Raw genomic sequence first — 57671 nt, forward strand, 5'->3', positions numbered from 1 at the left:
GCACGAGGCAACCCAGCAGTATTACCTGCACATCTTCTCGCAACACCAGCCCGACCTGAACTGGGCCAGTACGCGGGTCCGCAACAAGATCTACGAAATGATGAACTGGTGGATGGACCGGGGCATTGACGGTTTCCGGATGGACGCCGTGAACTTCATATCGAAGGACCAGCGCTTCCCCGACAGCATGATCCAGTTTGGCGGCGTGTGGGGAGACGGTTCTCCATTCTTCACCTCGGGCCCGCGAGTGCACGAGTTTGTGCAGGAGATGATGCGCGCGGTCTTCGCACACCGCAGCGAGGATTATCTGGTTGTCGGGGAAACCACCGGAGCAACGGTCGAGGAAGCCCGGCTCTTCACGGACCCCTACCGGAATGAGCTGGACATGCTGTTCCAGTTCGAGCACGTGAACCTGGACCACGGTCCGGGCGGCAAGTGGGATCCGCGTCCGGTCAATCTCCGGGACCTGAAGACCAGTTGGAACCGCTGGCAGCGCGGTTTGGCCGAACGGGGCTGGAACAGCCTGTACCTGAGCAACCACGATCAGCCCCGCCACGTTTCCCGGTACGGAAATGACGGTGCATTCCGGTATGAGTCAGCCACTTTGTGGGCGACCCTGCTGCATATGCAGCGGGGAACGCCGTTTATCTACCAAGGGGAAGAGATCGGCATGACGAACGCCGGTTTCACCAGCATTGACCAGTACCGGGACGTCGAATCACTGAACTACTACGCGGATTCGACCGCCCGCGGGATGAACCCTGAGACTGTCCTGGAGATCCTGGGACATGCCAGCCGCGACAACGCCAGGACACCCATGCAGTGGACTCCTGGGCCGGGGGCAGGGTTTACGGAGGGTGTGCCCTGGATCGGGCTGGGCCCGAGGTATTCAGAAATCAACGTTGAACAGGATCTGGCCGCACCGAAATCCATCTTCCGCTACTACCAGCAGCTGATCCGTCTGCGCCATGAGCTGCCGGTGATCGCGACCGGCGACTTCCAGCTGCTCCATGCCAATCATCCGGCCCTCTTCGCCTTCCGCCGAAGCCTGGGCGAGATGAATCTGGCGGTGATGGGCAACCTCTCTAACCGGGACCTGGCCGTGCCGGAGGACCTGCAGAAGGGTGAGCTGATCCTCAGCAATTACGGCACCGGCCGGCAGAAGACAACACTGGGGCCCTGGGAAGCCCGGGTGATGGACATCAGCGGGCTTCCCTAGGCGCCGTGTTCTCCAGCCGCTACTCTCCGGTCAGAGTGGTGCCGTAAAGCCCCAGCAGCCGGGCCGTTCCTCCCTCAGCCATGGCACGCCGCTGCCGCTCGGCTCCGGTGCCGGATTCCCGGACGTCCTGCAGCCCGGCGTGAACCCATTCGGTGTCATTCTCGGCGTCAAGCGCCTCGGCAACGAAGTCCAGCAGGGCCTGGACGCGGTCCTGCGCCGGTACCAGTTTGGCGCTGACGGGATCCACCAGGTGGCCGGTCAACCCCTCGCGGGCAGCCTGCCACATGGCGGCGTCAAGCAGTTCGGCTTCGGGTACCGGGCGGTCGATTCCCCGGCATGCTTCCTCGACCGCTGTGCTCACCAGTCCGCGGACCAGGGCCGCGATCAGCACCGAGTCCCGCGCGCGCAGCTGGGCATCGCCTGCCCGGACCTCCAGGGTGGGATATGAATCCGACAACCGCGCCATCCAGGTCAGTACGCCGCGGTCAATAATCGCCCCGGTGGACACCAGCTGCGCCACGCGCCGTTCGTAGTCTGCCGCGTCCTTGAAGGTGGGAGGGCAGCCCTGCACCGGCCAGCGGCGGTAGTGGACCACGCGCCAGCTGCCAAAACCGCTGTCCCGCCCCAGCCAATAGGGAGAGTTGCAGCTCAGTGCCACGATGGCAGGCAGCCACTCGCGGATCCGGTTCAGCGCCTGCACGCCGGCCTCGCGATCCGGAATCGAAACATGGACGTGGAGTCCGTTGACGAACTGGTCTCCCACGATCCCGGGTGCGCTGTCCCGCAGCTCCCGGTAGCGTTCCTTGTCCGTCAGCTCCGGGTAATGGTCTTCTATGAACGGCGCAGAGGCCGTTCCTGACGCTACGACGGCGGTCTTTCGTGCAGCGGCTTCAAGCTGGCTTCGGAAGTTCAGCAGGTACTCTTCCGCCTCAGTCAGCGTGGCAGAGACCGGGGTAGCGGTCTCGATCTGGCAGCTGAGCAGTTCACGCTGGATTTCGCCGTCGGTCACCCGCGGCGAACGGTGCAGATAGCCTGCAACCTCCTCCGCCTTGTGCACCGGGAGCCCGGAAACCGGGTCCAGCAGCAGGTACTCTTCCTCGATGCCCAGTGTCGCCATGCATCCCTCCACATATTCCACGGCCGCAGGCATCCACCCGCAGCACTTCCTCAAAAAGACTAGGGCCGAAGGGTGCTCCGAAGCCAAATGAGAAGCTTGCTGAGGTTTTGTTGCGTGCCTAGGAGCCTGCGGTCAGCGCCGACTCATACAACCCGGTCAGGCCGTTCCAGCCCCCGGCAGCGTAGGCGGCACGCTGGCGTACGGCGCCTGTCCCTTCGGTAAGCATTCGCTGCACACCTGCCAGCACGTAGGCAAGATCGCCGTTCTCGTCCAGAACCGGACGGATGTGATCAACGAGCGCATCGACCTGCTCGGCGGCCGCGGAGGAGTCACCAAGTACTCCCATCAGCCGTCCGCCAAGTCCGTACCGGGCGGCCTGCCACAGTCCGGCATCGAGCAGCTCCGGGTCCGGATGCGAATCGGGCGCAGCGGAGTTGCTTAGGACCAGTCCGCGGACCACGGCTGCGAGGAGGACGGAGTCGGCTGCCTCCAGCTGCGCATCTCCCACTCGCACCTCAACTGTGGGGTAGTGCTCGGACAGTCGCGCAGCCCAGCCAATATGGCCGGAATCCAGGACCGCGTCAGAGCCAAGGAGCCGGGCAAGCCTGCGGTCGTAATCTGACGCATCGGCAAACTCGGGCGGGCAGCCCTGCACAGACCAGCGGCGGTAATGGATCAGGCGCCAGCTGGAGAAGTCAGTGTCAAGTCCCCGCCAGAAGGGAGAGTTGCCGGCTAGGGCTGCCAGTGTGGAGAGCCACGGACGGAGCTTGTTCAGGGCATTGATCCCGCTGTCGCGGTCAGGAACCGCAACGTGGATGTGGGTCCCGTTGACGTAATGCTCCCCGGCCACGGCACCGGTGAGCTTACCCATGGCGCGGTAGCGTTCGGTGCCCGTGACTTCGGCGGGAGTATCCGCAATTCGGGGAGCAGCACCGGAAGGCACGACGCCGATGCCGGTTGAAGCGGCCGCGGCGGCTATGGCGGTGCGGGCGCCGAGCAGCGACACTGCAGCGTCGTCCAGGGTGTCGCAGATAATGGTGGAGGTTTCGAGCTGGCAGGCGAGGAATTCCGACTGCCCAACGGGAACAGGAGGATCCGTGGCGGGAAAGGCCGGCTGCGCTGCCAGCGCCCTCGACATTTCCTCGGCCCGCGGCGTGGGAAGGCCCGTAGCCGGGTCCACCAGCAGGAACTCTTCCTCAATGCCAAATGTAGCCATGCATTCCCCTGGTTGCCGATCCGGGAGCTGCCCGCCCTTCGTTCAGTCTAGGACAGGGCCGGGTACCGCCGGGAGGGGGCCGTGCCAAGTAGCCTGGCTGATCTTCCTAGGCCCGCACAGCACGCCAGGTGAAGGTGAGGTAGGGCAGCTGCAGTTCTTCTCCCGGCGCGTGTCCAAGATGCTCGTAGAGGTACCAGGAGAGGTTGGCCAGGACCTTGGCGCGGGTGGATTCAGACGCGGACAGGTAGTAGGCGCGGGACTTGGCCAGCTCAGCGAGGTCTTCGGGAGTCATGGCAACGGACCACGAGGTGGTGTGGAATTCCTGCAGCTGCAGCTGCGGTCCCAGCTCCGGACGGAATCCCGGGCGCAGGACGTCCCCGGCATGGATGATCCGGGAAAACCGGTGGACCCAGGGCACGTTCACGTCCAGCTGGTTCCAGACCAGGCCGGCGAAGCCGTCCGGGGTGAGGATCCGGGCGAACTCCGCGGAGGCGGCAGCCGGATCGCACCAGTGCCAGGCCTGGGCTACGGTCACGGCGTCAAACGAAGTATCCGGAAGCCCTGTGTGCTCGGCCGTTCCCTCCGTGACAGGGACATCCGGCAGAGTCCGGGAGAGCTGGGCGAGCATGTCCGCGGAAGGTTCCACGGCATGGACCCGGAAACCTGCGGAAAGAAGAGCCGCAGTGTATTTTCCCGTTCCCGCGCCGACGTCCGCCACCGATATGGACGCGGCAGGGCGTTCGGCAAGGGACGGAACGCCAAAGAGCCAGTCCACCGCTTCCGCCGGGTAGCCGGGACGGATCCGGTCATAGTGTTCGGCGCCGGTGCGGTAGCTGCCGCCCAGCTGCCGGCGGCGCAGACCGTCAAGCTTGGGTCCGCTGGAAGCCACTTGGAGTCCTAGAAGAGGTCGTCGAGATCGGGGTTGAGACGCTGCAGCACTTCGTTGTGAAGCGTGCCGTTGGTAGCCAGGGCATTGCCGCCGAACGGTCCGTCCTCGCCTTCCAGGGAGGTGAAGCGCCCGCCGGCTTCGGTGACGATCGGAACCAGTGCAGCCATGTCGTAAAGGTTCAGCTCAGGTTCGCAGGCAATGTCCACGGCTCCTTCGGCAACCATGCAGTAGGACCAGAAGTCCCCGTAGGCGCGAGTGCGCCAGACGGACTCTGTCAGGCCCAGGAACTCGTCGAGGTTCCCGCGCTGCTTCCACCCGGTGAGGCTGGAATAGGACATGGAGGCATCATCCAGGCTGGAGACATTGGAGACCTTCAGGCGCGTAGCCGAGGCCAGTGAACGTCCCATGTAGGCTCCTGTGCCGGTGGCTGCCCACCACCGCTTGCCCAGCGCCGGCGCACTGACGAGACCGACTACCGGAACGCCGTCGTCCACCAGGGCGATGAGCGTGGCCCAGACCGGAACGCCGCGTACGAAGTTCTTGGTGCCGTCGATCGGATCGATGATCCAGCGGCGCGGCCCGGAACCGGTGGAACCGAATTCCTCGCCCAGCACGGCGTCACGCGGCCGTGCCCGGGAAAGCTGGCCGCGGATGGCGTCTTCGGCAGCCTTGTCTGCGTCCGTGACCGGAGTCAGGTCCGGCTTGGTCTCGATGCGGAGGTCCTGGGCCTTGAACCTGGACATGGTCTGGTCGTCCACGGAGTCGGCCATTACATGGGCGAGACGCAGATCATCGTTGTAGTTCTGAACGAACGGCATACTTCAACTTATCGCTAATGCCGGGACACTGCCCACGTTTACGCAGGTACACGGCGTGTGCCGGCTGTGGAGGCTGCGGATTCTCCGCTTACTGGGTTCCGAGTTCCTTGGCCTGGGCACGGTTCTCGGTGCGCAGTCCGCCAGAGCCCAGCAGGCGCCGCAAAGAGGCCAGGCGTGCCGGTCCGGCCGCGCCGGCGCGGCCGGACTCAACCCAGGGATCCAGCCCGCAGTTCACGGCGTCGTCGTCATGGCGGCAGCCGCGTTCGCAGGCTTCGGTTCCCGGCTCCAGGTCCGGGAAGGCACTGAGGATACGGTCCGGGTCCACATGGGCCAGTCCGAAGGACCGGATGCCCGGTGTATCAATGATCCAGCTGCCTGCCGGGGCATCCTGCACCTTGAGCGCCAGGGCCGAAGAAGAAGTGTGCCGGCCGCGGCCGGTAACAGCGTTGACGCCGCCGGTTGCCCGCCGGGAACCGGTCAGGGCGTTGACGAGTGTGGACTTTCCGACGCCGGAGTGGCCCACCAGCACGCTCACCTTGCCGAGCAGGTGTTCGTGCAGGGCTGCGACTGCGCCGCCAGCCAGCCGGGCCGAGAGGCCGTCGTCGGATTCAGAGTCGATGCCCGCGTCCTCTGCGTCCGCGGTCCGGCTGATGAGCACTTCCAGGTCCAGGTGCTCATAGTTGGCCAGCAGCTCGGACGGGTCCTTCAGGTCTGCCTTGGTGATGCACAGCAGGGGAGAGATGCCGGCGTCGTAGGCAGCCACGAGGGCGCGGTCGATGAAGCCTGTGCGCGGCTCGGGGTTGGCAGCAGCCACCACAATCACCAGCTGGTCCGCGTTGGCCACCACTACCCGTTCCACCGGGTCGGTATCGTCTGCGGAGCGGCGCAGCAGGGTGGCGCGCTCGTTCACCTTAACCAGCCGGGCGAGGCTGTCCGGTGACCCGCTGACATCTCCGACGAGGCCGACGAGGTCTCCGGCGACCACGGGGGTCCGGCGCAGTTCCCGCGCCCGGGCAGCCGTGACGATCCGTTCCCGGGGAGTGTCCTCGTCCACGATCGCGGTATAGCGTCCGCGGTCCACGGTGATGATCCGCCCGGTAACGGCATCTTCATGGGCAGGCCGGTCCTTGGTCCGGGGACGGGAGCCCTTTTTGTTGGGACGGATGCGGACGTCGGATTCATCCCAGCCTGCCGTACCCCGTGCCACAGCTAGCCTTCCTCCGCGCCGGGAGCGGCGCCGGTCACCAAGGCGGTCCAGAGGTCAGCGAACTCCGGCATGGTCTTGGAGGTAGCCGCGATGTCCTCAACGATGACGCCGGGAACCACCAGGCCGAGAATGGCCCCGGCGGTGGCCATGCGGTGGTCGGCATAAGTGCCGAACATGCCGCCGTGCAGCGGTGCAGGCTCGATCCGCAGTCCGTCAGCGGTTTCCGACACCGCTCCGCCCAGAGAGTTGATCTCGGTCTTCAGGGCCGCGAGGCGGTCTGTTTCATGGCCGCGGAGGTGGGCTATGCCCGTAAGGACCGACGGCGAATCGGCCAGCGCGCACAGCGCAGCGACCGTCGGGGCGAGTTCGCTGGTGTCCGCAAAGACGCCCCCGCGGATTCTCCCGGTGCCCGTAACGGTCAGTACGCCGTCGGACAGCTCAGCCGTGGCGCCCATCTGCGGCAGGATCTGCCTCCACTTGTCGCCCACCTGGGTGGTCTTCGCAGGCCACCCGGGAATGCTGACGCTTCCTCCGGTTGCGACTGCTGCAGCGAGGAAGGGCCCGGCGTTGGACAGATCGGGTTCGATTTCGACGTCGAAGGCCCTAATGGCGCCGGGCGCAACACGCCATTCGCTGGCGGTTGAATCATCCACGGCAACTCCGCACTGGCGCAGCACCTGCACGGTCATGGCGATGTGGTCCAGGCTCGGGACGTTCTCGCCGGTGTGGACCAGGTGCAGGCCTTCGGTGAAGCGTGCTCCTGCCAGGAGCAGGGCCGAGACGAATTGTGAGGAGGCACCGGCGTCGATCTCCAGCCGTACGCCGGGTACTTCCCCGCGGCCGGTGACAGTGAAAGGCAGCGCACCGCGGCCGTCGTCGTCGACAGTGATACCGAGTCCTCGCAGGGCATCAATGGTGGCGCCCATGGGCCGCAGCCGCGCATGGGGATCACCGTCGAAGCCTGTTGTTCCAGAGCGGAGCGCAGCCAGGGGCGGGACGAAGCGCATCACCGTGCCGGCGAGTCCGCAGTCGACTGCGGCGTCCCCGGAGGCCGCGGCCGGAATCGGCTCCACCAGCAGGTCCGGACCGAACGGGCCTGAGCCCGGAGCCTCGGTAATCGTCGCACCCAGTGACCGGAGTGCAGCCATCATCAGTGCGGAGTCCCGTGAATGCAGCGGAGCGCGGAGCCTCGAAGGCCCGTCCGCCAGGGCGGCGAGCACAAGGTAGCGGTTGGTCAGGGATTTGGAGCCGGGGACCCTGGCCACCCCGGAAACGGGGCGGCCAGGGGTGGGGGCCGGCCAGCCTTCAGTGACAGGCTGGAGCGCGGGAGTTGGTCTCATGGTGCTTAGGAACCTGTGATGTCTGATGCTGCGCTGCGGACAGCGCGGTCTGCCTTGGCGATCTGCTTGCGTGTCTGCTTGGTGACTTTGCGTGAGCGGCGGCCGGCATCCTTGCCCATGGCCCGCACGCTGCGCTGCGTGTCGGAGACGAGGTGTTCTGCACGCCAGGCAAGGCCGGGCCGGCCGTTGGTATCCACTGCGGCTAGCAGCACTCCGCCGATCAGGGAGAGGTTCTTGAGCAGCTGGGTGCGCCGTTCCTTGCGCCCCTCCTGGGTTGAGGCGTCCGCATTGCGGTACTCCACGAACGTGTTGACCCCGGCCGTTGCCGCCAGCACCAGGCCGGCCAGGCGGGAGAACTTGCCCAGGCCCAGCATGGCAGCAGCGCCAAGCTGTGTGGCGCCCAGGACACGGGCTACGGCGACGGGGTTCTCTGCAAGCCCTGCTGCCGAAGGAACAGTGGCGCCCAGGCGGTTGAGGGTGGGGGTGAGCTGCTGGGCGGTCTGGTCGGCGTTGCGCAGCCGTTCCACACCCGCTGCCACGAAACCGGCAGCGAGGAGCGGTCGGGCTAGGGTTCGGACAATCGTCATGCGTGCCTCCTGTTTGACGCCGGTCAGGCGTGCGGTTTGCGGGTGATGCGGCTGCGCCGGCCGCGGAACGTGACCGTGCGCAGCGACACCCCTAGTCTGGCACTTTTGGTGACCTTGTACACCTCGGGGGCTTTAACTGTCTACTGCCCGGCTCCGAGGAATATCCGCAGGCGGGCAGGGGTTATGGCTGGTACCGCCGCGGGGCCGGAAGCCCGGAGCCGCCGGCGGCCAGGGAACTCTCGACGAAAGCGGAGGCAGATGGCGGGCTTGTTGCTGCAGGACCGAAACACGGCTGGGCCCCCGGAGCCCGGGTTGCTGGCGAGCACACGCCCCTTACACTTGGACGTAATGAGAACTGATGTGCCGGAAGGCAGCCCACAGGTGGAAGATCCGGGCCTCGACGTCGCAGCTGAGTCCGAACAGGCCCGCAAACTCAGGTTTGAGCGCGATGCCATGCAGTACGTGGACCAGCTGTATTCAGCAGCCATGCGCATGGCCCGCAACCCTGCCGACGCGGAGGACCTGGTGCAGGAGGCCTACACGAAGGCCTTCTCCGCTTTCCACCAGTACAAGCCAGGGACAAACCTCAAGGCCTGGCTGTACCGCATCCTGACCAACACGTACATCAACCTGTACCGCAAGCGGCAGCGTGAGCCGCTGCAGGCCAACTCCGACGGGGTGGAGGACTGGCAGCTGGCCCGTGCGGCTGAGCACAGCTCGTCCGGGCTGCGGTCGGCCGAGGCCGAAGCGCTGGACCACCTCCCGGATTCGGACGTGAAAAGCGCGCTGCAGGCCATTCCCGAGGAATTCCGCCTGGCGGTCTATTTCTCCGACGTCGAGGGTTTTGCGTACAAGGAAATTTCCGAAATCATGAACACGCCGATCGGCACTGTGATGTCCCGGCTGCACCGCGGCCGCAAGATGCTCCGCGAACTGCTGGCGGAGTACGCCCACGAACGGGGCATCAAGGGCAAGGCACAAAAAGCCGCAGCCGGCGCGGCGGAGACCAAGAATCAGGGGAACACACTATGAGCGATTGCCAGAGCCTGGGTGATTGCGACGACGCGCGCATCGAGCGGCTGTATGAATACCTCGACGGCGCCCTCTCGCATAAGGACCTCGTGGAGATCAAGGAACACCTTGAAGGCTGCCCGGAGTGCGCCGAAGAACACGACCTGGAATGCGTGATCCGCTCTGTCGTGAAGAGGTGCTGTACCGAAGAGGCACCCCAGACGCTGAAGGCAAGCATCCTCGCCCGGATCAGCCAGATCCAGTCTGTGGATCACTAGCTCCCCAGGCCAAGAGAAAACCCCCGCCGCCGTTGGAGGCTGCGGGGGTTTTCTGCGTTAGCGCGGATAATCCGGCTACACGTCCCTGATTTAGGTGTTGGGACGCTTGCCGTGGTTTGCGCCGCCGCGCTTACGGTCACGACGCTTGCGTGCTCGCTTGCTCATGGCTGCCTCCTTCGTTCGCTTTCAAGTTCTGCCCTTCAGTCTCCCACACACTGCACCGATGGCGTAAATGCGCCAAATCCGCTCTCCCGGGCACACTCCACGGGCCTTCGCCTAGGATGGGTCCAACCAAGCGACCAAAGGAGTTCCGCATGCGTGCCGTGTACGCCCAGTCCCAGTCCCAGGAGGATCCGCTCAGCGGCCTAGTGGTGGGGGAACTGCCCGTTAGCGAACCGGAGCCGGGATTCCGCCGCGTCCGTGTCCTGGCCTCTGCCCTGAACCAGCACGATCTCTGGTCCCTGCGTGGAGTGGGCCTGCCTGCAGAACGGCTGCCGATGGTGCTGGGATGCGACGGCGCCGGCGTCGACGACGAAGGCAGGGATGTCATTATCCACTCGGTAGTCTCCAGCCCGGGCTGGGAAGGGGACGAAACACTTGACCCGCGCAGGACGCTGCTCTCGGAACGCTATGCCGGAACCATGGCGGACGAAGTCTGGGTTCCGGAACGCAACCTGATTCCAAAACCCGCGCAGCTGAGCTTCGAAGAAGCGGCATGCCTTTCCACGGCGTGGCTGACGGCCTACCGCATGCTCTTTACCGTCTCGCCCGCGGCGCCGGGCTCCACCGTACTGGTCCAGGGAGCCGGGGGAGGCGTCGCAACAGCGCTGGTCTCCCTCGCATCAGCCGCCGGTTACCGCGTGTGGGTAGCCGGCCGAAACCCCGGCAAACTGGAGCACGCCCGCAGTCTGGGTGCCGAGGCCGTTTTTGAGATCGGTGCCAGGCTCCCGGAGCGGGTGGACACGGTTTTTGATTCAGTGGGTGAGGCTACCTGGTCCCACTCCCTGAAGGCGCTGAAACCCGGAGGCGCCCTGGTGACCTGCGGAGCCACGAGTGGAGGGAACCCGCCCGCAGACCTGAACCGGATCTTCTTCCTGCAGCTCAAGGTCCTGGGGTCCACCATGGGCACCAAGGCCGAACTTCAAAGACTGATCGGGTTTCTGCTCGCCACCGGAGTCCGGCCGGAAATCGACTCGGTACTGCCTTTGGAAGAGGCGGCAAAGGGTTTCCGGCGCCTGAATGACGGTGAGGCAACCGGCAAAATCGTGTTCCGGCACTAGCGGGGTTTGGATCCGCAGACAGGAAAGGCGTCCGCCGGAGCGGACGCCTTTCCTGTCTGGCTGGTAAATCCCTAGTTCATGTCCGGAAGGTCGAGCCAGCGGAACCAGCCGCGGTGCAGGACCAGCCAGGCGATAAGCCCGTAGCCGGCCTGGCCGGGAGTGCCGCCGTTGGAAGCAAGGTCGGTACGCCACTGCTCGTGGTTCAGGAGCGGGGTCAGAGTATCGACGTAGACGTGTTTGCGGCGCGTGGTGACGTCGCCGAAGGCGGCGGACAGGTCGGCCAGTTTCCGGTTGCGCTCGGCATCGAGTCCGGGCGGAGGGCCGACGACCAGCACCTTGATGCTCATCTGGGCGGCGCCGTCCAGGATGTTGGCAAGGTTGAGGCGGCTGCGGGCCGTGGACAGTTCCAGGTCGAGATCACGGTCTGAAAGTCCAATAACCAGCCTGTTCTCGCAGGTCTCATCGAACCTCCGGCCGGCTTCCATCAGCCAGCGGTTGGCGAGGGCCTCTGTCCCCTCGCCGGGGGCGGCAAGGCTGTAGGCCTGGAGGGTTGCGTTTTCCGGCGTGGTGCGGGCCAGCACGCGTCCCAGCCAGCCGAGGGCACGGGGGTCACCGTGACCGGCGAGCAGTTCGTCACCGACCGCAGCGAGCCTGATTCTGCGTTGTTCCACGAATTCCCTTTTCAGTTGCGAATGTCGAAGGGGTTAAAAGCCGGGTGGGGCACCATCCGGTGCCCCACCCAACCTAGCCTATTAGCGGCGTTCGAACGCCTTCTTGACCAGGATGTCCTGCTCCACGGCGTGGCGCTTGGCCGAGCCGGTCGCCGTCGAAGCCGACGCCGGACGGGAGACCAGCCGCAGCGGACGGTCCAGTTCCGGCGGCAGGTTCAGGCCGATGAACGGCCACGGACCCTGGTTTGCGGGCTCATCCTGTGCCCAGATGAGTTCCGCGTTCGGGTACTTCGCGACAGCCTCCTGGATCTCCTTGTAGGGCAGCGGGTAAAGCTGCTCGACGCGGATGATCGCCGTCTTCTCATCACCGGACTTCTGGCGGTTGGCCAGCAGGTCGTAGTAGAGACGGCCGGAGACCAGCAGCACCTTGTCCACGGCGTTGCCGTCCAGCTCGGCATGTTCGCCAATGACCGGCTGGAACGAGCCCTGGGTAAAGTCCTCGACCGACGTAGCTGCTGCCTTGAGGCGCAGCAGCTGCTTCGGGGTGAAGACCACCAGCGGCTTGCGGGGACGGCTGTATGCCTGGCGGCGCAGCAGGTGGAAGTGCGAGGCACCGGTCGTGGGGTTGGCCACGATCATGTTGTCTTCGGCACACAGCTGCAGGAAGCGCTCAATACGGGCGGACGAATGATCCGGTCCCTGGCCTTCGTAACCGTGCGGCAGCATCATGACCAGCGAGGAGCGCTGGCCCCACTTCTGCTCAGCCGAGGAGATGAACTCGTCGATGATCGTCTGTGCGCCGTTGACGAAGTCGCCGAACTGCGCCTCCCACAGCACAAGGGCGTCCGGGCGTTCCACCGAGTAGCCGTATTCGAAGCCGAGGGCAGCGAATTCGGAGAGCAGCGAGTCGTAGATCCACAGCTTGGCCTGGTTCGGATCCAGATCGCCCAGCGGAGTCCACTCTGCGCCGGTGGCGCGGTCGTGGAAGACAGCGTGGCGCTGGGTGAACGTGCCGCGGCGGGAGTCCTGGCCGGCCAGGCGAACGGGAACACCTTCCATCAGCAGCGAGCCGAAGGCGGCGATCTCGGCGAAGCCCCAGTCGATGTTGCCCTCACGGGACATCTGCTCGCGCTTCTCCAGCAGGGACTTCAGCTTCGGATGGACCGTGAACCCTTCGGGAATGGTCACATGGGCCTTGCCGATGCGGCCAAGGGTGTCCGCGGAGATCGCGGTGCTGGCCGGTGCCACGACGGTGGAACCTTCCTGCTGCGCCGCGGGGCGCTCCAGGTCGGAGACAGCCTCGGAGTCCTTGGTGATGACCGGGATAGGAGAAGTCTGGGCGGCATGCGTTTCCGCGAAGACCCGCTCAAGGCGGCTCTGGTAATCGCGAAGTGCCTGCTCGGCTTCTTCCTGGCTGATGTCACCGCGGCCAATCAGCGACTCGGTGTAGAGCTTGCGCACCGAGCGCTTGGCCTCGATCAGGGAGTACATCATCGGCTGCGTCATCGAGGGATCGTCGCCCTCGTTGTGGCCGCGGCGGCGGTAGCAGACCATGTCGATGACGACGTCCTTGTTGAACCGCTGGCGGTAGTCGAAGGCCAGCTGGGCCATCCGCACAACCTGCTCGGGATCGTCGCCGTTTACATGGAAGATCGGTGCCTGGACCATCTTTGCGACGTCGGTGGCGTACACGGAGGACCGCGAGGACGTCGGAGCGGTGGTGAAGCCGACCTGGTTGTTCACGATCACGTGGATCGTGCCGCCGGTGCGGTAGCCGCGCAGCTGGGAGAGGTTCAGCGTTTCCGCCACCACGCCCTGGCCTGCGAAGGCTGCGTCGCCGTGGATGAGGATCGGCAGGACGGGGAACTCATCCCCGCGGTCCAGCCGGTCCTGCTTGGCCCGGACAATGCCCTCGAGCACGGAGTCGCCGGCCTCAAGGTGGGACGGGTTCGCGGCAAGGTAGACCTTGGTCTGGTTGCCGTTGTCCGAAGTGAAGGTGCCCTCGGTGCCGAGGTGGTACTTCACGTCGCCGGAGCCCTGCACGGAGCGCGGGTCCTGGGTGCCTTCAAACTCGCGGAAGACCTGGGCATAGGTCTTCCCGGCGATGTTGGTGAGCACGTTGAGGCGGCCGCGGTGGGCCATGCCAATGCCGACCTCTTCCATGCCTTCGTCAGCGGCACCGGAAATGATGGCATCCAGCAGCGGAATCAGGGACTCGCCGCCTTCCAGCGAGAAGCGCTTCTGGCCGACGAACTTCGTCTGCAGGAACGTTTCGAATGCCTCTGCGGCGTTGAGCTTGCTCAGGATGCGCAGCTGCTCTTCGCGGGAGGGCTTGCTGTACGGAGCCTCGAGGCGGTCCTGGAACCAGGAACGTTCTTCCGGGTCCTGGATGTGCATGTACTCGATGCCTGCGGTACGGCAGTAGGCATCCCGCAGCACGCCGAGGATCTTGCGCAGCTTCAGCATCGGCTTGCCGCCGAATCCACCGGTGGGCCACTCGCGGTCCAGATCCCACAGGGTGAGGCCGTGGTTCAGGACGTCGAGGTCCGCGTGGCGGCGCTGGACGTACTCCAGCGGGTTGGTGTCCGCCATCAGATGGCCGCGCACGCGGTAAGCGTGGATCAGCTGCTGGATCCGGGCAACCTTGTTGATCTGCTCATCCGGGTTGACCTGGATGTCAGGGCTCCAGCGGACCGGCTCATACGGGATGCGCAGGGATTCGAAGATGTCATCGTAGAAGTTCTGCTCGCCCAGCAGGAGCTGGTGGATGATGCGCAGGAACTCGCCGCTGCCTGCACCCTGGATGACCCGGTGGTCATAGGTGGAGGTCAGCGTGATGATCTTGGAGATGGCGTTGCGGGCGAGGATCTTCTCATTCGCGCCCTGGAACTCAGCCGGGTATTCAAGGGCGCCGGCACCGATGATGCAGGCCTGGCCCTTGGACAGACGGGGTACGGAGTGAACCGTACCGATGCCGCCCGGGTTGGTCAGGGAGATCGTGGTGCCCTTGTAGTCATCCGCGGTGAGCTTGCCGGCGCGGGTGCGCTTGACCAGGTCTTCGTAGGCGTGCCAGAACTCCGAGAAGTTCAGCGTCTCAGCCTTCTTGATGTTCGGAACCACCAGCAGGCGGGTGCCGTCCGGCTTGGGCATGTCGATGGCCAGGCCGAAGTTGATGTGTGCGGGCTGGACTGCAACGGGCTTGCCGTCCACCTCGTCGTAGTACACGTTCTGGGACGGGAACTGGGCAGCGGCACGGATGATGGCGTAGCCGAGGAGGTGGGTGAAGGAAACCTTGCCGCCCCGGGCACGCTCCAGGTGGCTGTTGATGACAATCCGGTTGTCGATCAGGAGCTTGGCAGGAACAGCCCGCACGGTGGTGGCCGTGGGAACGCTCAGGCTGAGGTCCATGTTGGTGGCAATAGCCTTTGCCGGACCGCGCAGGACGGTTACGGTGTCCTCTTCAGTCTCGGTGTTGGGCTTGGTCTTGGGCAGCTGTGCCGGGATGGGCGCGGACTTGGTTTCCGGCTTGGCAGCGGCGGCGGCCGATTTGGGCTCATCCTTCGGAGAGGATGCTTCCTTGGCCACGGGGGGCTTTCCTGACTGCTGGGTTGCTGCCGGGGACTCCGCGGAAGCCTTGGGTGCCTGTGCCTCGGTGTTCACGACGGGCAGCTGGCGGGTTGCCGGATTGGCGCCGAGTTCGCTCGGCGGAGTTGAGCCGTTCGCGGAGGCTGAGGTGCCGGACGCCTGCTTGGCGTCCTCCGCCTTGAACGAGTCGAAAATGCTCCACCACTTCTTGTCAACAGAATTCTTGTCCTTGAGGTACTGCTCGTACAATTCGTCGACAAGCCATTCGTTCCCGCCGAATTCCTCCGGCAGGCGGTGGTTGGGTTGGTCTGGCACTAGATATACGCCTCTTCCATGAGTTGCCGTTTGCCCTGATGGCACCATGATCTGAGCGCTTCCGCCTCAAGACTTGCTGGTGCGGCCCGGTGCGCAGTGACCGAGACTTGGTTGCAAGTCTAGTTACAGATGGACGGAAGTGGCCAATCTCCACGCTGTGCGCTTGTGGCATTGGACACACTTTGGATTCGCGGACACGTGGGACAATACGCCCGTGCGGCGGCTCATTTTCTATCTGGCGCAGGCTGGTCAAACCTGTAAACTTGAAATTCTATGGACAGCAACTCTAGGCGCCGGCCTGCATCCTGTGCGGTAACACCTGTACGGACGCACAGAGCCGGCAACGCCCGCACAAGATCCCCGCATTCTCCGGCAGCGTCATCGGAGCCTTCCAGTCCGGCTTCTGCCGACCACCCTCCTTCGGGCGCTAATCCGCCAGCCGGCTCCCCGGGAACCGTAAACCCCAGCATGTGTGCGGGGGTGCTTTCCTGACATGGAGTGGCTATTCCTGCTCGCCGGACTGCTGCTTATCTGCGGTACCGGTTTTTTCGTAGCCGTTGAGTTTTCACTGGTTGCCCTCGACCAGCCCACCGTGCGCCGCGCGGTGGAAGAGGGGGACACCCGCGCGGAACCGCTGCTTCGCTGCCTGACCACGCTCTCAACCCAGCTCTCCAGCTGTCAGCTGGGGATTACCCTCACCACCCTGCTGACCGGCTACGTGATGGAGCCGTCGGTCGGGAGGCTGCTGCAGGGCCCGCTGGCATCGCTTGGCCTGCCTCCGGCAGCTTCGCTGTCCGTTTCCGTTGTCGCGGCGATGGTCCTGGCTACTCTGCTCTCGATGCTGCTGGGCGAACTGATCCCCAAGAACATGTCGATTGCGCTGCCCTTTACAGTAGGGCGGGCGCTGGCACGGCCGCAGCTGGCCTTCACCTTTGTGTTCAAGCCGGCCATCCTGCTCCTGAACGGCTTCTCCAACAAGGTGCTGAACCTTTTCGGCCTCGAAGCCAAGGAAGAAGTCTCCGGCGCACGAACCCCGGCAGAGCTGTCCTCGATGGTGCGCCGCTCGGCTGAGATGGGCACCCTGGACGCGGGGACGGCGAACTTCCTGGCCCGGACGCTCTCCTTTTCCGAGCGTACGGCGGCGGACGTGATGACGCCCCGGATCCGCCTCGAGACAATCGACGCAGACCAGCCGGTCTCCGACGTTATTGAGGCGGCCCGCCGTACCGGCTACTCGCGCTTTCCCATCCTGGGCGACTCTCCGGATGACATCCGCGGTGTTGTGCACGTCAAGAAGGCAGTGGCCGTGCCGCGCCGTAAACGTTCCGAACTGCCAGCTGCCGCCATCATGAGCGAGATCCTCCGTGTGCCGGAGACGGTGCACCTGGACTCCCTGCTCTCGGAACTGCGCAGCGCGAACCTGCAGCTCGCCGTCGTCCTTGATGAATACGGGGGAACGGCGGGGGTTGCCACGCTTGAGGACCTGGTGGAAGAGATCGTCGGCGAGGTTTCCGACGAACACGACAAGCTCAAGCCCGGCGTGCTGCAGAGCGCATCCGGCTACTGGTACTTCCCGGGCATTATGCGGCCCGATGAAGTCTCCGTCCTGATCCCGTCGCTGCATGTGCCGGACGAATCCGGCTACGAGACGGTCGGCGGTTACATCATGGCCGAACTCGGCCGCATCGCCGAGGTAGGGGACACCGTTCCCGTGCCGGACGGAATGCTTGAAGTGGAACGAATGGACGGACGGCGCATTGACCGGATCTGCTTCGTTCCCAGTGAACCTTCCAATGCAGGCAGCGTGCCGGAGACAGCAGCGCCTCAGGCCGGCGTCCGGACAGGCCGGCAGTCTTCGCAGGCTGCGGTCCACGGAGCGCGTGCCGTTAATAGAGCCGGTGCTTCCCCGGCACCCAAGGAGGGGGCACGATGAGTGACCTTGCCGGAATTTTTTGGCTGGTAGTCCTGCTCCTGGGCAACGCCTTCTTCGTCGGCGCGGAGTTCGCGGTGATGTCCGCCCGCCGCAGCCAGATCGAGCCACTGGCCGATGCCGGTTCCAAACGGGCAAAGACCACGCTCTGGGCCATGGAACACGTCTCGCTTATGCTCGCCTGCGCCCAGCTGGGCATCACGGTGTGCTCGCTGCTGATCCTGTACGTAGCTGAACCTGCAATCCATCACCTCCTCGCCGCGCCGCTCGAAGCGGTGGGTGTCCCGGCGGAGGTGGCCAACCTCGCGGGCTTCCTTGCCGCGCTGCTGTTCGTGACCTTCCTGCACGTGACCATTGGCGAGATGGTGCCCAAGAACATTTCCGTGTCCGTGGCGGACCGGGCTGCGCTGGCCCTGGCCCCGCCGCTGGTGATGGTCTCCCGGGTGGTCCGTCCGATCACCGCAAGCCTGAACTGGATTGCCAACCACTCCCTGCGGCTTGTTGGTGTCACTCCCAAGGACGAGGTCACCTCGTCCTTCACCCTCCAGGAAGTGCAGTCGATCGTCCAGGAATCCACCCGGCACGGTTTGGTGGCGGATGATTCCGGTGTCATTTCCGGTGCTCTGGAGTTCTCCGGGCAGACCGCAGGGGAAGTCATGGTCCCGCTTGATGAGCTGGTTACGCTGCGCACCGACTGCACGCCGGCCGAGTTCGAAAAAGCGGTGGGCCGCACCGGGTTCTCACGTTTTGTGCTGATGGACGAGGCCGGGAACTTTACCGGCTACATGCATCTGAAGGACGTTATGGCCATCCCGGAAGAGGCCTATGAACGGCCGATCACCGAGAACAAGGTCCGCACCCTAGCCAACCTGCGCCTCGCCGACGGGATTGAAGATGCCCTGGCGGTCATGCAGCGGACCGGTTCCCATGTGGCCCGTGTCCTCGGCGAGGACTCACAGACCCGGGGCGTGCTGTTCCTTGAAGACATCATTGAACAGCTGGTGGGCGAAATCCGTGATGCCACCCAGGCCCAGGGGCTTCGCCGGTCAGGAGAGAGTTTCACCGGCTGAAATCCATCCGCCGCTTAGATGCGAATGATTCGCGTTTAGGTTATGCTGGTCAAGCCCCGGTGCCGCCGGAGGCTGCACCAATACTTGAATGGGGATACTGACACTATGCGCCGACTGCCCTTCCGCGTGGCTGGAATTCTGACTGCCGCAGCCCTGGCACTCTCTGCCTGCTCGGCATCAGAAGACGGCGGAGACAGCGGCGACGGGACCATCCGCGTGGTGGCGTCCACCAACGTCTACGGGAACATCCTGGAGACCGTGGGCGGAGAGTACGTCAGCGTTGAATCGATCATCAACCGCCCGTCACAGGATCCGCATTCCTATGAGGCGACGGCACGGGACAAGCTCGCGGTCTCCGAAGCTTCCGTGGTGGTCCTCAACGGCGGCGGCTATGACGCCTTCATGGAGACCCTGGTCAAGGAGGAGTCCGTCGCCTCCGAAAACGTGCTTAATGCCGTCCAGATCTCGGGTCTTGAGGAAGAAAGCCACGCGGACGAGGACCACGCTGAAGAGGAAACCGGAGGGGACCACGCCGGGCACTCCCACGGCGCGTTCAACGAACATGTCTGGTACGACCCGGAAGCGATGGGCCTGCTGGCAGAAGCGGCAGCCGAGCGGCTCGCCGAGCTTGATCCGGAAAACGAACAGGTCTTCCGTGACAACGCCGCGGACTTCAGTGCCGGAATCCAGGAGCTGGAGCAGCGGCTGGAGGGCCTGCGTGACCAGGCCTCCGGCCGCGACGTGGCGATGACCGAACCGGTGCCCGCATACCTCCTGGAAGACGCCGGCCTGCACAACGTCACTCCGGACGACTTCACGGAATCCGTTGAAGAGGGACAGGACGTTCCGCCGGCCGTACTGAAGACGATGCAGGACCTGATGGCCTCCGGCAGCATCGCCTTCCTGGCCTACAACGAACAGACTTCCACTGCCCAGACGGAAGCCGTCCGCAGGACTGCCGAGGACGCCGGAGTCCCCGTGGTCGACTTCTCCGAAACCCTGCCGGAAAACGAAGACTACCTGGCCTGGATGAACCGCAACGTGACGGCAGTCCAGGACGTCCTGAAGTGAGCCGCGCCGTCGTGCAGCTGCGGGGGGCCTCTATGGCCTTCGGCAGCCGTACGCTTTGGCAGGGACTTGACCTGGACATCAACGCAGGAGAGTTCCTGGCAGTGCTCGGCCCCAACGGCACAGGCAAGACCACCCTGCTGAAGGTGCTGCTCGGCCTGCAGCCGCTCAGTTCCGGCACGGTGCGGATCAACGGACACAAGACCGAACGCGGCAGCAAGGACATTGGCTACATTCCGCAGCAGAAGACCTTTGCTGCCGGCACGCCGCTGCGGGCCCGGGACCTGGTGGGCATGGGGGTCGACGGCGACAAATGGGGGATCCGTCTGCGGCGCGCCCCTGTGCGTGCCCGGGTGGATGAACTCCTGGCCCAGGTCGGTGCCGAAAGCTACGCTGATGCGCCGGTTGGGAAGCTCTCCGGCGGCGAGCTTCAGCGGCTGCGTGCTGCCCAGGCCCTGGCCACCGATCCCGACCTCCTGCTTTGCGACGAGCCCCTGCTTTCCCTTGACCTGCACCACCAGCAGGCCATTAGCGCCCTGATTGACGCCCGTGCGCACGTCCATGATTCCGCCGTCGTGTTTGTCACCCACGAAATCAATCCGATAATCGACTACGTTGACCGGGTGCTGTACCTGGCCGGCGGGCAGTTCCGGACGGGCACGCCGTCGGAAGTCCTGCGCTCCGATGTCCTCTCCGATATGTACGGCTCACACGTTGAAGTGCTGCGCAGCCACGGCAGGATAGTGGTTCTGGGCGTACCGGATGCAACAACGCACCACCACGGCGAAGGCGAGGCCGACCTTGGAACTTTCTGATTTCCTGTCCTCGGTCTTCGACTTCAGCGACTACAGCCAGCTGCTGCCCCTGGTCACGAATTCACTGTGGGCTGCCGCCATCCTTGGACTGGTTGGCGGGCTGATCGGCGTGTTCGTGATGATGCGGGACCTGGCATTCGCCGTCCACGGCATCGCCGAGCTCTCCTTCGCCGGCGCCGCGCTGGCCCTGCTCCTGGGCGTCAACGTGGTGCTGGGATCACTGGTCGGTTCCGTCGCCGCCGCCCTGATCCTGGCACTGCTGGGTCTGAAGGCACGGGACCGGAATTCAATCACCGGTGTCCTGATGCCCTTCGGCCTTGGCCTGGGCATCCTGTTCCTGGCGCTGTACGAAGGCCGATCGGCCAACAAGTTCGGACTGCTGACAGGGCAGATCGTTGCCGTTGACAGCGTTCAGCTGAACCTGCTGGCGGTCTGCGCCGCGGTGGTGATTGTGGGCCTGGTCGCCGTGTGGCGGCCGCTGACCTTTGCCAGCGCGGATCCGGAGCTTGCCCAGGCCCGCGGCGTCCCCGTGGGCGGACTGTCAATTGTCTTTATGTTCCTGCTCGGGCTCTCCGTTGCACTGTCCATCCAGGTGGTGGGTGCCCTGCTGGTGCTCTCCCTGCTGATCACGCCCGCGGCAGCGGCACTGCTGGTGACCTCATCGCCGAGGCTCGTGGTTGGGCTAAGCGTGCTCTTTGCGCTGGCCTCCGCTGTGGGAGGCATCCTTCTGGCACTGGGCGGCCGTATTCCGATCAGCCCGTACGTCACCACGATTTCCTTCGCGATCTACGTCATTTGCCGGATCATCATGGCAATCCGCGGACGTACCCGCCGCCTGGCCACCGCAGCCTAGGCTGCACACCCGGCCGGAATCAGCGGGAGCAGTCAGGGCACAGCCCAAAGACCTCAACTGTGTGCGCGACTTCCGTAAACCCATGTTCACGGCCCAGGCGCGCCGCCCAGCTCTCGACGGCCGGCGCTTCGATTTCCACGGCCTTGCCGCAGTTCCGGCAGACAAGGTGGTGGTGGTGATGCTCGGCCTGACAGCGCCGGTACAGCACCTCACCGTCGATCCCGCGGAGTACATCAACCTGCTCTTCATCGGCCATGGACTGCAGAATCCGGTAGGTGGTGGCCAGGGAGACTTTCTCACCGCGGTCCTGAAGCAGGCGGTGCAGTTCCTGGGTACTCACAAAGTCATCCAGCGAATCCAGGGTGCGGCCCACGGCCAGCCGCTGCCGGGTCACCCGGGGCTCGGCAGGCCGCCGCGGGGACGATGGCTGCGCAGACATTCAAGCCTCCTGGGCTGACGGGGATCGGACCTCAACCCAGATTATCAGCGTTGGCACGCCGTGGCCTGCCCCGGCCCGGTCCGGGGCCCGGAGTATCGTGACCGTATGAAAATGACCAAGTACACCCATTCCTGTGTCAGGTTCGAAAAAGAGGGCTCAGTGCTGGTGCTGGATCCCGGCAACTTTTCGGAGGTCGAAGAGGCCCTCAGGAACGCCGACGCCATCCTGCTGACCCACGAGCACGCAGACCATATTGACCGTGAGCAGGTGCTGCCCATCCTCGCTGACCGCGCCGGCCTGCAGCTTTACGCCCCCGCAGCCCTGGCGGCCTCGCTGCGGGAGGAAACGGGAGACGACGCCCGGACCCGCATCCACGACGTCGAGCCCAACACTGTCCAGGACGTCGCCGGGTTTTCAGTGCGCTCCTTTGGCGGCCAGCATGCCCTGATCCACCCGCTGATTCCCATGGTGGAGAACCTCGCGTACCTGATCGAGGACCGCATCTACCACCCGGGAGATTCCTTCGTTGTGCCGAATGGGCTGAAGGCCGAGGTCCTGCTCGTCCCGATCCATGCACCCTGGTCCAAGGTCGGAGAAGTGATCGACTTTGTCATCGCGGTTGGAGCACGGACCGCCCATCCCATCCATGACGCACTGCTGAACGGGAAGGGCCGCGGGATCGTCGAGAAACACCTTGAACGCTTCGGTGCGATGTACGGCACCAGCTACCAGCAGCTGGCGCCGGGAGACGTGGTGGAGCTGTGACCGGAGTGCTGATCAGCGCAGCCGGGCTGCAGCAGGCGCTGGCCGGCGGGACGCCGGTGCGGCTGCTCGACGTGCGCTGGGAACTGGGCCGCAGCGACGGGTACCTGCGCTACCGGACCGGTCACCTTCCCGGCGCGGTCTACGTTGACCTGGATACTGAACTTTCGGCACCGGCAGGGGCAGGCGGGCGTCATCCGCTGCCTTCCCCGGCAGTGTTCGCAGCACTGGCCCAGGGCTGGGGAATCAACGACGGCGACCTGGTAGTTGCGTACGATGCCTCGGGCGGCGGCGCCGCTGCCCGGGCCTGGTGGCTGCTCCGCCACGCGGGTTTCGCGGATGTCCGGCTGCTCGACGGCGGCCTGCAGGCATGGCAGGAAGCCGGGGGAGAACTCGAAACTGCCGACGTTACTGCTGTCCCGGGCAACGTGGTCCTTTCCTGGGGGCACATGCCCGTGCTGGACATCGACCGCGCCGCGGACCTGGCGCGGGTGGGAGTCCTTCTCGACGCCCGGGCCCCCGAACGCTACCGCGGAGACAGCGAACCCGTGGACCCGCAGGCTGGCCATATCCCCGGCGCCGTCAGCCTCCCCGCTGCGGGAAACCAGGACGAACGCGGCCGGTACCTGCCGGCCGGGGAACTCAGGGAGAGATTCGCCGGCGCCGGCGCAGACGGCAGCAAGCCTGTGGGCACATACTGCGGCTCGGGCATCTACGCCTCCGCCCAGGTGGCCGCACTTGCACAGGCGGGCATCGAAGCGGCGCTGTATCCCGGCTCCTGGTCCGAATGGTCCTCCACGCCGGGGCGGCCAGTGGCAACCGGGACCGGGGACAGGTAGCGTCGAAGTCATGTTTACCGGCCGTCCCGTTCCGCCCCCGCTGCGTGTGCAGCTCCCTGGCGGGGACCGCCAGCCAGAGCAAGGAGAACGCATGAGTACGCTTTTCACCAAGATTATTGAGGGTGAAATCCCAGGCCGTTTTGTCTGGAAGGACGACGACGTCGTTGCTTTCCTGAGCATCGGCCCCCTCGCCGACGGGCACACCCTGGTGGTCCCGCGGCAGGAGATCGACAAGTGGACGGACGCTCCGGCAGACCTGCTGGCCAGGATGACCGCCGTTGCCCAGGCCATCGGCAAGGTACAGGTGGACGTATTCGGTGCCGAGCGTGCAGGACTAACGATCGCCGGTTTCGAAATAGACCACCTGCACATCCACGTCTGGCCGGCGAACTCGCTGCAGGACTTCGACTTCAGCCGCGCGGAAACCAGCCCCGACCAGGACAAGATGGCAGCCAGCGCCGAAAAGCTGCGCGAAGGCCTGCGGGCCGCCGGCCACGGCGAGTTCGTTCCCGAGGCTTAGCCCCGGCAGGAACTTAGCCCCGGCAGGAACTACGCCGGCGCCAGCGCCTGGTTCAAAGCGGTCCGGATCCGTTTCTCTGAAACGGACCGGGCCGTTCCCAGTTCCTGGGCGAAGAAACTGATGCGCAGTTCCTCGATCATCCAGCGCACCTCGGCCAGCGCCGGGGGAGTCCCGCGCCCGGGCGCCAAAGCCGCCACGGCGTCGTCGTAATCATCTTCCAGGCCCTGCACGACCGCCATGTTCAGCGAATCCCGCTGCACGTTGGTGGGCAGCTTTTCCAGCCGCCGCTCAATGCCGCCCAGATAGCGGGGCAGCTGGGCCAGCTGGGCATAGCCCGTCCGTGCCACGAAGCCCGGATACACCAGCTGTTCAAGCTGCGCCCGTACGTCGTTCAGGGCTGAAATCAGTGCCAGGGACGTGGTTCCCTTGAGCTGTTTCTGGATTCGCCGGGTGGCGGAAAGGACCTTTTCGACGATTGCAGTCACTGTGAAGACGGTGTCGATCAGATCCGCGCGAACCCTCTCGTACAGGGCATCGAACTCTTCCCTGGTCCAGGGCAGTTCCTCCGGCGTGAGCTTGTCGATCGCTGCCAGGGTGCAGTCCTCGATCAGGGCGGCCACGGAGCCGTGCGGATTCTGGCTGAAGGTGAGCTTCTCCGCGTTGCTCAGGTGTTCCAGCACGTACTTTGCCGGACTGGGCACCCGCAGCGCGAGCAGGCGGATCACGCCTGCACGCATTGCCGCGGCCTGCTCATCTGCGCTCTGGAAAACACGCAGGCCAGCGGTGCTGCCTTCGTCCACCAGGGCCGGATAGCCCGTGACAGTGTGGCCGGCCACGAGCGTATCGATCCGGCGCTCGATGGTGCCCACGCTCCACTCGGTGAGGCCGGTTTCCTCCCGGAAGGAGGACGATGCCTTCCCGTTCCCGTTTGCGGCGGCCGCGCGGGACGGCTTGGCCGTGGCTGTCTTCTGTGACGGCTTGACGGTTCCGGGCGTGGCTCCCAGGGATTCTGCAATGGCACGGCGGGTCGCAGGGGCCAGCGACTCCTGCAGGGCGGCGAGGTCCTTGCCTTCATCCAGGACCCGTCCGGAGGAATCCACCACGGTGAACCGCATCCGCAGGTGTTCCGGGATAGCGTCCCAGTTCCAGGAACCCGGAGGAATGATGTGTCCCTTCAGGCGGCGAAGGGCCAGCTCCAGCGACGGTTCCAGGGGATCCGACGCCGGGTCAAAGTCCGCTGCAAGGGCAGCTGCAGCCGCCCGCGCCACATCCGGGGCAGGAATGAAGTTCTTCCGCACGGCCTTGGGCAGGGACTTGATCAGGGCCGTGATCAGCTCGGCCCGCAGGCCCGGAATCTGCCAGCGGAACGGTTCAGGGTCCAGCTGGTTCAGGAAGAGCACCGGGACCTCGACAGTCACGCCGTCGTTGGCTCCCGGAACCCCGGGGGTGAACTCATAGGAGAGCGGCAGATCGAAGTCCGCATAGCGGAAGGTCTTGGGGAACTCCGCTTCGTCCAGGCCGGCGGCGTCATCGGTGCGCAGTGCGTCCGGGTCGAAGTCCAGCAGCTTCGGGTCCTCATGCCGGGCATGTTTCCACCACTTGTCGAAGTGCCGTTCGGAGACCACTTCGCTGCCAATGCGTTCGTCGTAGAACTCGAACAGCGTTTCGTCATCCACACGCAGGCCGCGGCGGCGCACCCGGGTCTCCAGCTCTTCGACCTCGGCAAGCAGCGCCTGGTTGCGGTGGAAGAACTTGTGGTGGGTGCGCCAGTCACCCTCAACGAGGGCATGCCGGATGAACATTTCGCGGGACAGCACGGGGTCGATCCGGCCGTAGTTCACGCTGCGGCGCGGAATCACGGGCACCCCGTACAGGGTGACCTTCTCGTAGGCCATCACGGACCCGTTGCGCTTGGACCAGTGCGGCTCGCTGTAGGTGCGCTTGATGAGGTGCGGCGCCACTTCCTCTACCCACAGCGGATCAAAGCGTGCAGCGATCCGGGCCCAAAGCCGGGACGTCTCCACCAGTTCGGCGGCCATGACCCAGTCAGGGGACTTCTTGAACAGTGCCGATCCCGGGAAGACGGCGAACCGGGTCCCGCGCGCGCCGGCGTACTCACGCTTGCGCTGGTCGTACAGACCAATGTGGCTCAGCAGCCCGGACAGCAGGGAAATGTGGACGTCTTTTTCTTTCCCGACCGGATCCACATCGCCGGGGGAGAGAGTGATGCCCAAGGGCTTGGCCAGCTGGCGCAGCTGCGCGAACAGGTCCTGCCATTCGCGGATGCGCAGGAAGTTAAGGAACTCGTTTTTGCACAGTTTGCGGAACTGGGAGGAGGAGAGTTCCTTCTGCTTCTCCTGGACGTAGCGCCAAAGGTTCAGGAAGCCGGTGAAGTCCGAGTTCTCATCCACGAACCGCCTGTGCAGCTCGGCTGCCTTCTGGGCGCGGGCAGGATCGTCCTTGGACGGCCGCTCGCGCGGATCCTGGATGGTGAGCGCAGCTGCCAGGACCATGACCTCGCGGACGCAGCCGCGCTGCCCGGCTTCCACGATCATCCGGCCGAGGCGGGGATCAACGGGGAGCTGGGCAAGTTTGCGCCCGACGGCGGTGATCCCGCCCTTGGGGGCCAGCGCACCGAGCTCGCGGAGCAGCAGCGCGCCGTCGTTGACCGCCTTGGGATCCGGCGGCTGGACGAACGGGAAGTCCGCTACGTCCTTGGGCCCCTGTGCCACGCCCATGGCGGCCATCTGCAGGATGACGGCGGCAAGGTTGGTGCGCAGGATCTCCGGGTCGGTGAATTCGGGGCGGGCCTGGAAATCCTCGTCGGAGTAGAGCCGGATGGCGATGCCGTCCGAGACACGGCCGCAGCGGCCCGAACGCTGGTTCGCCGAGGCCTGGGAAATACGCTCAATGGGCAGCCGCTGGACCTTGGTCCGGTGCGAGTACCGGGAGATGCGGGCGGTGCCTGTGTCAATGACGTACTTGATGCCCGGGACGGTCAGCGACGTCTCGGCAACGTTGGTGGCGAGCACAATCCGGCGGTGCTTGCCGGGGGAGAAGACCCGGTGCTGTTCCGCCAGGGACAAGCGGGCATACAGCGGCAGGATCTCGGTATTGGCGAGCCGCGGGTTGCGGGTGACCGTACCGCGCAGCGCGTCGGCGGCGTCGCGGATTTCACGTTCTCCGGAGAAGAAGATCAGGATGTCACCGGGAGCCTCACGGGAGAGTTCGTCTACGGCATCGCAGACTGCGTCCAGCGGGTCGCGGTCCTCTTCGAGCTCGTCCTCTTCTTCGTCGTCCGTCCCCAGTGCGGGCTGGTTCAGCGGCCGGTAGCGGATCTCCACAGGGAAGGTCCGGCCCGAAACTTCAATCACCGGAGCAGGAGTGCCGTCCGGCGCCGCGAAATGCCGGGCGAAGCGGTCCGGGTCAATCGTGGCGGAGGTGATGATGATCTTCAGGTCCGGCCGCTCCGGCAGCAGCCGCTTGAGGTAGCCGAGGATGAAGTCGATGTTCAGGCTCCGCTCGTGGGCCTCATCGATGATGATCGTGCTGTACTTCCTGAGCTTGCGGTCATGCTGGATTTCCGCGAGCAGGATGCCGTCGGTCATCAGCTTGACCTTCGTATCCCGGCTGGTCTCCCCGGTGAACCTCACCTGGAAGCCCACTTCGGCGCCGATCTCGACGTCGAGCTCCTCCGCGATACGTTCGGCGACAGTCCTCGCCGCGAGACGCCGCGGCTGCGTGTGGCCAATCAGCCCCTTCTCGGCCAGGCCCAGCTCCAGGCACATCTTCGGGATCTGGGTGGTTTTACCCGAACCGGTGGCACCGGCGATCACGGTGACCTGGTTGGCCGCGATGGCGGCCATGATGTCATCCCGGCGTTCCGAGACGGGAAGCTGCGGGGGATAGGAAATTGTCAGTGCCATAGTTGGCACCAGTCTAATGCGTGGGCGGAATCTCCCCTGCTGCCCTTGCCAGGCGCCCCGCCGCCGTGCGGGCGCGTTCACGCATCTCTTCCGGTGCCAGGATTTCGAACTCCACACCCATGCCGGCCATGCGCACCAGAGGCTGGTCCAGCGAATCCCACCCGCTGCGCAGGACGGTGTGGCCCGGTCCGTCCGCTTCCAGCACTGCAACCTCCGCGGGAACCTGCTCGGCTACTGCCGCAAGCGGCGAAGCGATGCGGATAACGACGTCGTACCGGTAGGGACTGCGGGTGATCGCCGCCTGAACGTACGCCGCCAGGTCCTGTGCCGGGAGCGGCCGCGGCGCAAACTTCTCCCGGAGGACGGGCACCGACTGGCATCTGTCCACCCGGAACGTGCGCCAGTCCCGGCGTTCGGTACACCAGGCCACCAAGTACCAGCGCCGTCCCGTGCTGACAAGTTTGTAGGGCTCCACGATCCGGCGGCCCTCCGCGGCCTCATGGGCCTGGTAGCGGAATGCGGCGGCCCGCCGTTCGGAGATTGCGGTCGAGAACGCGGTCAGGATCTCCGGGTTCACTGCGGAAACGGTGGCCGAAGGACCTGCCATGACGCTCACGGACTGGCGCAGGGCGGAGAACTTTGGCCGCAGCCGTCCCGGGAGGACCTGTTCCAGCTTCACCAGCGCCCGGATCGATGCCTCGCCGATTCCCGAGACCGGCCCGGAAGCGACGGCCGTCAGGCCCAGCGCGACGGCGAGCGCCTCCTCGTCGTCGAGCAGCAGGGGAGGCAGCTGCGCACCGGCGCCCAGCTGATAACCCCCGGCGATTCCGGGGGAAGCAGAGATCGGATAGCCAAGGCTGCGGAGCTTGCCGATGTCCCGCCGGACGGTGCGTTCAGTGACGGACATCCGCTCGGCCAGGGCGGAGCCGGTCCATTCGCGGCGCAGCTGCAGGAGGGACAGGAGATGCAGCAGCCTGGCGGAAGTCTCGAGCATGGTCCTAAAGGTACTCCGGGATGCGGACAGAAGCTGTCCTTGATCGAAACGGGTCTGGTGTCCACCTGACTAATCGGGGAGGGGACATGGCCGCAGTAACGCTGCTGTCGCGGGATCGAAGCGACGTTACTGGGCCAGGGCAGGCGCGTCAGTACCCGCGCGGCTGGTAGGGACGGTCGAGGTAGAGGTCCCGCGGATCCCGTACGTCCCACAGCGAATTGCCGTGCCATGGGCGGCCGGAGCTGACCGGAGGGAGGTGGCCCCGCCCGTCATTGCGGATGCCGATGATGACGGCGGCGATGCTCAGCAGGAGCAGTGCGGTTACGACGGCTATGAAGAAGATTTCCATGTCTCAAGGCTGTGCCGTCCGGCCGGAAAAAATAAGTGGCAGAAAGGACCATCATCAGTAAGAAACTGCCATACTCTGGGCATGCTGAAATCGGTAGCCGTGGTAGCGCTGGATAACGTGGGTCCGTTTGAGCTGGGACTGGTGGCGGAGGTGTTCGCCCTGGACCGCTCACACCGCGGGACAGGAGTGCCCCGCTTCGATTTCAGGCTGGTCACCGATGTGCCGGGACCGGTACGCACCTCCGGCGGATACACGATCATGGTTGAGCGCGGGCTCGAAGCGGCAGCAGATGCGGACCTGGTGGTCATGGCGCCGTTTGGGCGATGGAAACCCGAACCAACCCCGGTTCCGCGCGCAGTGCAGGAAGTGCTTCAGCATGCCGTCCGGCGGGGCGCCTGGGTGCTTTCGGTCTGCACCGGAGCCTTCGCGCTCGCCGAAGCAGGCATCCTGGACGGCAGGAAGGCCACTACGCACTGGAGGAACGCCGGGCAGCTGGCCTCGGGCTATCCCCGGGTGGAAGTTGATGAAAACGTGCTCTATACGTCCAGGACGGCAACGTGATTACGAGTGCGGGCACGGCAGCAGGCATCGACGCAGCGCTCCACCTTGTCCGGGTTGAGCTCGGCGCCAGGGCGGCGTCGTCAATTGCCAGGGACATGGTGGTGCCCCCGCACCGTGACGGCGGGCAGGCGCAGTACATTGACCGTCCGCTCGCCGTCACAGGCTGCGACACGCTGGAAGACACCCTTGTCTGGATCAGCGGCAACCTGGAGCAGGAGCATTCAATCACGGCGCTCGCAGCCCGGGCACACATGTCAGAGCGCACTTTCGCACGCCGGTTCAAGGCCGAAACCGGCACAACGCCTTCGGCCTGGATCAATGCGCAGCGTGTGCTCCGCGCCCAGGAACTCCTGGAAGAATCCGAGCTGAGCATTGAAGAGGTTGCCCGGGCCTCCGGGTTCGGGCAGGCCGTCCTGCTGAGGCACCACTTCAACCGCGATGTGGGGATCAGCCCGGCCGCGTACCGCAGGGTCTTCCGCGGACGCGCGGTGCGGCACAGCCCCGGCCGGGGATACCCGCTCCACCCATACCCGCCGGCTGCTGCAGACGCCGGGTAGTGTCCATGCCGCCGGACCGGGCCCGTGCTGCCGTGGAGGGCGCCGGCACAGCGACCTGCCCTAGGACCGGGGAATGTTGCGCAGATTGCTTCGGGCCATACTGACTGCCTGGCCCGCGCCCTTGTTCAGCACCACCTTTGACATGGCTGTGGCGAATCCAAGGACCTGGTCGGTGGTGATTTTGGGCGGTATGGACAGGGCATTGGGATCGGTGATCAGCTCCACCAGGGACGGCCCCTGATGGTCGAAGGCTGCCCGGTAGGCGTCCATGATGTCCGCCGGATCACTGACCCGCACGGAATGGAAGCCGATGGCAGCGGCAATTGCTGCGTAGTTGGTATCGGGTACGTCCACCCCGTGGTCGTTCAGCCCGTCCACCAGCATTTCAAGCTTCACCATCCCCAGGGTGGAGTTGTTGAAGACAACCACGTTCAGCGGCAGATTGTTCGTCCGGGCCGTGATCAGCTCGCCGAGCAGCATGGACAGTCCACCGTCACCGCAGAGCGCCACCACCTGCCGGTCCGGCTGGGAGAGCTGGGCGCCCACAGCGTGGGGGAGCGCATTGGCCATGGTGCCGTGCAGGTAGGAACCGATGATGCGCCGCGTCCCCAGCGGATTGATGTACCGGGCAGCCCAGACGTTGCACATACCGGTGTCCGCGGTGAAGACAGCGTCCGGGGAGGCTGCCTCGTCCAGGAGCGAAGCCGCATACTCCGGGTGGATGGGGACGAGCCTTTCCGCCTTCTGGGTATAGGCGCCAACCGCTTTGTTCATCAGCCGGTCGTGCTTCCTGAGCATTTCGTCCAGGAACCTCCTGTCCTGCTTCTCCTCAACCAGGGGCAGCAGCGCCTCAAGAGTGGGAAGGACGTCGCCGTGAACCGCAATGTCCACGTCGGTGCGCCGCCCCAGGTGCTGCGCGGCCCGGTCGACCTGAACCGTCCTGGTGTCAGGAAGGAACTGGTTGTACGGGAAATCGGTGCCCAGCAATACCAGCAGGTCCGCGTCCTTGATCCCCTCCGCGGCTGCCCCGTAGCCCAGCAGCCCCGTCATGCCTACGTCGTAGGGATTGTCGTACTGGATGAAGTCTTTTCCCCGGAGGGAGTGGCCCACCGGTGCCTTCACCTTGGCAGCGAATTCAACGACGGCGTCGTGGGCGCCTTCCGTCCCGATGCCGGCGAACACCGCAACTTTCCGGGCTTCGTTTACGGCAGCAGCCAGCTCCCGGATGCTCTCGGCGGCTGGAACCATGGTGGCCGGGCGGCACAGCGCCGGTTCCGGAGTCGGCGCCGTGGCCCTCTGCCCGGCGATATCGCCGGGAATAGTGACCACTGAGACTCCGTGCAGGGCTACTGCGTGCTGGATCGCGCTGTGCATGACACGCGGAGCCTGATCGGTGGTGCTGACAAGTTCGGAATACACCGAGCACTCGGTGAAAAGCCGGTCGGGGTGGGTCTCCTGGAAAAAGCCGCTGCCAATCTGGACGCTGGGGATGTGCGAGGCGATGGCCAGTACAGGGGCGCCGCTGCGGTTCGCATCGTAGAGTCCGTTGATCAGGTGCAGGTTCCCCGGTCCGCAGGAACCGGCGCAGACAGCCAGCTTTCCCGTGAGCTGCGCTTCCGCTGATGCTGCCAGTGCGGCCGCTTCCTCATGCCGCACATGAATCCAGTCGATCCCGCCGCGGCTGGATCCTCCGGTCCGGCGGACAGCATCAACTATGGGGTTCAGGCTGTCTCCGACGATTCCGTAAATGCGCTCCACCCCGGCGGCGCGGAGCTGGTCGATCAGTTGCGTGGCGAGCTGCTTGGCCATGGGTGCTCCCGGGTACTCGTGGCGGACTGACGAAACGTGCTTCGGCCATCCAGCAAACCAATCGGACACAAGCATGCCGGCGGCCGGAACCCTGATTCTACGTACCGGGCAGCCGGTGTCCACCCGGCCGGTGAACACGGACGGGGCCGCGTGCAAGTCAGCCCGGAAGATGAAAACCCTCCACCGCCGGGATGGAATGCGGCGCGGCTGAAGCCGTTTACGGCCAATGCAGCCTGCCTGCGGGGTAGCGTTCACCCCAGTCAAACCGGAACCGCAAGGTAGAGACAGGTTCCGGACAACGAAACGCAGCTGGCCCCACCCGGCAGCGGTCTACCCTATTTGGAGGGCTCATGGGTGCTGCCCGGCGCATTGTTTTCCCAATCCTGTGGCTGGTTGTTTTCGCCGTCATCGCCGCAGCGTTGTTCAAGCTCGCTTTCCTTGACGGCATGCGGGCCGAGGCACAGACAGACGTGCCCTCTGCCCAGATACAGACAGCTACGGTCCAGGCTGAGCTGGCCACCATCACCAACACAGTGGAGGTCCAGGGATCGGTGCTGTCCGATCCGGGGATCCCGGTCCGCAGCACCACGGACGGGACAGTGGTCTTCATCGATGCAGAGCAGGGGCAGACGGTGGAGAAAGGCCAGCGGCTTTTCCAGGTTCGAAAGCTCCTCGAGGACCAGCCGGTTATGCCTGCAGCCGATGAGGATGACGGCCCCCCGCCGCCGGCCGCGCCGCTTTACACCTACGTTGACGTTACGGCCACGGCCGGCGGAAGCCTGGGCACGTTCACGGTGCTGCTGAACCAGCAGGTCACCGTCGGAACAGAGGTTGCCTCGATCGATCCGGGGACGTTCTCGGTCCAGGGGACACTGACCCCCGACCAGCAGTTTCGGATCCTGAACCGCCCGGGTACCGCCGAGGTTGCACTGAATGGGGGACCGGCCCCCTTCGCCTGCGGTGACCTCACCATGGGCAAAACGCCGGCCGCTGCCGGGGGCGACGGCGCGGCGGGGCAGGACGGTTCAGTCCCTGGTCCGCAGACGCCGCAGGGCAGCGGATCCGTGAGCTGCGCTGTTCCCGGCGATGTCCCGGTGTTCGGCGGCCTGGGTGCCACCATTACCATCACGGCCGGCGAGGCAAGCGACGCAGTCACCGTGCCCACCACCGCTGTCCAGGGGCTCGTGCAGAACGGCGTGGTGTGGGTTGTCACCGCTTCGGGGGATACCGAGGAACGCCCGGTCACCCTCGGCCTGACCGATGGACAGGCTGTTGAGATCACGCAGGGCCTCAGCGAGGGCGAGGAAGTCCTCCTGTTCGTCCCGGGGGCCGAAGCTCCGCAGGATGAACAGGGCATGATGTACGGTCCCGGGGTGATGGGCGGATGACCGGACTTGCATCAGAGGTCTCGGTCCAGCCTGGTGCGGGGGCAGAGCCGGAGTACGTGCGCCGTTCACTCATTAGCCTGGAGCAGGTGACCCGCAGCGTTATGCTCCCGGACGGCAAGAACCTCACCATCCTGGACGGCGTTGACCTGCAGATCCACGGGGGAGACCACGTCTCGGTGGTAGGCCGCTCCGGGTCCGGCAAGTCCACCCTGCTGAACATCCTGGGGATGCTGGACCTTCCTACATCGGGGCAGATGGAGTTCGACGGGATTCCCGTGGAGTCCATGAACCCGAACGCACGTGCCGTCAGGCGGGGCAGCGCCGTCGGGTTTATCTTCCAGCAGTTCAACCTCCTGCCCGAACGCACGGCCGTGGAGAACGTTATGACCCCGCTGCTCTACGCCCGTGGGCGGTCCTTTTGGCAGCGGGAGAGAATCGCCGCGCAGATGCTGGACCGCGTTGGCCTCGGCAGCCGGCTTCACGAGAAGCCGCAGAAACTGTCCGGCGGAGAGCAGCAGAGGGTCGCAATTGCCCGGGCGCTGGTCCGCGGACCGCAGCTGATTTTGGCCGATGAACCTACGGGTGCGCTGGACATCGGAACGGGCCAGGCGGTCATGGCACTCCTGCAGGAGGTGGTGGCTGAATCCGGAGCAGCACTGGTGACGATCACCCATGACCCCAATGTCGCGGCGCTCGCGGACAGGCATTTCCTCCTGGACGCCGGACGCCTGAGTGCCGGGGAGGAGGCGGCATGAGCCTGTCCGGAATGGCCGCTGCCCTGGTGGAGGCATGGACCGAACTGAGGATCCACCGGGCCCGGATCCTGCTGGCCCTGGTTGGGGTTGCCCTGTCAGTAGCGGCGCTGACCGCCGTCGTCGCGCTGGCAGATATGGCACGTGCTGCGATGGCGCAGGGATCCGAAGCCCAAAGCGGGCGCCCGGCAACCGTGAGCGTCTCGGCCTACCCCAATGACGGCTCCCCCGCAGATACCGCCGCGCTGCGCGAGGCCTACGACGCCACGGTGGAGCGCTATTCCGTCAAGCACGCCTCACTGTTTTTTCCCACGGTTATCCCGTTCCAGTTCCCTGACGGGGTAGTCCAAATCCAGACCTCGGTTGTGGACGTGGACTACGGCACCATGAGGCGGGTGAAGCTCGATTCAGGAACCTGGTTTACCGAAGCTGATGCCGAGCGGTTTGCCCCCGCCGTAATCGTCAACGAAGCATTCCACGCGCGCCTGGGCTACCCGGATCTGGACGCCGATCCGGTCGTGGAAATCCGGAACGGCAGCCACCCAGTGGACGCCGTTGTCACCGGCGTCCGGCCGAACCTGTATCCGGAGGAGTCTGCGTCCGCATACCTCCTTACCGGCGCTTACGACAGGCTGGGAACCGCGGACAACGGATCCGTACCGATGCTGGAACTGTGGGTGCCCGAAGACACGGCAGAGGCTCTGCAGCACGCCATTACGGCCGATCTCGCGGCACAGTTTCCCGGCATGCAGCCAAATGTCTACCGCAGCGACTATGCAGCGTGGGGTGACCCCTATGCGGTGATGACACTGGTGGTGGGAGGGATCGCGGGCATGGTGATGCTTCTTGGCGCCGTAGGCCTGCTCAATATCTCCATGGTCACGGTGAAGCACCGGGTCCGGGAAATCGGCATCCGCCGCAGCTTCGGCGCTACGTCGGGCCGGATCTTCTTTGGGGTAATGCTCGAATCCGTGGTGGCGACGTTCGCGGCCGGAGTCCTGGGGGTGATGGCGGCCGTCGCCGTCGTCAAGCTCCCGGTAGTACAGCAGCAGGTCGCCTTTGGTGTCACCGAGCTGCCCCCGTTCCCGGTGGAGGCTGCCTTGCTGGGGCTGGGAGCGGCCACTGCCGTCGGGGCCCTCGCAGGACTCATACCTGCCCTGGTAGCGGTGCGGGTAAAGGTCATCGACGCCATCCGCTACTGACAGGGACAAGGCAGCAAAAAACCCCGCTGCCATGAATGGCAGCGGGGTTTTCCCTGCAATTTCGTGCCCTCGATAGGATTCGAACCTACGGCCTGTTGCTCCGGAGGCAACCGCTCTATCCCCTGAGCTACGAGGGCGGGACACCGGGTAACCGGTGTGTCCTGCAGGGACTAAAGAAGCTTAGCAGGTTCTTGCCGGTGCCCGGAAACCATTTCCCCGCCCCCACCCGCCGAGAGGGCAGTTACGGCTCGTTTCAGCCTGCAAAAGAGCCGTAACTGGCCTCTCGATGGATCAGGAGGAGGTTAGTACCCCAGGAACGGATCGGTGTGGACCCGGCGCACTCCGGCTCCCTTGAGCGCGCTGCGGGCGGCAGCGACGGCCGACGGCGAACCGGCCACGAACGCCGTGCGCTCCGCGGCGTCGGGAACCGCCTTGGCCAGGGCAGCGGCATCCGGCAAACCTGCCCCGAGCCAGGTCCATCCTGGCCGCAAAGGATCTTCAGGCGTGCAGGCAACTACCCTGACCCCAAGCGCTGCCAGCTCGTCCGCGTAGGCCAGCTCCGCAGTGGAGGAAGCGGAGTAGACCAGCACAATGTCCCGGCCGGCAGCGTCGGGGGAGCGCAGCTGGCTCAGGAACGGCGTAATGCCGATTCCCGACGCCATCATCAGGATTTTGCGTCCGGAATCGCGCGGAAGCTGAAAGTCGCCGCCCACGGACGTTGCCGAGATTCGGGCACCGGGCTTCAGCGCCAGCAGCTTCGTCTTGAAGGAACTGCCCGGAGATGAAACCCGCAGCGCTACCGAAACGGTCTGCGGGTCCTCAGGTGCGGAGGTGAGGCTGAAAATTCTGCGCAGGCCGCGGCTGTCGGGGCTGGGATGCGGCAGGCTCAGCTCCAGGTACTGCCCCGCCCGGTAGCGCAGCGGCCGCTCCGGTTCAAAGACCAGCTCCCGTGCTGTGGGGGTCAGCTCCCGGGAGCCGCGCAGCCGCAGCGAGATGCCGCCCCGCTGTCCGGCAGCGAAAGCAAGCAGGTTGCCGATCAGCAGGGCAAGTTCGGGAGACATAAACACCGGTCCGAGGGAGAACGGAACGGAGAACAGGATGCCAACGACCCCGGCTTCCGCCAGCCGCTGCCAGCGCAGCGGCGGCAGGGTCAGCGGTTCGGAGAGCATAAAGCCGGCGAAGAACAGCACAGGATAGGACCCCAGCGCCGTGGCCAGGCCCTCCAGCACTGACTCTCCGGCAGAGGCAAAGCGAATCACCACGACTGCCGTTGCCACGAGCACGAACATTCCGGCCATCGGCAGCAGGCGGCTGCGGTAAAGCACCAGCAGTGCTGCCGGGATCACCACTACGAGCATCAGCGGCGCGGCCACCCACCAGACAGGAGCGTTAAGCCCCGTGACGCCCATGACGAAAGCGCCAACGGCAGCCGGGTTGAAGATGTGGCGCCGCCGCCAGACCAGCACGTACTTCGAGGCCGTTGCAGCCAGTCCAGCCAGCGCGATCCAGCCAAGCTGGACGCCGTCGGTGGTTGGCCAGAAGAGGAAGAACAGCAGCAGTCCGGTAATCAGGGCAGAGTCCGTCTGCGGGAAGGTCCGGAACAGCAGCCCCATCACCCGGCTGGCCATCAGCGTGGAGACCACCGCGGTTGCCAGCGTCGCCGCAAGCTCGGCCGGAGTGTAGAAAAGCGCGCCCGCCAGGGAGAGCACAAAGGACCACGCGGCCATGGCCAGCAGCAGTACCACGAGCATGCGGTACATGCTCATCCTCCCCAGCAGGCGCTGCAGCCGTGCGGAGGGAGTGCTCAGGGAAACGGTCATGAAAAAAGGACTCCAGCCATTGCGGGTGAAAACTCTGCCCTGCCGTCGGAGAACATTCGCACGTAGTCGAATTCGAACTCGGCAGCGAGAGAGGAAGGGTCAGTGAGGAACAGTGCTGTGGCCAGGCCGTCTGCAGTCATGGCGTTCCGCGCCAGGACCCAGGTGGCAGCTACGGCCCTGACAGGTAAGCCCGTGGAGGCATCCAGGACATGGTGCAGGCCATTGCCCCATGCCCGCCGGTTGGTGGCGGAGGCGCACAGGGCGCGGTCCTGTAGGTGCACGACGCCGATGGCCTGGTTTGGGTCGAAGGGATGCTCCAGCCCAACCCGCAGTCCGGGTCCACAGTGGCGCATGTCGGAACCGGCATCCACCACAACCGAAGCATATCCGCGTCCGGTAACCAGTTCCCAGACGAGGTCTACCAGCTGGCCCTTCCCGGCAGCCCCGACGTCGAGCGTCCCGGGGCGGTCCAGGCTCAGGCGGACATCGTCCCGGGCCCCGGACTCCCAGCGCACGGTCTCCGGCCAGGGCGGGGCGCCGGCAGCCGGACCCTGCGGGGTCAGCCGGTAGCCCGGGCCGTAGCCCAACAGCTCAAGCGAACCGCCAACCAGCGGGTTCATCCGCCCGCCGGTCAGCCGGTCCAGGGAATCAAAGAGCGAGAACAGTTCAGCCGTGTAGCGGGGCAGGGATACCGTGCCTCCGCCGTGTGAGAGCCCGGACAGGATCGAGTCGCTGCGGAAACGGGAGAGCGCCGCGTCGTACTCGGAGACAAGCCCTGTCACGGCCGCACGGGTCTCGGCGTCGAGCGGGGCCTCGGCACTGATTTCCCACTGCGTGCCAATCGCTTCGAAGGACCAGGACTCCATGATCAGGCCTCTAGCGGGCCGCTTCGCTCTTGATTTCGTCCAGTGCCTTGTTGAAGCCCGAGCTGGTCAGCGAGGAAGAAGCGATTTTGTCCACCTTCACCTCATCAAGGGGTTTTCCAACGACCTCCTGCTGGACTCCACCAGTGAACTCGGCCTGGTAGCGCTTGGACGTCGGGTGGTTGCCGGACGTGGAAACTTCCACGTCCGTGACTACGCCGTCGCTCAGGGTCAGGGATACCGTGACCTCTTCCTTGGTGTTTGACGGCGGAATGTAGCTGCCCGTGGCGGTGTATTCACCGTTCTGGTACTCGCCGCCAGTTACCGGCGCACCACTGGACGGCGCACCGCTGGACGCTGTACCGCTGGACGCTGCGGGCGTGGAAGCACCCGTTGCCTCGTCGGAAGCGGCGTCCTGGGCCGTTCCGGTGGAGCCGCAGCCGGCGGTTCCCAGCAGTGCCAGACCTGCGGCAGCAGTTAGCAGCGGTTTCTTGGAATTCACGGATGCTCCTTCAATTGCAGGCGGGTCTTCCCCTCTTATTACAACCCATCAACGCCGCCGCGTGCCTTTCGGTGCCAGGCTGTGCTGCAGGACACATTTGCCCCCGGGCTGGAGATTCAGGTGACGCAAACCGGAGGAATAAGGCCGGTGTGTGCAGCCCCGCTATGCTTAACCGGTGACTCCTGAAGAACTTTCCTCTGCCGTAACTGCCTGCCTCAAAGACGCCATCGATGCGGGTGATTTCAGCATCGAGCTCCCCTCCGAGGTCCGAGTGGAGCGCCCGCGGAACCGGGACCACGGTGACTGGGCCACCAACATTGCGCTCCAGCTCTCCAAGCAGGCCGGTATGAACCCCCGCCAGTTCGCGGAAATCCTGTCCTCGCGGCTGGAAAAGATCGACGGCGTTGCCAAGGTTGACATTGCCGGACCCGGCTTCCTGAACATCACGCTCGACGCCGGTGCCGCGGGCGAGCTGGCGAAGGCAATCGTTGAAGCCGGCCCCTCCTACGGCCGCTCCGATGCGCTTTCCGGCACACGGATCAACCTGGAATTCGTTTCCGCCAACCCCACCGGTCCGATCCACCTGGGCGGAACCCGCTGGGCCGCCGTCGGCGACGCGCTGGCCCGGGTCTTCGAATCCCAGGGAGCTGAAGTCACCCGGGAGTACTACTTCAATGACCACGGTGCGCAGATCGACCGCTTTGCCCGCTCCCTGCTGGCCTCGGCCAAGGGTGAGCCGGCGCCGGAGGACGGTTACGCCGGTGCCTACATCGAGGACATCGCCGCCCGCGTGCTCGCGGTTGAATCCAACATCCTGGAACTGCCGGAAGCGGAGGCACAGGAGCGCTTCCGCGCCATCGGTGTGGACCTGATGTTCGGGGACATCAAGGAATCCCTGCACAACTTCGGCGTTGACTTCGACGTCTATTTCCACGAGGACTCCCTGCACGAAAACGGGCAGGTCGACAAGCTGCTGGAGCAGCTCAAGGGATCGAAGAACCTGTACGAGAAGGACGGCGCCTGGTGGTTGAACTCCACCGAGTTCGGCGACGACAAGGACCGCGTAGTCATCAAGTCCGACGGCAACGCCGCCTACATTGCCGGCGACATCGCCTACATCCAGAACAAGCGCGAGCGCGGCTTCGACCTGAATCTCTACATGCTGGGTGCGGACCACCACGGCTACGTGGCACGCCTGAAGGCGGCTGCTGCTGCCCTGGGCCACGACCCGGAGTGCGTCGAGGTGCTGATCGGCCAGATGGTGAACCTGGTGAAGGACGGCAAGCCGGTCCGGATGTCCAAGCGCGCCGGAACCGTGGTCACGCTCGAAGACCTGGTTGACGCCGTGGGCGTTGACGCAGCCCGTTACACGCTGGCCCGGTTCTCCACGGATTCAAACATCGACATTGACCTGGACCTGCTGACCAAGCGCAGCAACGAAAACCCGGTGTTCTACGTCCAGTACGCCCACGCCCGGACCTACGCACTGGCCCGCAACGCCGAGGCCGCCGGCGTGGACAACTCCGCCTTTGACGCAGCGCTGCTGTCCCACCCGACCGAAGGCGCACTGCTGGCTGCCCTTGGCCAGTACCCCGGTGTGGTGGCCCAGGCCAGCACGTTCCGGGAACCGCACCGCGTGGCACGCCATCTGGAAGTCATTGCCGGCACCTACCACCGCTGGTACGACGCCTGCCGCATTGCCCCGCAGAACGGGGAAGAGGTCACGGACGTGAACCGTACCCGCCTGTGGCTGAACACGGCGGCCCGCCAGGTGCTGGCCAACGGCCTGGACCTGCTGGGCGTCTCCGCTCCGGAACGGATGTAAGGAAAGCATGAGCGTTTCCCCGCTGGCACCTGCTTGGCTCAGCCTGCCCGAAGACCCCAACGCCCTGCGTCCCGACATGTGGGCGCAGGACGTGCGGCGCGGAGAGCACGGCGAACTTGAGATCTCCGGGATCCCGGTCTCCGCCCTCGCGGCAGAGTTCGGCACCCCGGTGTTTGTGGTCTCGGAGGCTGATTTCCGGGCCCGTGCCCGGGACTTCAAGGATTCCTTCGACGCCGCTTTCGCCGAAGTCTGCGGGGGAGTGGACGTGTACTACGCGGGGAAGGCTTTCCTCTGCACCGAGATCGCACGCTGGGTCGGCGATGAAGGACTGCGGCTGGACACATGCTCCGGCGGCGAACTGGCTGTTGCCGCACGTGCCGGCATCCCCGGTGCCAACCTGGGCCTGCACGGCAACAACAAGTCCGATGCCGAGCTGAACCGTGCGCTGGACATGGAACTGGGCCGGATAGTTGTGGACTCCCTCCCGGAACTGCACCGGCTGGGTGCCATTGCGCAGGACCGCGGCGTGCGCGCCAACGTAATGCTGCGGCTGACTCCCGGAGTGCATGCCCACACCCACGAGTTCATTGCCACCGCGCACGAGGACCAGAAGTTCGGCCTGTCCATGGCAGCCGATCCGGAAACCGGGACGTCTCCGGCAGCCGAAGCTGTCGCCGCAGCGCTGGAAAACCCCGGGATCAATCTGCTGGGCCTGCACAGCCACATTGGCTCGCAGATCTTCGACCCCGCCGGGTTCGAAGAAGCTGCCCGCCGCCTGCTGGCCTTCCTTGCCGAGGTCAGGGCAGTCCACGGCGTTGAACTGCCGGAACTGGACCTTGGCGGAGGCTACGGCATTGCCTACACCGAGGCGGACACCCCGCGTCCGGCTGCGGAGATTGCACAGGCCATGGCCGCCGTCGTCTCCTCCACCTGCGCTGAGCTGGGCCTCGCTGCCCCGCGCATCTCGATTGAGCCCGGACGCGCGATCGTTGGGTCCACTACGTTCACGCTCTACCGCGCCGGCACCGTCAAGACTGTCCGCGTTGACACGCCCGCCGGAGAAACGGCGGCGCGCCGCTATGTATCCGTGGACGGCGGGATGAGCGACAACGCCCGCCCGGTGCTTTACGACGCCGACTACTCCGCCGTGCTGGCCTCGCGCGCCTCGGAACATGACGCAGTTATGTCGCGCGTGGTTGGCAAACACTGCGAGAGCGGGGACATAGTGGTGAGGGATGTATATCTGCCCTCGGACGTGGACCACGGCGATCTCGTGGCTGTTCCCGGCACCGGCGCCTACTGCTGGGCGCTGTCGAGCAACTACAACTACATTGCCCGCCCGCCTGTTGTGGCTGTTAGGGACGGGGCCGCGCGGTTGATTATCCGCGGCGAAACCGAAGAAGACCTGCTGTCGCGGGACGTTTCATGACCGGTATAGGAGAAGGCACAGCAATGAAGACCCTCAAAGTGGCACTGTTGGGATGCGGGAACGTGGGATCCCAGGTGGCCCGGATCCTCATTGACGACGCCGCTGACCTCACCGCCCGCACGGGAGCGAAGCTGGAACTGGCCGGAATTGCCGTCCGCAACCCCGACGCCCCCCGGGATGCCGAGCTGCCCCGCGAACTTTTCACCACGGACGCCGAGGCACTGGTTGAATCTGCGGACATCGTGATTGAGCTGATGGGCGGCCTTGAGCCGGCCCGCACGCTGATCCTGCACGCAATCGGCCACGGCGCCTCCGTGGTCACCGGCAACAAGGCACTGCTTGCCGCCGACGGCGCTGCCCTGTATGAGAAGGCCGACGCCGCCGGTGTCCGGCTGGCCTACGAAGCCGCGGTTGCCGGGGCTATCCCCATCCTCGGACCGATCCGGGACAGCCTGTCCGGTGACCGGATCACCCGTGTGCTCGGCATCGTCAACGGCACCACCAACTACATCCTTGACCAGATGGACTCCACCGGCGCGCAGTTCGCCGATGCGCTGGCCGAAGCCCAGCGCCTGGGCTACGCGGAAGCGGACCCGACCGCCGACGTCGAAGGCCACGACGCCGCTGCCAAGGGCGCGATCCTCGCATCCCTGGCCTTCCACACCACCTTCGACCTGGCCAACGTCTCCTGCGAAGGCATCTCCTCGATCACCGCGGAGGACATTGCGGCGGCAAAGGACGCCGGCTTTGTCATCAAGCTGCTCGCGATCGCCGAAAAGCTGGAGGCCGACGGCGCCGAGGGCGTCAGCGTCCGGGTCCACCCCACGCTCCTGCCGCGCACCCACCCCCTGGCAGCCGTCCACGGAGCGTTCAATGCCGTGTTCGTCGAGGCCGAAAACGCCGGCGAACTGATGTTCTACGGCCAGGGCGCCGGCGGCACACCGACCGCCTCCGCTGTTATGGGCGACGTCGTCACTGTTGCCCGCCGCCTGGTGCTGGGCGGCCATATGGGCGTCGAGGCGGCTTCCGGGCATGTCCCGGCCCTGCCGATGGACAAGGTCACCACCAGCTACAGCATTGGCCTTGACGTGGCCGACGCTCCCGGTGTCCTGTCCGCAGTGGCCCGGGTCTTCGCCGAGAACGGCGTCTCCATCGAGACCATGCGCCAAAAGAGCCACACCGACGCAGCCGGCGCCTCCGCCGAACTGCGCTTCGTGACCCACCGTGCACCCGAGGCTGCGCTGGCGGCCACCGTCGAGGCCATCAAGGGCCTGGACGTCATCAATTCCGTTACATCCGTCCTGCGGGTAGAAGGAGTCTAGAACCTTGGCTCATCAATGGCGCGGCGTCATCCGCGAATACGCCGACCGTCTCCCGGTCACCGAGAAGACCGAAGTCATCACGCTCGGTGAAGGCGGCACCCCGCTGGTCCATGCGAAGGCCCTCTCCGAACTGACCGGCAATGAGGTCTACCTCAAGGTCGAAGGCATGAACCCCACCGGGTCCTTCAAGGACCGCGGCATGACCATGGCAATCACCGCTGCCGTGGAAGCCGGGGCGAAGGCAGTTGTCTGTGCCTCCACCGGCAACACCAGTGCCTCCGCTGCTGCCTACGCGACACAGGCCGGACTCACCTGCGCGGTGCTGGTCCCGGACGGCAAGATCTCGATGGGCAAGCTGAGCCAGGCGATCGCGCACGGTGCGCAGCTGCTGCAGGTCAACGGCAACTTCGACAACTGCCTTGAGGTTGCCCGGAAGCTGGCCGAGGCCTACCCGGTCTTCCTGGTCAACTCGGTGAACCCGGCCCGCATCGAAGGCCAGAAGACCGCCTCCTTCGAGGTCGTCGACTTCCTGGGCGACGCACCGGACTACCACCTGCTGCCGGTCGGCAACGCCGGAAACATCACCGCATACTGGCGCGGCTACCAGGAATACGCCCAGCCCTGGACCAACAACGCCGGTACCGAGCTGGCACCGGTCGCCACCAAGACTCCGGTTATGTGGGGCTTCCAGGCCGAGGGCGCATCCCCGCTGGTCAAGGGCCACCCCGTGACAGATCCTGACACCATTGCCACGGCCATCCGGATTGGCAACCCCGCGTCCTGGGACCAGGCAATCGCTGCCCGCGACGAATCCGGCGGCCTCATCGAAGCAGTCACGGATACCGAAATCCTTGAAGCCCACCGCTGGCTTTCCTCCCGCGAGGGTGTCTTCGTGGAACCTGCCTCCGCGGCCGGTGTGGCGGGACTGCTCAAGAAGCACGCAGCCGGAGAGGCTCCCACGGGCAAGAAGATCGTCATCACCGTTACCGGCCACGGCCTGAAGGACCCGCAGTGGGCCCTGCGTACCGCCGACGGATCCGACGTTGAGCCCACCAAGGTGGACTTCGACGTCGTCAGCGTGGCCGCTGCACTGGGCCTTGAAGAGGCCGCCCCGGCCTCGGCCGGCTAGGGCAGGCCGTGAAGGTGGAAGTCCAGGCTGCGGACGCAGCGTCCGGTGACCGGATTGCAGCGGGCCAGGACCTTTCGGTCCGGGTCCCTGCGACCAGCGCCAACCTGGGTCCGGGATTCGATTCGCTGGGCATGGCCGTCTCGCTGTACGACACCGTGCGGGTCCGCACCACAGATTCGGACACGGTCCGGGTGCGGGTCCGTGGTGAAGGCCAGGACGTGCTTCCAACGGACGAAACGCATTTGGTGGCACGGACCATCGCGGACACCATCCGCCGGGCCGGGTTCGTCGCAGGCGGGTTTGAGCTTGAGTGCGAGAACGTGATTCCGCATGGCAGGGGCCTCGGCTCCTCCGCCTCGGCCATTGTGTCCGGAGTCCTGGCGGGAAACGCGCTCCTGCCCGCTTCCGCCCGCCTGGATGCCGCCGGCCTGCTGCACGCCTGCTCGGCGCTGGAAGGCCACCCGGACAACGTGGCACCGGCTCTGTCCGGTGCGCTGGCGGTGTCCTGGGAGGAAGCCGGCGTATTCCGCTCCATCCGGGCCGGTGTACATCCGGACATTGTGCCCGTTGTCGCCATTCCAGCCACTGAACTTTCCACCGAAAGCGCCCGCGGGCTGCTGCCGGCGGCCGTGCCGCACCGCGATGCCGCCGCGAACTCCGGACGTGCGGCGCTGCTGATGCACGCCATGACCACGGATCCGTCGCTGCTCCGCGAAGCAACCGAGGACTTCCTGCACCAGGGCTACCGGGCCCCCGCCATGGCCCCGAGCGCTGACCTCATCCGTGCCCTGCGCAGTGAAGGATACGCGGCTGTCGTCTCCGGCGCCGGGCCAACGGTTATGACGCTCGCCCCGGACGCGGACCAGGCACGCGCCGCAGAGGAATTCATCTCCGCCTACCTGGACGCACACAGCGGCCAAAACTGGCGTGTGCTGGGGCTTGGCGTCGACCAGGATGGTGCTAGAGTGGTACTGCACCATCGGTAAATACCCGTAACTCGGTATGTCACCGTATTTGTGCTTCCACCGGCAGGTCGTCCCGTTCTGTGGACCACCGTGGCTTGTTCCTAAGACCGGATTGTTGACTGTGTTGGCTGTGCTCTGCAGCTTCCAGCCCAGATGTGCTGGCGGCAAATGCAGCCTTCATAACGATTCGGACGGCTGGGCAAAGTCGACCCGCGGAAACGCAAGCATCGGTGTAGCCTTCCGGAGACTGCCAAGAAACGGTCAGTCGATGATTATCTGATCCAGGTGTTTTCAGGCAGCGAAGCTGCCGTAACTACCGTGGACTCTCCAATCAAGGCACCAGCAGATTCACCGTTGCCGGGAATCCCCGCAGCAGGTGAACCCTGGACCGCATGTCAGATCATCGGTCCAAGGGCCATTCAACGCGGCCGGCATCCAAGCCGGACCGCCCGACGAGGGGGAAGGATCCTTCGTGACAGATACCACCGACCTGACTGCAGGTGTGGACTCATCAGCATCCGCCGGTTCCAACGGCGAAACAAATTCAAAGAGCTCCGGTCTTGCCGGCCTGAAGCTTGCACAGCTGCAGGCACTGGCCGGCCAGCTGGGCATCACCGGCGGATCCCGCATGCGCAAGGGCGATCTGGTTACGGCCATTTCAAACCACCAGCGCGGGGGAGCAGTGGCAGACCGTGCCGCAGCTGACCGTCCGGTACGCGGCTCCAAGGCTGAGGCCGCGAAGGCTGACAAGGCCGGAGCCGACCGTCCGGTAAAGGAAGCTGCCGCACCGGCAGCTGCCGCTGCACCGGCCGCTGAGGCTCCCGCTGCCGCTGAGGGCGAGAAGGCCGCCGAGCGTCCGTCCCGCACCCGCAACCGCAACCGCCGTGCAGCGAGCGACGGCGTCGTCACTCCCGCCGCCGGCGAGGCACCGGAGGCGGCACAGGCAGAGGCCCCCGCAGCCGCACCGGCTCAGGAAGGCACCCGCGAAGAGGGTCAGCGCGAGCGCGGCCGCAACCGCCGCAACCGCCGCAGTGACAGTGAAACTTCCAGTGAAGAGAACGCCGCAGAGACTGCAGGCGCGGACGCTTCACAGGAAAAGGGCGACTCTTCCCGTGAGTCCCGTGAGGACGACCGCGGCGAACGCCAGGGCCGCAACCGGAACCGCAATGACCGGGACAACAACCGGAACGACCGCGAGAACAACCGGAACGACCGGGACAACAACCGGAATGACCGCGAGAACAACCGGAACGACCGCGAGAACAACCGGAACGACCGGGACAACAACCGGAATGACCGCGAGAACAACCGGGACAACAACCGCAGCGACCGCGACAACCGCGATTCCGACGGTGACGACAACAGCCGCAGCGGACGCAACCGCCGGAACCGGAACCGGAACGACCGCAATGACCGCGGCGACCGCAACGATCGCTTCCGCGACCGCAATGAGCGCCGCCGCAACCGCGACCGCAGCCCCGAGGTTGACGACGTCGAGGTCACTGAAGACGACGTGCTGCTGCCCGTCGCCGGCATCCTGGACGTCCTGGAGAACTACGCGTTCGTCCGCACCTCCGGTTACCTTCCAGGCCCGAACGATGTCTACGTTTCCCTGGCACAGGTAAAGAAGTACAACCTGCGCAAGGGCGACGCCGTGGTTGGCGCCATCCGTGCACCCCGTGAGGGAGAGAACCAGGGCAACACTGCGCGCCAGAAGTTCAACGCCCTGGTCCGCCTGACCTCCGTCAACGGCAAGCCGGCCGAGGACAACAAGGACCGCGTCGAGTTCAACAAGCTGGTTCCGCTGTACCCCTCCGAGCGCCTGCGCCTGGAGACCTCGCCCAAGGTGATCGGCCCCCGCGTCATCGACCTGGTTGCCCCGATCGGCAAGGGCCAGCGCGGCCTGATCGTCTCCCCGCCCAAGGCGGGTAAGACGCTGATCCTGCAGGCGATCGCCAACGCGATCTCCATCAACAACCCCGAAGTACACCTGATGATGGTCCTCGTGGACGAACGTCCCGAAGAAGTCACCGACATGCAGCGCACCGTCAAGGGCGAGGTCATTGCCTCCACCTTCGACCGTCCCGCCGATGACCACACCACGGTTGCCGAACTCGCCATTGAGCGGGCCAAGCGCCTCGTGGAAATGGGCAACGACGTCGTGGTCCTCCTGGACTCCATGACCCGTCTGGGCCGTGCCTACAACCTGGCCGCTCCGGCGTCGGGCCGTATCCTCTCCGGCGGTGTCGATTCTTCGGCCCTGTACCCGCCGAAGCGTTTCTTCGGTGCAGCCCGAAACATCGAAAACGGCGGCTCGCTGACCATCCTCGCAACTGCTCTCGTTGAGACCGGTTCCAAGATGGACGAGGTCATCTTCGAGGAGTTCAAGGGCACCGGCAACATGGAACTGCGCCTTTCCCGCAACCTCGCGGACAAGCGCATCTTCCCCGCCGTGGACGTCAACGCCTCGGGCACCCGCCGCGAAGAGAACCTGCTCTCCGCTGAAGAGGTCAAGATCATGTGGCGCCTGCGCCGCGTCCTTTCCGGTCTTGATACCCAGCAGGCACTGGAGCTCCTCACCGGCAAGATCAAGGAAACGCAGTCCAACGTTGAGTTCCTGATGCAGGTGCAGAAGACCACCCTGGGCACCAAGAACGATTAGCTGCCTGACCTAGCCGCTCATGCCCGGCCCTCTTCGGAGGACCCGGGCCTGGGCGGCTTGGCAGTTAACCGGCAGCCCGATTATTCACGGGTGCCGATCCGGGTGAGAATGGTTCTAAGACAGCAGCGGGATGCGCAGTAACCGGCGTACCCCAACGCGCGAAGAAGGAATGGAAAACAATGTTTGAGTCCATACAGGGACTGCTGGATGAGCACGCTGAACTCCAGATGCGGCTCTCCGATCCCGCCGTGCACGCTGACCAGGGACTGGCGCGGCGCCTGGGCCGGCGCTACGCCGAGCTGAGCCGGATCGTTGATGCCTACAACACCTGGCACGGACTGGAAGACGACCTCGCCGCCGCCCAGGAAATGGCCGACGAGGATCCCGAGTTCGCAGCTGAGGTTCCTGTGCTCAAGGACCAGCTTGCAGATGCGCAGGAAAAGCTGCGCCGGCTGCTGATTCCGCGCGACCCGAACGACGGACGCGACGTCATCATTGAGGTCAAGGGCGGTGAAGGCGGCGACGAAGCAGCCCTGTTCGCCGGTGACCTTCTGCGCATGTACACGCGCTACGCCGAGCACCGCGGCTGGCGCACCGAGATCATCTCGGCCACGGAATCGGACCTCGGCGGGTACAAGGACGTGTCCATGGCCATCAAGGGTTCATCCAACGACCCGGCTGAAGGCGTTTACGCCCGCCTGAAGTACGAGGGCGGCGTGCACCGCGTCCAGCGTGTTCCCGTCACCGAATCGCAGGGCCGGATCCATACCTCCGCTGCCGGTGTGCTGGTACTTCCCGAAGTGGATGAGCCTGAAGAAGTCGAGATCAGCCAGAACGACCTCAAGATCGACGTCTACCGGTCTTCCGGCCCCGGCGGCCAGTCCGTGAACACCACCGACTCCGCCGTGCGCATCACCCACCTGCCCACGGGCATTGTCGTGGCCATGCAGAACGAGAAGTCCCAGCTGCAGAACCGCGAAGCTGCCATGCGTGTGCTCCGTTCCCGCATTCTGGCGCACGAGCAGGAAAAGATCGACGCCGCGAACTCGGACATCCGCAAGTCGCAGATCCGCACCATGGACCGCTCCGAGCGCATCCGCACCTACAACTACCCGGAAAACCGGATTGTGGACCACCGCACCGGGTACAAGGCCTACAACCTGGACACCGTGATGAACGGTGACCTGGAAGCCGTTGTCCAGGCTGCCATCGAAATGGATGAGCAGGCCCGCCTGGACGCAATCGGCGACGAAGCCTAGGGAAGGAAATGCCCGCGCTGTCCCTGGATCAGGCGCTGCGGCACGCTGCGGCGGAACTCTCCGCTGCGGGCGTGCCCAGCCCGCGCGTCGACGCCGAAATACTCGCAGCGCACCTGCTGGGGGAGAGCGTAGGCCGGGTAAGGGCATTGGCCTTTACTGACGCAGCAGCGCCCGAAGGCTATGACGAACTGGTGGCCGAGCGGGCGCGCCGCATTCCGCTGCAGCACCTGACCGGCAAGGCGTATTTCCGCAGGCTCGAGCTTGCGGTTGGACCAGGCGTGTTCGTACCCCGGCCGGAAACGGAAACTGTGGCCCAGCTGGCCATCGACCGGGCGCTGCTCGTACCGGGCGGCGCCAAGGCAGCGGACCTCGGAACGGGATCCGGCGCTATCGCCGGATCGATCGCCGCCGAGGCTCCCGGCTCCGAGGTCTACGCTGTTGAACTGAGTCCCCTGGCGCTTGCCTGGGCACGGAAGAACCTGGAGCCGCTGGGCGTCCAGGTGCTGGAAGGTGACCTCCGGACTGCGCTGGAAGGACACAACGGAACGTTCGACGTCGTTGCCTCCAACCCGCCCTACATCCCCGCAGACGCCGTGCCCAACGAGCCCGAAGCTGCGGAACACGATCCCGCAATGGCACTTTACGGCGGCGGAGCGGACGGAATGGAGCTTCCCGACGCCGCTGCCCGCACCGCGGCGCGGCTGCTCCGTCCCGGCGGCTATTTCGTCATGGAACACGCCGAGGTGCAGGCGGATACCATCGCCGAACGGCTGGCTTCCAACCCGGCCTGGCAGGAGGTCACTTCCCACCAGGACCTCAATGACCGGCCCCGGGCTACCTCCGCGGTTAGGTCAACAGCAGTTACTACATCCCGTGACGTGAAAGAATAATCCCCGTGACCACCAGCTTTGACTGCTCAGATACTGATTCCCGCAGCGCCGGACTTGCCGCCGCGCAGCAGGCGATCGCCAACAGGCAGTGCATCGTGCTGCCGACCGATACCGTCTATGGAATCGGGGCCGATGCCTTCTCTGCCCAGGCCGTCGCAACGCTGCTCGCCGCCAAGGGCAGGGGGCGCTCCATGCCGCCGCCCGTGCTGGTGCCGCGCCTGCAGACCATGGACGGACTGGCCGTGGACGTGGCTCCCGAGGCACGTGCCCTGGCAGAAGCTTTCTGGCCGGGCGGCCTGACCCTGATCTTCCATGCCCAGCCGTCCCTGACCTGGGACCTGGGCGATACCAAGGGCACCGTTGCCCTGCGCATGCCCGATGACGAGATTGCCCTGGATCTGCTGGCACTCACCGGGCCAATGGCAGTTTCCTCGGCCAACCGCACCGGACAGCCGGCTGCCCAGACGGCCGCAGAGGCGCAGGCACAGCTGGCAGAATCCGTAGCCGTTTACCTGGAAGCCGGCCCGCGGCCGGAATCGGGCAGCGAGGGCGTCCCGTCGACAATCGTGGACGCGACGGATTTCCCGCTGCGGGTGGTTCGTCAGGGTGCCATCAGCCTGGAAGAGCTGCGGAAAGTAGTGCCGTCCCTCCTGGGACTCGGGGAAGAACCCGGAGCGCAGGAGCACGCAGACGCAGAGCCGGCAGCCGAGGCTGTCGAAGCCACCGGGGTAGAAACGGAGCCGGCTTCAGAACCAGCCGAAACCGCGGACGCCGCAGCAGAAAGCCGGACGGCCCCGCAGCCCTAGCGCTTTTCCCGGGCCGCGCGGAGGACCTGTTCCACCCGCGGTTCGGGAACATTGCCCGTTGCCTCTGCCCAGCCGGGCTCCTGGCGCTGTCCGAACCACATCATTTCGACCCGGCGCAGCACACCGTGCAGCCGCTCGCCCAGCAGTGCTGACACCAGGTACCCGGTTTTCAGCGCGGCACGGCAGAACCAAACCGGCAGATGCAGCGGTTTCCGGCCGCCCGCTGCCTGCAGGACCGATGCCACGGTTGCGCCTTCCCATGGCTGAAGGATTACCGGCGGCATGGCGCCGCGATGGAGCCCAACGGAGACCACAAACTCGCACAGTGCGTCCACGGAACTGGCCGGGCTGGGGGAATCCCCGCGCCCGGCTACGGAGGAGAGGGGAGTGGAAGCGATCCGAACCAGAGTGGCCGTGGTTTCCCTGGCCGGTCCCTGGACCGAGGTCGCGCGAAGGGACAGCACAGAGCAGGTTCCCGGTCCCCGTGCTGCCAGCACCGCCTCGCCCAGCGCCTTGGAGCGCGAGTAGGCCGAGAACGGTTCAACGTGCGCGCACTCGTCGAGGTACGGACGGTGCCCCTGCACGGCGGCGCTGCTGAGATGGATGAAACGGCGAACCCCGGCGTCATCCGCCGCATCGGCGATCAGCGCCGGCAGCAGGGCATTGGCGCCGCGGAGTCCGGGCGTCTCAGCGCCCGACGGTGTGGCCAGGCCCGCGGCATTGATTACGACGTCGGCGCCCTCCAGCTCTCCGAAGAGGTCCTGCCTGGCATCTGCGAGCGAGGCGGCTTCGCTCAGGATCCCTGCGGCGTCCCCGGAGAGAGCACTCAGCCGCGGAGCCTTCACGTAACGCACGGTGATGCCGTGGCTCGCCAGGGTGGAGCTCAGGGCGCTGCCGATGAAGCCTGTGGCGCCCACAACGGCCCAGATCGGCTCCGGGGCATGGCTGGATGATGCACTGCTGTTCACGCGGTATTGGTCCTACTTCTCAGCGCCGCCAAGGGCACTGGTCGCTTACGGTAACGGCGGCATGGGCTGCCACCCGGAGTCCTTAAGGATCGCGCGGGATTCACGCCAGCCGCGCCACAGGCTGCTGATGCCCTGGAGCCGGCGCTCAACGACGGTAAGCCGGAGCAGCTCCTTCGCAACAGTCAGTGCAGTGCCGGCGGCGAATCCTGCCCGGTTGAACCGGCCGTGGGCCCTCAGATACCCGGCAGTGTGCCCGCGGTTGCGCATGGCGCAGAACCGGCTGAGGTCACTTGAATCGTTCAGGTGCCGGATTCCGAGGTCTATCTGCTTCTGCGGACGGACCTTGCGAAGGACGAATGCGTTGACGTAGGCCACCCGGTGGGCAAGGGAAGCCAGCCAGCCGTAGATTTCATCGTCGCCGTTAATGAAGAACCGCGGATCCGGCAGGCCGATGGACCGCACGGTCTCGGCGTTGATAAGCATTCCCTCGAAACAACCCACGTTCGTGTCGAACACGGGCCTGTCCCGGAAGACATTGCCGCGCACGGGAACATGCACGCCCAGCACTGGAATAAACCGGTGCTGCCAGAAAAAGGGGCGGCCGGCTTCATCGAAGCGCCGGCCGTGGATGCAGTCGTACTCGCCTGTCCATTCGCCCAGGGCGGCCACTGCCCCCGGCAGCGCCACCACGTCGTCGTCCATGAGCCACAGCCACTTGGCACCCAGATCAAGCGCCGTCTGGATCCCCGCGGCGAATCCACCCGAACCGCCGGTGTTCTCGGTGAGTGTGCGGACCGTTAGGGGTACCGGGAACCCGCCCGAGATGCGTTCCAGGAATGAGGCAGTGCCGTCGGTGCTGGCGTTGTCCACCACCACCACGCGCGCGGGCGCAGGATCGAGTGCCGCCACCGATTCCAGCAGGCCCCGCAGGTAATCGGATCGGTTGAAGGTCACAATGACCACCGCCAGGCCATCGATTCCCGCTGCCATGCCCGGCACCTAGAAGCCCAGGTCCGAGGGCGGGCCGAACGTTTTTCCGCGGACACCGCCGGTATAGGCGCGCAGCCAGCTGCGGAAGCCGCGGAGGTCACGGGTACGGGCAAAGTAAACGGTGTACCCCACAACGTCTGCAGCCAGGGAACGCACACGCTTGTACTTCGCGGTGAGGTGGCCCCGGTTGCGGTAGAAGAAGAAGCGCTTGAACTCAGTGTCCGGGACCAGCACATGCAGTCTCCCGCCCAGGATCTCCTGGACCTCGGACCAAGCTGCCGGGTGGCTCAGGGCCACTGAGGTCAGGGTGCCGAAGGGAATGCCGGCTTTACGCAGGCGGATCATGAAATCGGTCTCATCGCCGCGGATGAACAGGCGCAGATCGGGCAGTCCCACCCGGAAAAAGACGTCACGGCGGATCAGGGCGCCGTTGAAGAAATGGCCGACTCCGGGCAGGAACCCTGCCTTCGCAACTTCGGCGCGGTCGTGCGTCAGCCGTCCGTCAATACGGAAGTGGAAGCTGAGTGTGTCCGGTTTGCCCGGCGCGACCACCAGGGGAAGGATTACGTCCAGGCCGCGCTCGTTGGCGGCGTCGAGCAGTGCCTGAAGGCACCCGGGATCTTCGGGATGGGCGTCATCGTCCATGATCCAGATCCATTCGGCCCCGGAAGCGATTGCCGTCAGGATCGCCAGCGAAAAACCGCCTGCGCCGCCCAGGTTTGTCTCCGAGCGCACGTACGTGACATTGGCATCCGATGCCTCGGCTATATCCTTAACCGGGCCCCTGCCGGAGTCCACGAGGGCTACGGAAGAGATGTCGGCTGACTGTGCGGCCAGCGCCCCCAGGAGGGTTTTGACGTCATCGGGGCGGTCGAAAGTCACCGCGGCCACGGCCACTGATTCCGGCAAGACGATCCTTTCAGGGCTCCGCCCCGAGGCACGGGCATTGCCGGACGTTCAGGGTGGTGCAGTTAGTATGCTGAATAGAATTCAGTCTATTACACCGGATTGGACCCGCTGCCGTGCCGGCTGCACGGCAGGACCGCTTACAACCTAGACACGAACCGGGCGCAGGCCCGCTGAGGACTATGAACGATTCAAACAGGGACAGAACCACCCCGGCCCGGGACGAGAAGCCGGCACTCTGGCTCTGGTCCCAATATGTGCTGGACTCTCTGGCCTGGGTGGTGGCCATCGTCCTGGCGCTGGTCCTGCGCTACGAACTGTCCGTCGATGAGATAAACGTCGCAGGCCTGGCCGCATTCTGCGGGGTGGCCGTGGTGACCCAGCTGGTGGTTGGCTACTCGTTCGCCCTCTACCGCGGCCGCTACAGTTTCGGCAGCTTCCACGAGATGCGCCTGCTGGCTGTCGTCACCATTGTGGTTTCGGCCATCCTGGTCCTGGTCAGCGCTCTCTTTGGCCTCGCGATCGACATTCCCCGAAGCACGGGCGTGCTCGCCTTCCCGTTCGCCTGCCTGTTCATGGCCGCGATCCGCTACATGAAGCGCATGTACGTTGAGAGCAAGGCCCGTCCGGGCGACGAAGCCCAGCGCACCCTGATCTACGGCGCCGGTTTCCTGGGCAATTCGCTTGTAACGCGCATGATGAACGATCCTGATTCTCCGTACTTCCCCGTGGGGCTGATCGACGACGATCCTGCCAAGAAGCACCTGCGGCTGGGAACCGTGCCGGTGGTCGGCAAGCTGGTGGACCTGCCGGACCTGGTCCAGCGCACACGGGCCAAGGTGCTTATCATCGCGATCGCCGACGTCGATGCGGCGCAGGTGCGTGAGGTCACCGACCGGACGGAGGGCCTGAACCTGAGGGTCATGGTGCTCCCGCCGCTGCGGGACATGCTCGCAAAGGGGGCCGGCGCTGGCCTGACCGACTTCCGCGAAGTCGCAGTTGAGGACTTGATCGGCCGGCGGCCCGTGGACATCCACGTGGATGAAGTCGCCGGCTACCTCACCGGCAAGAAGGTTCTTGTCACCGGAGCCGGAGGCTCCATCGGCTCCGAGCTCTGCCGGCAGATCACCGCGTTTGAACCGAGCGAACTGATCATGGTGGACCGGGATGAGACCGGCCTCCAGCTGACTCAGCTCTCAATCACGGGCCAGGGCCTGCTCAACGGCAAGGACACCGTCCTCGCTGATATCCGGGATGCCCGTGCTCTGGATGAGATCTTCTCCCAGCGCCGCCCCGACGTCGTATTCCACGCAGCTGCCCTGAAGCATGTATCGCTGCTGGAGCAGTATCCGCTCGAAGCCTGGAAGACGAATGTCCTGGGTACCGCCAATGTACTTCGCTCGGCACAAAAAGCGGGCGTGAGCCACTTCGTCAACATTTCAACGGACAAGGCAGCCAACCCCACAACCGTGCTGGGCCACTCCAAGCGCGTAGCGGAAAAGCTCACCGCCTGGATGGCAGGACAGACCGGCCAGAGGTTCGTTTCGGTCCGGTTCGGCAACGTGATCGGCAGCCGCGGCTCCATGCTGCCGCTGTTCACGGAGCAGATCCGCCAGGGCGGTCCCCTGACAGTCACGGATCCGGAAGTCACCCGGTTCTTCATGACCATTCCGGAAGCCTGCCAGCTGGTTATCCAGGCCGGAGCGATCGGCCGCGGGGGAGAGGTCCTGATTCTTGACATGGGCGAACCGGTCAAGATCCTCGACGTCGCCCGCCGGATGATCGCCATGTCCGGCAAGGACATCGAAATCGTCTTCACCGGGCTCCGCAAGGGCGAGAAGCTGCACGAAATCCTGGTGGGTACAGGCGAAGACGATTCGCGCCCGCTGCATCCGAAGATCTCACACACCTCCGTGGCCGTACTGGCGCCGGAGGACCTCGACGCCGCGGACTGGCTTCGGCGCTGCGGCTTCGATCCGTCTGCAGAGGCGGACGCCGCCGGGGGAGTGGCCGCTGCTTTGTTCCCGCTGCCGGATACGGCGGCCCTTCGCCTGGCTGACCTCCAGGGCGGCACGCCCGCGACCGGGCAGGGCGAGCGGCGGACCGGCTGATGGGACTCGCTGTTCCGGCCGCAGTTGCCTTCCTTGCCAGCCTGCTGCTGCCCTTCGCTTTCATTCCGCTGCTGCGCCGCCTGGGCGTAGTGGACGTGCCCAATGAACGTTCTTCCCACACCAAGGTGGTCATCCGCGGCGTGGGAGCCACCATCGGCGCCGGTGTGCTCCTGGGCCTGGCCGCGGCGCTGGTTACCGGCTACGTTGCCGTGGACCGTTCCCTGGTGCTGCTGCTGATCGGCATCAGCGGCTCTGCTGCCCTGCTGGGCTGGGTCGAGGATTTCCGCGGGCTTTCCGTCCAGGTGCGGTTCGGGCTGCAGCTGGCGATCGGTGCAGCGGGCACGACGGCGCTGGCCGCCGCCCTGGGCCAGAGCTTCTGGTGGGTGCCGGTAGGGACCCTGGTCATCGCCGGATACATCAACGTTGCAAACTTCATGGACGGTGTGAACGGTATTTCCGGTCTGCACGGACTGGCAGTGGGTGTCCTGTACGCGGTGGCCGGCGTGCTCTCCGACCAGGTGTGGCTGACAGTTGCCGGAACCGTCATTGCGGCTGCCTTCGCGGCCTTCCTGCCCTGGAACCTCGGCCGGGGCTCAGTCTTTATGGGAGACGTCGGCAGCTACCTCCTGGGCGCCTCCATTGCCGGGACCGCTGTGGCTGCCTTCCTTGCCGGGGTCTACGTGGAGTACCTGCTGTTCCCGATCCTGATTTACGTCCTGGATACCTTTACCACCCTTGTTCGCCGTATCTGGCGCGGGGAACGCTGGTACGCCGCCCACCGCCAGCACGTCTACCAGCGGCTGACCGACGCCGGCCTGAGCCACCTGCAGTCGGCAGCGGTGGTCACCGTATGCACCGTGCTGGTTGGCAGCACCGGCCTGGTTACCGGCGGGTCAGGGTGGGGCATTACAGCTGCGGGAACCGTGTTCGTCGCTGCCGTGGCTGCCCTGTACCTCGCGTCGCCGCGAATAGCCGCGCGTCTGCGGCAGCGTGCCCGTACCTGATGCGGTCCGGGCATGCCTGCCGGGGACATGGTGACGCCCCGATGTCATTGTGCAGTTCTATGTACTGTAGAATTCAAACGTCGCGGCGTACGGTAATGCGTCAACCCGGACCCGAACCACGTTCCCCCAAAGCACAAGGATGATCCTGCAGCCATGAGCCAAGCCAACGGCGGACTCGATAAGCGGATCAGTGTTTCCGGGCCAACGGACGCTCCGTGGATCGGCATCCTCAAGACGTCCCTTCTCTGGACAGCTGTTCCTGCACTAGCTGCAGCCTGTGTGGCCCTGGCTGGCCCGGGCATCAACGGTGCATTCAGCGTTGCAGCCGGCTGGGCCCTGATCGTCCTGTTCTTCGGAATCAGCCTGCTGGTAGGCCACGTTGTCGGCCGGAAGAACCCCTCAGGCGCCATCGGAATGTTCGCCGTGACATATGCCGTCAAAGTAGTCGGCTTCGCGGCCGTTCTGTGGATGGTGGGAGTTCCGCAGTGGCTCGAAAGGCCGTGGTTTGCCTACGCGGCACTTGGGACGGTCGTAATCTGGCAGGTGGCCGAAATCCGTGCGTTTTCCCGGACCCGCCAGCTCATTTATTCCGATGCGCCTGCGGGCGCGGACAAAGAAGTGAAAGGAGTCTGAGGTGGCAGCGAAATCAAAGAAGAATGCAGCCGGCCAGGTTCCCGCAGCCTTTGAAGCGCCGTTGAGCAAGCGTCGCGCGATCCTCCAATATGTCCTGTCCGGAATCATTGCCCTTGGTTTGATAGGGTGGGGGCTGGACAGTCTTCTGGAGACCCGCTGGATTCTTTTTGCAGGTATTGCCCTGGGCGGGCTGAGCGGTTATTACGTCGCTGCCGCACAC

The 57671-nt window shown here is 65.4% G+C and carries 49 protein-coding genes, 1 tRNA gene and 1 pseudogene (2 of these 51 only partly in view); 29 read left to right on the forward strand and 22 right to left on the reverse strand.

The annotated features are described in order from the left end of the window. A protein-coding gene (locus FYJ28_RS10670) for an alpha-glucosidase (RefSeq protein WP_154579276.1) crosses the window boundary here: on the forward strand, positions 1 to 1219 show its 3' portion. 485 nt of this gene lie to the left of the window's left edge; 1219 of the gene's 1704 nt are visible here — the last part of the coding sequence; its start codon lies beyond the left edge, outside the window; its stop codon occupies positions 1217 to 1219. A gap of 19 nt (positions 1220 to 1238) precedes the next feature. Here FYJ28_RS10670 and FYJ28_RS10675 read toward each other — a convergent pair whose 3' ends face one another. From FYJ28_RS10675 to FYJ28_RS10705, 7 genes are all read right to left on the reverse strand, one after another. Beyond that, entirely contained in the window at positions 1239 to 2336 is a 1098-nt protein-coding gene (locus tag FYJ28_RS10675; RefSeq protein WP_154579277.1) for a carboxylate-amine ligase, read from the reverse strand. A 118-nt stretch (positions 2337 to 2454) separates the two neighbouring features. Then, on the reverse strand, positions 2455 to 3552 hold the full coding sequence (locus FYJ28_RS10680; RefSeq protein ID WP_154579278.1) for a carboxylate-amine ligase: 1098 nt from the start codon (positions 3550 to 3552) through the stop codon (positions 2455 to 2457). 106 nt (positions 3553 to 3658) lie between these two features. Then, positions 3659 to 4441, reverse strand: a complete 783-nt coding sequence (locus FYJ28_RS10685; protein WP_326831660.1) for a class I SAM-dependent methyltransferase — start codon at positions 4439 to 4441, stop codon at positions 3659 to 3661. 8 nt (positions 4442 to 4449) lie between these two features. Beyond that, positions 4450 to 5259, reverse strand: coding sequence for a histidinol-phosphatase (gene hisN / locus FYJ28_RS10690; protein ID WP_055239588.1), 810 nt, complete (start codon positions 5257 to 5259; stop codon positions 4450 to 4452). A gap of 88 nt (positions 5260 to 5347) precedes the next feature. After that, entirely contained in the window at positions 5348 to 6466 is a 1119-nt protein-coding gene (rsgA, locus tag FYJ28_RS10695; protein ID WP_326831661.1) for a ribosome small subunit-dependent GTPase A, read from the reverse strand. A gap of 2 nt (positions 6467 to 6468) precedes the next feature. After that, positions 6469 to 7806 (reverse strand): 3-phosphoshikimate 1-carboxyvinyltransferase, encoded by a 1338-nt coding sequence (gene aroA, locus FYJ28_RS10700; protein ID WP_154579280.1) that lies wholly within the window; start codon positions 7804 to 7806, stop codon positions 6469 to 6471. A 5-nt stretch (positions 7807 to 7811) separates the two neighbouring features. Continuing rightward, a complete protein-coding gene (locus FYJ28_RS10705) occupies positions 7812 to 8393 on the reverse strand; it encodes a DoxX family membrane protein (protein ID WP_055239591.1) in 582 nt (193 codons plus the stop codon). Positions 8394 to 8651: 258 nt separating this feature from the next. On the opposite strand from FYJ28_RS10705, the gene FYJ28_RS10710 reads away from it, so the two are divergent. Both FYJ28_RS10710 and rsrA read left to right on the forward strand, forming a co-directional pair. After that, positions 8652 to 9425, forward strand: a complete 774-nt coding sequence (locus tag FYJ28_RS10710; protein WP_082413284.1) for a sigma-70 family RNA polymerase sigma factor — start codon at positions 8652 to 8654, stop codon at positions 9423 to 9425. Continuing rightward, positions 9422 to 9682 carry a mycothiol system anti-sigma-R factor gene (rsrA, locus tag FYJ28_RS10715; protein WP_055239592.1) on the forward strand — a complete coding sequence of 87 codons (261 nt, stop codon included), beginning with the start codon at positions 9422 to 9424 and terminating at the stop codon, positions 9680 to 9682. The genes FYJ28_RS10710 and rsrA overlap by 4 nt, the downstream gene beginning before the upstream one ends. Before the next feature lie 90 nt (positions 9683 to 9772). Here the strand turns inward: rsrA and FYJ28_RS17695 are convergent, their stop codons facing one another. Further along, a complete protein-coding gene (locus FYJ28_RS17695; protein ID WP_369299106.1) occupies positions 9773 to 9847 on the reverse strand; it encodes a 50S ribosomal protein bL37 in 75 nt (24 codons plus the stop codon). Between the two features lie 149 nt (positions 9848 to 9996). On the opposite strand from FYJ28_RS17695, the gene FYJ28_RS10720 reads away from it, so the two are divergent. Then, positions 9997 to 10962 carry a zinc-binding dehydrogenase gene (locus FYJ28_RS10720; RefSeq protein ID WP_055239593.1) on the forward strand — a complete coding sequence of 322 codons (966 nt, stop codon included), beginning with the start codon at positions 9997 to 9999 and terminating at the stop codon, positions 10960 to 10962. Positions 10963 to 11033: 71 nt separating this feature from the next. Here FYJ28_RS10720 and FYJ28_RS10725 read toward each other — a convergent pair whose 3' ends face one another. Both FYJ28_RS10725 and FYJ28_RS10730 read right to left on the reverse strand, forming a co-directional pair. Next, positions 11034 to 11633 (reverse strand): GDSL-type esterase/lipase family protein, encoded by a 600-nt coding sequence (locus FYJ28_RS10725; RefSeq protein WP_055239594.1) that lies wholly within the window; start codon positions 11631 to 11633, stop codon positions 11034 to 11036. Positions 11634 to 11714: 81 nt separating this feature from the next. Next, positions 11715 to 15533, reverse strand: coding sequence for a multifunctional oxoglutarate decarboxylase/oxoglutarate dehydrogenase thiamine pyrophosphate-binding subunit/dihydrolipoyllysine-residue succinyltransferase subunit (locus FYJ28_RS10730; RefSeq protein ID WP_326831662.1), 3819 nt, complete (start codon positions 15531 to 15533; stop codon positions 11715 to 11717). Between the two features lie 493 nt (positions 15534 to 16026). On the opposite strand from FYJ28_RS10730, the gene FYJ28_RS10735 reads away from it, so the two are divergent. The 5 genes from FYJ28_RS10735 to FYJ28_RS10755 all read left to right on the forward strand — a co-directional run bounded on the left by FYJ28_RS10735 (position 16027) and on the right by FYJ28_RS10755 (position 21269). Continuing rightward, positions 16027 to 17466 (forward strand): hemolysin family protein, encoded by a 1440-nt coding sequence (locus FYJ28_RS10735; RefSeq protein ID WP_154579283.1) that lies wholly within the window; start codon positions 16027 to 16029, stop codon positions 17464 to 17466. Then, complete coding sequence (locus tag FYJ28_RS10740; protein WP_154579284.1) at positions 17463 to 18533, forward strand: hemolysin family protein; 1071 nt, start codon at positions 17463 to 17465, stop codon at positions 18531 to 18533. The genes FYJ28_RS10735 and FYJ28_RS10740 overlap by 4 nt, the downstream gene beginning before the upstream one ends. Before the next feature lie 105 nt (positions 18534 to 18638). After that, positions 18639 to 19604, forward strand: coding sequence for a metal ABC transporter solute-binding protein, Zn/Mn family (locus tag FYJ28_RS10745; RefSeq protein WP_055239597.1), 966 nt, complete (start codon positions 18639 to 18641; stop codon positions 19602 to 19604). 32 nt (positions 19605 to 19636) lie between these two features. Continuing rightward, entirely contained in the window at positions 19637 to 20416 is a 780-nt protein-coding gene (locus tag FYJ28_RS10750) for a metal ABC transporter ATP-binding protein (RefSeq protein ID WP_154579348.1), read from the forward strand. After that, a complete protein-coding gene (locus tag FYJ28_RS10755; RefSeq protein WP_154579285.1) occupies positions 20403 to 21269 on the forward strand; it encodes a metal ABC transporter permease in 867 nt (288 codons plus the stop codon). The genes FYJ28_RS10750 and FYJ28_RS10755 overlap by 14 nt, the downstream gene beginning before the upstream one ends. Positions 21270 to 21288: 19 nt before the next feature. Here the strand turns inward: FYJ28_RS10755 and FYJ28_RS10760 are convergent, their stop codons facing one another. Further along, positions 21289 to 21708 (reverse strand): Fur family transcriptional regulator, encoded by a 420-nt coding sequence (locus tag FYJ28_RS10760; RefSeq protein ID WP_055239599.1) that lies wholly within the window; start codon positions 21706 to 21708, stop codon positions 21289 to 21291. Positions 21709 to 21813: 105 nt separating this feature from the next. Here FYJ28_RS10760 and FYJ28_RS10765 point away from each other — a divergent pair, with 105 nt between their 5' ends. From FYJ28_RS10765 to FYJ28_RS10775, 3 genes are all read left to right on the forward strand, one after another. Then, positions 21814 to 22473 (forward strand): MBL fold metallo-hydrolase, encoded by a 660-nt coding sequence (locus tag FYJ28_RS10765; RefSeq protein WP_055239600.1) that lies wholly within the window; start codon positions 21814 to 21816, stop codon positions 22471 to 22473. Next, on the forward strand, positions 22470 to 23309 hold the full coding sequence (locus FYJ28_RS10770) for a sulfurtransferase (RefSeq protein WP_055239601.1): 840 nt from the start codon (positions 22470 to 22472) through the stop codon (positions 23307 to 23309). The genes FYJ28_RS10765 and FYJ28_RS10770 overlap by 4 nt, the downstream gene beginning before the upstream one ends. A gap of 91 nt (positions 23310 to 23400) precedes the next feature. Continuing rightward, the gene (locus tag FYJ28_RS10775; protein WP_154579286.1) at positions 23401 to 23829 is read left to right on the forward strand and encodes an HIT family protein; all 429 of its coding nucleotides are present in this window, start codon (positions 23401 to 23403) and stop codon (positions 23827 to 23829) included. Between the two features lie 29 nt (positions 23830 to 23858). Here FYJ28_RS10775 and hrpA read toward each other — a convergent pair whose 3' ends face one another. The 3 genes from hrpA to FYJ28_RS10790 all read right to left on the reverse strand — a co-directional run bounded on the left by hrpA (position 23859) and on the right by FYJ28_RS10790 (position 29098). Then, positions 23859 to 27755: an ATP-dependent RNA helicase HrpA gene (gene hrpA / locus FYJ28_RS10780; protein WP_154579287.1), complete on the reverse strand. Its 3897-nt coding sequence runs from the start codon at positions 27753 to 27755 to the stop codon at positions 23859 to 23861. A gap of 13 nt (positions 27756 to 27768) precedes the next feature. Further along, on the reverse strand, positions 27769 to 28749 hold the full coding sequence (locus FYJ28_RS10785; RefSeq protein ID WP_055239604.1) for a helix-turn-helix transcriptional regulator: 981 nt from the start codon (positions 28747 to 28749) through the stop codon (positions 27769 to 27771). 148 nt (positions 28750 to 28897) lie between these two features. Next, positions 28898 to 29098 carry a hypothetical protein gene (locus tag FYJ28_RS10790; protein ID WP_154579288.1) on the reverse strand — a complete coding sequence of 67 codons (201 nt, stop codon included), beginning with the start codon at positions 29096 to 29098 and terminating at the stop codon, positions 28898 to 28900. Between the two features lie 81 nt (positions 29099 to 29179). Between FYJ28_RS10790 and FYJ28_RS10795 the strand changes: the two are divergent. Next, positions 29180 to 30216, forward strand: a pseudogene (locus FYJ28_RS10795) (GlxA family transcriptional regulator). Between the two features lie 60 nt (positions 30217 to 30276). Here FYJ28_RS10795 and FYJ28_RS10800 read toward each other — a convergent pair. Continuing rightward, on the reverse strand, positions 30277 to 32025 hold the full coding sequence (locus FYJ28_RS10800) for a pyruvate dehydrogenase (RefSeq protein WP_154579289.1): 1749 nt from the start codon (positions 32023 to 32025) through the stop codon (positions 30277 to 30279). Between the two features lie 350 nt (positions 32026 to 32375). Here FYJ28_RS10800 and FYJ28_RS10805 point away from each other — a divergent pair, with 350 nt between their 5' ends. From FYJ28_RS10805 to FYJ28_RS10815, 3 genes are all read left to right on the forward strand, one after another. Next, a complete protein-coding gene (locus tag FYJ28_RS10805; protein ID WP_154579290.1) occupies positions 32376 to 33413 on the forward strand; it encodes an efflux RND transporter periplasmic adaptor subunit in 1038 nt (345 codons plus the stop codon). A 101-nt stretch (positions 33414 to 33514) separates the two neighbouring features. Continuing rightward, entirely contained in the window at positions 33515 to 34168 is a 654-nt protein-coding gene (locus tag FYJ28_RS10810) for an ABC transporter ATP-binding protein (RefSeq protein WP_055239765.1), read from the forward strand. Then, positions 34165 to 35367 carry an ABC transporter permease gene (locus FYJ28_RS10815; protein ID WP_055239608.1) on the forward strand — a complete coding sequence of 401 codons (1203 nt, stop codon included), beginning with the start codon at positions 34165 to 34167 and terminating at the stop codon, positions 35365 to 35367. The genes FYJ28_RS10810 and FYJ28_RS10815 overlap by 4 nt, the downstream gene beginning before the upstream one ends. 64 nt (positions 35368 to 35431) lie before the next feature. Here FYJ28_RS10815 and FYJ28_RS10820 read toward each other — a convergent pair. From FYJ28_RS10820 to FYJ28_RS10835, 4 genes are all read right to left on the reverse strand, one after another. Next, a tRNA-Arg gene (locus FYJ28_RS10820) sits at positions 35432 to 35504 on the reverse strand. Between the two features lie 165 nt (positions 35505 to 35669). Next, positions 35670 to 37187, reverse strand: coding sequence for an oxidoreductase (locus FYJ28_RS10825; RefSeq protein ID WP_154579291.1), 1518 nt, complete (start codon positions 37185 to 37187; stop codon positions 35670 to 35672). Next, positions 37184 to 38053, reverse strand: a complete 870-nt coding sequence (locus tag FYJ28_RS10830) for an FAD:protein FMN transferase (RefSeq protein ID WP_154579292.1) — start codon at positions 38051 to 38053, stop codon at positions 37184 to 37186. Before FYJ28_RS10830 ends, FYJ28_RS10825 begins: the two co-directional genes overlap by 4 nt. A gap of 10 nt (positions 38054 to 38063) precedes the next feature. Then, complete coding sequence (locus tag FYJ28_RS10835) at positions 38064 to 38552, reverse strand: FMN-binding protein (RefSeq protein ID WP_326831663.1); 489 nt, start codon at positions 38550 to 38552, stop codon at positions 38064 to 38066. 175 nt (positions 38553 to 38727) lie between these two features. Here FYJ28_RS10835 and argS point away from each other — a divergent pair, with 175 nt between their 5' ends. The 9 genes from argS to FYJ28_RS10880 all read left to right on the forward strand — a co-directional run bounded on the left by argS (position 38728) and on the right by FYJ28_RS10880 (position 50839). Continuing rightward, positions 38728 to 40377: an arginine--tRNA ligase gene (argS, locus tag FYJ28_RS10840; RefSeq protein ID WP_326831664.1), complete on the forward strand. Its 1650-nt coding sequence runs from the start codon at positions 38728 to 38730 to the stop codon at positions 40375 to 40377. A gap of 7 nt (positions 40378 to 40384) precedes the next feature. Further along, positions 40385 to 41806: a diaminopimelate decarboxylase gene (lysA, locus tag FYJ28_RS10845; protein WP_154579293.1), complete on the forward strand. Its 1422-nt coding sequence runs from the start codon at positions 40385 to 40387 to the stop codon at positions 41804 to 41806. Between the two features lie 23 nt (positions 41807 to 41829). Beyond that, positions 41830 to 43128, forward strand: coding sequence for a homoserine dehydrogenase (locus FYJ28_RS10850; protein WP_154579294.1), 1299 nt, complete (start codon positions 41830 to 41832; stop codon positions 43126 to 43128). Between the two features lie 4 nt (positions 43129 to 43132). Beyond that, positions 43133 to 44257 (forward strand): threonine synthase, encoded by a 1125-nt coding sequence (gene thrC / locus FYJ28_RS10855; protein ID WP_055239615.1) that lies wholly within the window; start codon positions 43133 to 43135, stop codon positions 44255 to 44257. Between the two features lie 14 nt (positions 44258 to 44271). Further along, positions 44272 to 45243 carry a homoserine kinase gene (gene thrB / locus FYJ28_RS10860; protein WP_055239766.1) on the forward strand — a complete coding sequence of 324 codons (972 nt, stop codon included), beginning with the start codon at positions 44272 to 44274 and terminating at the stop codon, positions 45241 to 45243. A gap of 451 nt (positions 45244 to 45694) precedes the next feature. Further along, a complete protein-coding gene (gene rho / locus FYJ28_RS10865; protein WP_326831665.1) occupies positions 45695 to 47884 on the forward strand; it encodes a transcription termination factor Rho in 2190 nt (729 codons plus the stop codon). A 179-nt stretch (positions 47885 to 48063) separates the two neighbouring features. Beyond that, entirely contained in the window at positions 48064 to 49143 is a 1080-nt protein-coding gene (gene prfA / locus FYJ28_RS10870) for a peptide chain release factor 1 (protein WP_055239617.1), read from the forward strand. Positions 49144 to 49151: 8 nt separating this feature from the next. Further along, complete coding sequence (gene prmC / locus FYJ28_RS10875) at positions 49152 to 50033, forward strand: peptide chain release factor N(5)-glutamine methyltransferase (RefSeq protein ID WP_055239618.1); 882 nt, start codon at positions 49152 to 49154, stop codon at positions 50031 to 50033. 5 nt (positions 50034 to 50038) lie between these two features. Then, the gene (locus FYJ28_RS10880) at positions 50039 to 50839 is read left to right on the forward strand and encodes an L-threonylcarbamoyladenylate synthase (RefSeq protein ID WP_055239619.1); all 801 of its coding nucleotides are present in this window, start codon (positions 50039 to 50041) and stop codon (positions 50837 to 50839) included. On the opposite strand, the gene FYJ28_RS10885 is transcribed toward FYJ28_RS10880, so the two are convergent. From FYJ28_RS10885 to FYJ28_RS10895, 3 genes are read right to left on the reverse strand one after another with little or no spacing between them, the layout of a single operon-like run. Then, entirely contained in the window at positions 50836 to 51807 is a 972-nt protein-coding gene (locus tag FYJ28_RS10885) for an NAD-dependent epimerase/dehydratase family protein (protein ID WP_326831666.1), read from the reverse strand. The genes FYJ28_RS10880 and FYJ28_RS10885 overlap by 4 nt on opposite strands. A 45-nt stretch (positions 51808 to 51852) precedes the next feature. Beyond that, positions 51853 to 52797 (reverse strand): glycosyltransferase, encoded by a 945-nt coding sequence (locus tag FYJ28_RS10890; RefSeq protein ID WP_154579295.1) that lies wholly within the window; start codon positions 52795 to 52797, stop codon positions 51853 to 51855. A gap of 9 nt (positions 52798 to 52806) precedes the next feature. Further along, on the reverse strand, positions 52807 to 53706 hold the full coding sequence (locus tag FYJ28_RS10895; protein WP_154579296.1) for a glycosyltransferase: 900 nt from the start codon (positions 53704 to 53706) through the stop codon (positions 52807 to 52809). Between the two features lie 179 nt (positions 53707 to 53885). On the opposite strand from FYJ28_RS10895, the gene FYJ28_RS10900 reads away from it, so the two are divergent. From FYJ28_RS10900 to FYJ28_RS10915, 4 genes are all read left to right on the forward strand, one after another. After that, entirely contained in the window at positions 53886 to 55814 is a 1929-nt protein-coding gene (locus FYJ28_RS10900) for a polysaccharide biosynthesis protein (protein WP_154579297.1), read from the forward strand. Then, positions 55814 to 56818 carry an MraY family glycosyltransferase gene (locus tag FYJ28_RS10905; protein WP_055239623.1) on the forward strand — a complete coding sequence of 335 codons (1005 nt, stop codon included), beginning with the start codon at positions 55814 to 55816 and terminating at the stop codon, positions 56816 to 56818. The genes FYJ28_RS10900 and FYJ28_RS10905 overlap by 1 nt, the downstream gene beginning before the upstream one ends. 153 nt (positions 56819 to 56971) lie before the next feature. Next, positions 56972 to 57451, forward strand: coding sequence for a hypothetical protein (locus FYJ28_RS10910; RefSeq protein ID WP_154579298.1), 480 nt, complete (start codon positions 56972 to 56974; stop codon positions 57449 to 57451). 1 nt (position 57452) lies between these two features. Next, positions 57453 to 57671 carry the 5' portion of a hypothetical protein gene (locus tag FYJ28_RS10915; protein ID WP_055239625.1) on the forward strand. It continues 60 nt past the right edge of the window, so 219 of the gene's 279 nt are visible here — the first part of the coding sequence; it begins with the start codon at positions 57453 to 57455; its stop codon lies beyond the right edge, outside the window.

This window comes from Arthrobacter sp. BL-252-APC-1A, from assembly GCF_009696625.1.
In the GTDB taxonomy this organism is placed as follows: Bacteria; Actinomycetota; Actinomycetes; order Actinomycetales; family Micrococcaceae; genus Arthrobacter_B.

Excerpts from the sequence above, each read along its gene's own strand:
- FYJ28_RS10710 (WP_082413284.1), top strand. The coding sequence starts at position 8,652 with ATGGCGGGCTTGTTGCTGCAGGACCGAAACACGGCTGGGCCCCCGGAG.
- FYJ28_RS10735 (WP_154579283.1), top strand. The coding sequence starts at position 16,027 with ATGGAGTGGCTATTCCTGCTCGCCGGACTGCTGCTTATCTGCGGTACC.
- FYJ28_RS10890 (WP_154579295.1), bottom strand. The coding sequence starts at position 52,797 with ATGGCAGCGGGAATCGATGGCCTGGCGGTGGTCATTGTGACCTTCAAC.
- rsrA (WP_055239592.1), top strand. The coding sequence starts at position 9,422 with ATGAGCGATTGCCAGAGCCTGGGTGATTGCGACGACGCGCGCATCGAG.
- FYJ28_RS10680 (WP_154579278.1), bottom strand. The coding sequence starts at position 3,552 with ATGGCTACATTTGGCATTGAGGAAGAGTTCCTGCTGGTGGACCCGGCT.
- hrpA (WP_154579287.1), bottom strand. The coding sequence starts at position 27,755 with ATGGCACTGACAATTTCCTATCCCCCGCAGCTTCCCGTCTCGGAACGC.
- hisN (WP_055239588.1), bottom strand. The coding sequence starts at position 5,259 with ATGCCGTTCGTTCAGAACTACAACGATGATCTGCGTCTCGCCCATGTA.
- FYJ28_RS10910 (WP_154579298.1), top strand. The coding sequence starts at position 56,972 with ATGAGCCAAGCCAACGGCGGACTCGATAAGCGGATCAGTGTTTCCGGG.
- lysA (WP_154579293.1), top strand. The coding sequence starts at position 40,385 with ATGAGCGTTTCCCCGCTGGCACCTGCTTGGCTCAGCCTGCCCGAAGAC.
- FYJ28_RS10705 (WP_055239591.1), bottom strand. The coding sequence starts at position 8,393 with ATGACGATTGTCCGAACCCTAGCCCGACCGCTCCTCGCTGCCGGTTTC.
- prfA (WP_055239617.1), top strand. The coding sequence starts at position 48,064 with ATGTTTGAGTCCATACAGGGACTGCTGGATGAGCACGCTGAACTCCAG.
- FYJ28_RS10760 (WP_055239599.1), bottom strand. The coding sequence starts at position 21,708 with ATGTCTGCGCAGCCATCGTCCCCGCGGCGGCCTGCCGAGCCCCGGGTG.
- FYJ28_RS10800 (WP_154579289.1), bottom strand. The coding sequence starts at position 32,025 with ATGGCCAAGCAGCTCGCCACGCAACTGATCGACCAGCTCCGCGCCGCC.
- FYJ28_RS10720 (WP_055239593.1), top strand. The coding sequence starts at position 9,997 with ATGCGTGCCGTGTACGCCCAGTCCCAGTCCCAGGAGGATCCGCTCAGC.
- FYJ28_RS10805 (WP_154579290.1), top strand. The coding sequence starts at position 32,376 with ATGGGTGCTGCCCGGCGCATTGTTTTCCCAATCCTGTGGCTGGTTGTT.
- FYJ28_RS10900 (WP_154579297.1), top strand. The coding sequence starts at position 53,886 with ATGAACGATTCAAACAGGGACAGAACCACCCCGGCCCGGGACGAGAAG.
- prmC (WP_055239618.1), top strand. The coding sequence starts at position 49,152 with ATGCCCGCGCTGTCCCTGGATCAGGCGCTGCGGCACGCTGCGGCGGAA.
- aroA (WP_154579280.1), bottom strand. The coding sequence starts at position 7,806 with ATGAGACCAACTCCCGCGCTCCAGCCTGTCACTGAAGGCTGGCCGGCC.
- FYJ28_RS10815 (WP_055239608.1), top strand. The coding sequence starts at position 34,165 with ATGAGCCTGTCCGGAATGGCCGCTGCCCTGGTGGAGGCATGGACCGAA.
- FYJ28_RS10675 (WP_154579277.1), bottom strand. The coding sequence starts at position 2,336 with ATGGCGACACTGGGCATCGAGGAAGAGTACCTGCTGCTGGACCCGGTT.
- FYJ28_RS10790 (WP_154579288.1), bottom strand. The coding sequence starts at position 29,098 with ATGGAAATCTTCTTCATAGCCGTCGTAACCGCACTGCTCCTGCTGAGC.
- FYJ28_RS10850 (WP_154579294.1), top strand. The coding sequence starts at position 41,830 with ATGAAGACCCTCAAAGTGGCACTGTTGGGATGCGGGAACGTGGGATCC.
- FYJ28_RS10825 (WP_154579291.1), bottom strand. The coding sequence starts at position 37,187 with ATGACCGTTTCCCTGAGCACTCCCTCCGCACGGCTGCAGCGCCTGCTG.
- FYJ28_RS10765 (WP_055239600.1), top strand. The coding sequence starts at position 21,814 with ATGAAAATGACCAAGTACACCCATTCCTGTGTCAGGTTCGAAAAAGAG.
- FYJ28_RS10830 (WP_154579292.1), bottom strand. The coding sequence starts at position 38,053 with ATGGAGTCCTGGTCCTTCGAAGCGATTGGCACGCAGTGGGAAATCAGT.
- FYJ28_RS10775 (WP_154579286.1), top strand. The coding sequence starts at position 23,401 with ATGAGTACGCTTTTCACCAAGATTATTGAGGGTGAAATCCCAGGCCGT.
- FYJ28_RS10745 (WP_055239597.1), top strand. The coding sequence starts at position 18,639 with ATGCGCCGACTGCCCTTCCGCGTGGCTGGAATTCTGACTGCCGCAGCC.
- FYJ28_RS10740 (WP_154579284.1), top strand. The coding sequence starts at position 17,463 with ATGAGTGACCTTGCCGGAATTTTTTGGCTGGTAGTCCTGCTCCTGGGC.
- FYJ28_RS10810 (WP_055239765.1), top strand. The coding sequence starts at position 33,515 with ATGCTCCCGGACGGCAAGAACCTCACCATCCTGGACGGCGTTGACCTG.
- FYJ28_RS10905 (WP_055239623.1), top strand. The coding sequence starts at position 55,814 with ATGGGACTCGCTGTTCCGGCCGCAGTTGCCTTCCTTGCCAGCCTGCTG.
- FYJ28_RS10785 (WP_055239604.1), bottom strand. The coding sequence starts at position 28,749 with ATGCTCGAGACTTCCGCCAGGCTGCTGCATCTCCTGTCCCTCCTGCAG.
- FYJ28_RS10750 (WP_154579348.1), top strand. The coding sequence starts at position 19,637 with ATGGCCTTCGGCAGCCGTACGCTTTGGCAGGGACTTGACCTGGACATC.